The sequence below is a fragment of the Hymenobacter sediminicola genome (assembly GCF_014250515.1).
Taxonomy (GTDB): domain Bacteria; phylum Bacteroidota; class Bacteroidia; order Cytophagales; family Hymenobacteraceae; genus Hymenobacter; species Hymenobacter sediminicola.
Genome location: NZ_CP060202.1, coordinates 4148187 through 4205857 on the forward strand (window position 1 = coordinate 4148187; position 57671 = coordinate 4205857).

Consider the following 57671-nt stretch of genomic DNA (forward strand, 5'->3'; position numbering starts at 1 on the left):
CCCCGACCATCTGCATGGCCGGGGCTTTTCAATGCTTTAACTACAAGCCGAACTCTAGAAGCTCCAGAGGTTGTATTCGTACTCGATAAGGTCGGAAGCCGCCTGCTGCGAGGCCAGAATGCCTTGCTGCTGGCCGCCGTAAATTTCATCCAGACGTGCATCGTTTGGGTTAGAAACCTTTACGATATACGAGTTGAACAGCCACAGCTCAAAGGCATCAGCGAGGTTCTTGTGCTGCGCATCGTTCTGGGAGTTGAACCAGATGGCTTTGTCCGGATTGTTGCGGAACACCTTCACCAAGTCGCTGTACTTGAACGTGCCGATAGGTTTTTCAATACCGGAAGCATTAGAGCTCAGCGTCGAAGGAACCAGCAGCGTGATGGTTTTGATATCGTGATACATCCGCGACCGTTTCTTGTCGAAGATCATATCCTCCTTCAGTTCCATCTGATACAGGTCCTTGTAGCGGTACTCGTAGCTCGGTGGCGCGGCTGGAGTTTTGGCAACTGGCTTAGCACCTTTTTTCTTAGGAGCACCCCAGTCATCACCAGTATCTTCTGAGAAACCAGCAGCTTTTTCTTCGTCGCTCAAGCCGGCGGAAGACTCCGCGTACGACATGTTAGACGTTACCTCGGCGCCAGTGAAAGTTGTCGTCAGCGAATCATTGCGGTAAGCAACCAGCTCACCCCGCTTCACAGCATCAATGATAACGCGGCTGATTTCTTTGCCTTCCGAAAACATCGGCTTGTTCTGCTTTTCGCGCAGATCCACGGCCCGCCATATCGTTTTGCGGAACATGATATCCGAGTTCGGAATCGGACGGTACGAGCCGTTGCTGCTCGCAGTAGTCGCTTGTTCCTGAGCCGAAGCCGACAGTGACAGCGTAAGACCAGCTGCCAGAGCAGCGAGAGAAAGAACCTTATTCATAATGCAGGAAAGCGAATCAGACGCTTTTAGTTCATCAACTGAAACTTACAGCAACGGCACGTTGAACTGCTTCGACACGTTTACCTGCTCCGTGTTGCCCTGGAAGTTCATACGCTGAACTTCTTTTACTTCGATGTAAAGACGGTCGCCTTCGCGGGCCGAGTTTACAACGTCGTTCAGGCTAACATCGGGGCCGTTTACCGTGCGGGTAGGCATGGCAGGGCGCTTACCGCGCACCAGCGTTACTTCGTAGCGGCTTACGCGGTAGCGAGCATCCTCCGGCAGGAAAGTAGCGAAACCAGCATCCGGAATAGCTTTCAGGCTCAGGTTGCGTACAGCCGTAATCGGAGTTCCTTGCTTCTCGTTAGCCTCACGACCACCTACGATGCATTTGATTTCGGGCTTTGGAATAGGACGAACCTGGAAGGTCTGCGAACCGATGGGGTTGCCACCGCTGCTTACGCTCAAGGTTACCTCTTTCGAGTTTGGTACCAGCGTAACTTCACCTTTCGCCGAACCTTTGATGGTAGAAGCACCAGAAGCCGAGAAACTAGGATCATACTGGGCACCTAGAGCAGGCACCTGTACGCTCAGCTTGTTGCCGCACTTGAAGTACAGAGCCTGTACCGAAGCCGACTGAATCTGCATTACCGGCTTGGTTACTGTGTAAGGCACCGTAACGTTGAAAGTAGTGTCACGACCGTTCTGCTTGAAGCGGATGGTGCCTTTCCAAGAAGCTTTGGCGTTGCCAGCAGCATCAAAAGAGCCCGGGCGAGCCGTGAACTCCACTTTGCCTTTGCCAGTAGAAGCATCTACTGCTAAGGGCGAGCCGTTCAGCGTCATGGTAGGGCGCAGGCCCGTAGCTGAAGCAGTCAGGAAAAGTTCTGCTTTGTACTTGGTACCAGCAGCTACCGTATTCGACTCCGCGCTAGCGAATGCACCAACTTTGTCAAACACGATGATGTTGCCACCTACTTTGGCCGACTGGGCAGCCAGAGCATCAGATTCGTACTTCAGTACTTCGGTTTCTTTCTGCGACAGGGTAGCCAAAGCTGCTACCAGTGGCGTGTTCTCAAAGTTGAGTTCTGCGAAGTTTTTAGAACGCTGCTCCGGGTCCGTCACCATTGGGTCATCTTTGGCATCTAGAGCCAAAGCAGAAGCACCAGGAACGAAGGTCTTGATGTAAGAAGAATACTCATTGAGTTTGTTCTTCATTTCATACGCAGCACCGTCTTTTTTACCGCCGAGCATTGTGATGGCCACTTTGTCTTCGGCACTCATGTTCTTGTACTCGTTCTTGCCTTTGGTGTTTTCCGTGGCTGTTACGAGTTTGTCGCGTACACCGCGCAGATAATCAATCATCTGCTTGGTACGCTCACGAATTTCTTCGCTCTGCTTCAAAACGGCTACGTCAGCGGCAGTATTGCGGTTTTTCTCAACCTGAGCTGCAATGCCTTTTACCGTGCCATCGTTCGATTTAGACACCTTTTCGTTGATACCGAAGAGGCTGTCATCAAGGAACTTGAATTTGAGCAGAATTGCTGAGTTTACTTGTAGGGCTAGAAGCGCAGTCAGTACCAAGTACATCATGCCAATCATCTTCTGCCGCGGAGTTTCTTTGCCTCCCGCCATTGTGTCTACCTATCTTATATAAAAGGTGGGACCGAAATTTCGATACGTTACTACTCAGCCTTAGCTGGTAGCACGCATAGCATTCAGCATGTTGCCGTACACCCGGTTCAGCGAGTTCAGGTTGCCCGTCAGAGCAGCTACCTCTTCTTTGAACTTCTCGGTGTCTTTGCTAGCGTCGGTCATGTTCTGCATGGCTTGGCTCAACGTACCGTAGAATTGGTTCATGGATTTCAGGTGCGTGTTGGCATCCTGCAGCTCCATTTCATACACAGCGTTCAGAGCGCCCAGGTTTTTGGTAACGTTCTGTACCTGTACGTGGTACTCTTTAGCGTCCTGCGTGGCATCCGACATAGCGCTCATAGCCTGAGCTGTGTTGGCATAAGCCTCATTGATGCGTTCCAGGGAAGTAGCAGCCGTGCGAACTTTGGCAGTGTACTCCTCAGTAGCATTGGTAGCGTCGCCCAGCGAAGAAAGCTGCTGCGTGGTGGTGCTCAAACGGTTCAGGCCTTGGCCCAGCGAAGAAATAGCTTCAGGCGTTACATTAGCATCTTTCAGCATATCGTCCAGCTTGCGCGTCAAACCTTTGCTGTTGTTCTCTTCCACAAACTTGTTGCTGTTTACTGAAGGGTCATATCCTTCGGACAGTTCGGGATATACCAGCGACCAATCGGGGTCTTTATGTTGAGGTTGGAAAGCACTAAACAGGAAGATGAGAGCCTCGGTACCTAGACCAACAATCAGCATAACGTCAGCACCTTTCCAGTGCTGAATTTTGAATAGTGCCCCGACAATTACGACTGCAGCGCCAATGCCGTAAATCATCGGCATCACCTTATCGAAGAAAAAATTACCGCCTTTAGCTGCCATGTGAGTTGATTGTGAAAGAAGAGTTTGGTGATTGGGTGAAAAGCGAAAAAAGAAACGCGGGTGAAGAGGGAATTATTTTGCGGTAATCGGTTAAGCTATTAGTTCAGGCTGCTGTTGGTACCCATGCCAATCTGAATCATGGCAGTGCGGAAACCGATGAAGGAGCGCGAAGAATCTTGGTATTCGAAGTTGCGCGTTCCGGTTTCGAGGAAGTACGCAATGTCCTTCCAAGATCCGCCACGAACCACCTTGCGGGGCTCGTTGTCATCGGGGTTGGTTGGGTTCATATCCCAAACTACCGGCACAGAAGCTTCCATGTAAGCATCGTCACACCATTCGGCTACGTTGCCCGACATATCATACAGACCAAAGTCGTTAGGGAAGAAGGCTCCTACCGGTGACGTGTAGGCGTAACCATCCGAAGCGTAGTCACCGCGGCCTGGCTTGAAGTTAGCCAGCATGCAGCCCTTCGAGTTACGCAGATAAGGACCGCCCCAAGGATAGGTAGCGAGGTCACGGCCACCACGTGCAGCGTATTCCCACTCAGCCTCGGAGGGCAAGCGGAAATTCGGGGTCGGAGCCAGACCAGCTTCCTCGTTGGCGGCATTTTTGTTTTTGGTGCGCCAGTTGCAGAAATACTTTGCGGCAAACCAGTCTACCCCTACTACCGGATAGTCATCAAAAGCCGGGTGAGTGTAGTAGTACTCCATCAGCGGATCACCCATGTGATACGTGAAGTCACGAACCCACACTGTTGTGTCGGGATACAGTTCCGTCATCACATATTCTTCCCCCAATACATCAATTGAGTCCTGCCGGATGGCATTCATAAATTGACGGTACTCGTTGTTGGTAATTTCTGTCTCGTCCATGTAGAAGCCGGCGATAGTCACCTGCTTGTTCATGTTTACCATAGACGCCGATATATCCTGGTCAGTCTGGCCCATGTGGAACGTTCCACCAGGGCAAGGAACCATACCGTAAGGAACTTCCTGAGGATTGAACTCGGGACGGTCCTCTGCTCCGACTAGGTCGCCTTGCGGTCCTTTGCCAAAACCACAGCCTCCCAAAATCAGAGCCGAAATGGCAACGAGAGGCAATACGAGAAACTTGTTCATGTGAGGAAGAAAAAGACTGTTAAGGCGGCGATATCCGAAGATTACAATTTTGTGAGCTGGCAAATCTAGCGAATCTTACGTTCGTGCGCAAGCCTATCGCTCAATGCCTTTCGTTTGTCTACGAACTAGCGGTATCGCCAGTTAAACGATGAAAGGCAAAGAGTTAGTGTGCGTCAGCTAGAAATCCTTCCTCCACGTAATCAGGGCACCGGGGTGATCCACCTCAGCCAAATAGTCTAGAAGCTATATCGTGGCGTGCGAATAGCAGGTTTTGTAGCCATACCCGGCTTGGGCAGGCGGTAGGATAGCATAATCTCGTGCGAGCTTAGTGCACGCGCATCTTGGTTAAATGCAACAAAGTCGAAGGCATAACCTAAGCGCAAAGCATTATCCTTGGCTAGAGCTAGGCCCGCCATGCCGGTGAACGATTCCTGATAGCGGTAGCCAAGGCCGCCCCAGAATTTGTCGTTGAAAGTAGCTCGCACGTTAGCTTCATACGAGTTGTTTTTGAACGTAAACTTGCCGTCGTCGCCAAACTTACCGGGCATCACCATCTTCACGAGTACCGAAGGTGTAACAACAACGGAAGAAGAAGCCTCAATATTGTAGCCGGCGGTAAAGTAAGAGTGGTTCTCACCGATGTACTTAGCGGTGTTGCTGCTGCTCGTGCTTTCGCTCGTGAAGTTGTATTCAGAGCGAAGCAGGTTGTTTACGCTCAAGCCAGCGTAGAAAGTAGGCGACTCGTACCATACACCCACACCAGCATCAATTTTGCTGTCGGAGCCATCACGGGGTACGCTGGCATCGTCTGGATCGATGGCCCGGTACACTCCCTTTGACAGGTAGTTGTATATACCTTGGACACCTACACCCAGTTTGCCTTCTCCTACTTCAAAGTGCTTGGAATACGAAATTTGGGCGTTCGTCATTTCGAACTGCGCAATTTCGTCGCGGTAGACGTGAAAGCCGATACCGCCACCCAGCACGCGCACCGGCAACGAGCCGGTAATCATGTAGGTTTTGGGTTCACCTCCGTCGTCGAAGCTAGCCTTGTAGTTGAAGTACTGGTAACGACCTATGGCCGTTATCTCGCCCTGGCCTTTAATGCCAGCATAAGCGGGATTGAGATACATGCCGTTGAAGCCGTAGTGGGTGAACTGCGGCTGTTGCTGTGCGAGAGCAGTGCCCGCAACGGTGGTCAGCAAGAGGGTGGAAAGTAAAGTTCCCTTCATAGAAACAACTGATTTTGGGTGCGTTACGAGTGGGGTGGGACAACGTAAGTGGTTTCCAAATGTATGCAAAAAACCCTGTGCAACAAATCCTGCCCAAAAAACAAACGGGGAAGCAGTACTACTGCTTCCCCGTTTGAGACTTTAGGCGCTTTGTTTGCCGCTCTTATTCTTCTCTTTTCCTACGTCAGGGCCATGATGAAGGCGTATATACGCTTCTATGGCGCCGGTCATGGAAGGCGCATTAGGATGCGGAGCCTCAATGTCTAGTTCCAAGCCAGCATCCAACACTGCTTTGGCTGTAGTGGGGCCAAAAGCAGCTATGCGGGTTTCGTTTTGCTCGAAATCAGGGAAGTTGATGAAGAGCGAACTGATACCGGATGGGCTGAAGAACGCAATACAGTCGTACTTCACATCGGACAGGTCCGATAGGTCGCTGGCAACAGTGCGGTATATAACGGCTTCTGTGAACTTAAAGCCGTTGTCCCGCATGAACTCTGGAATATCATCCTTGCGGATATCGGAACAGGGGTACAGAAACTTCTCGCTCTTGTGTTTCTTGATGACCTCAAACAGATCGACGGCCGTGCGCTGACCTACGAAAAGCTTGCGTTTGCGCAACACGATGTACTTCTGCAGGTAGTTAGCAGTCTGCTCCGAAATGCAGAAATACTTCATCTCGGCAGGCATTTCCAGCTTGGCTTCTTGGCAAATGCGGAAGAAGTGGTCTACCGCATTGCGGCTGGTAAAAATGACCGCCGTGTGCTCAAGAATATTGACTTTCTCTTTGCGAAAATCCTTGTAGGCGACCGGCTGTACGTCGATAAACTCACGAAAGTCTACTTTGATGCCGTATCGCTCGGCAATAGTAAAGTAAGGCGAAACGTCGTTGGTCGGCTTAGGCTGGGTGACAAGAATGCTGGAGATTCGCTTAGCATGACGGCCCGTCCCCGGTTTGTCTTTGCTCTCGGCCATATGGTAAAGAAAAGGGTAAGTCTAGGGCAATAAGGAAACGATGTCGGTAGCCTGTGCGAAGCTGAAAAGCAGCGGCTTAGTAGGTAAAAACAATCAGCTTTAGCAGAATGACCAGAGGAATCACTTCTGTGGCGCAAAGGTACGAAAACAAATGCAGATTTAGTAGCGAGGCACGACGGTGGATGGTTCTGGCAACTCGCACAACAGTACCCACCAACAGTAAGGAAACCACTCCGTTGGAAACCCAAAGTACCGCTTCTGGCAGCGTCTGATTCAGGCCCAGATATAGCAGCATCACTAGTGGCAGGCACAGCCCCAGGAACAGGATGGTCCGGACAAACTCTCGGTACTGTACCATCACTAATTCTCCTACATCGAAAATGTAGCCCATTAGCTCCAGAAACAGGTATTTTCCTAACAAAAAGCCTGATATGATACCGGTGTAAAGCAGGATACGAGAAACTAATGCGGACTCCGGCACATCGAAAAGGCGGCGCAGAATAACGATGTGCTGCACGTTGGTATGGATAGCAACCAGCAGTAGCGCAAAGGATAGAGAGAAAACCAGTACCAGTAGGATGTTAAGCCAAGTGACAGTTGGCTTAACAAGGAAGTCCTGCTCGCTCGAAGACTTGCTCCACAGGCCCTCGAACTGATAGATACGAGAGAAACCCGACTGATACGCTGCTCGGATAGTGCCATATAACAATCCGATGAGCAGTAGAAACAGCAGAAACACGTTTTCGCCGGGGTGGCTGCGTGCCAACGGCTGGGCCAAAGCAGGGCTACTTCCAACAGATGCTTTACTAGATGGCAACTGCCGGGCGCGCTGCACATCGGTAAATGAGCTCAGGTTGGGTGAAGCCTGAGGGTGCCATACACAGAGCAAATGTGGGCCCGGAACTGAACCCGTAGGCAGCAGCTTTGCTAGGTCAACAGTGTAAGAGGATGTAGCCGCTGCTGTGAATACTAGCCTATTGTCCAGGAACAGACATTGTCCGGCTCTGGCCGCAAATGATACTTCGAACGGATGGGCGGGCCGCAACGTCAGCCATTGATAGTAGGCGTGCGCGGGCGCGTGGTAATCAGGCAGATATAATATGAGCCGATTCCGGACTTCATCATGAATCAGCCAGTCGCTGGAGAGGCCGCTGCGGGGTGCCGGGGGCAACGGACGGTACTCAGCCGCCAGAGGCGCCGCCAGCGGCAGCAGAGCCAGCAGCAGGACATGAAGCCACAGGCGCCACCCTACATGTCCGACTTTACTCAGCACCAGTTCCCCCATCACAGCTTTTCTCAGGACGCTACGCGCTGTTCGGCACTGCGGCTTCGGTATACCCCAAGAAACACGCTCAGAAGCAGAGAGAAACCAACCAGCGCACCGATAAGCACTGTGTTGCCTAAGTCAGCGAAGTTGATAACGAATAAAATCACTACCAGATTGAGCAATCCAAGCAGCATAACAGTGCTAATCTGCTGAAATCCCATGGCCAGAATGCGGTGATGCACGTGGTTTTTATCGGGGGCGAAGGGTGAGCGGCCAGCCATCATGCGCACAATGAACACCCTCAGTGTATCGAACAGGGGCACAAACAGAATTCCGGCTGCTACTGACGGCGCCGAGGATCCGAAGGGCTGTCCTACCTTCAGGCCCATTTCAATGAACTGGATGGTAAGCACCGAAACAATAAACCCGCATACTAGAGAACCTGTGTCGCCCATGAAAATGGTGGCACGGTGGAAGTTGTAACGCAGAAAGCCTAGCATACCGCCAATCAGACAGACCGATACGAACACATAGTTGCCGTAGCTGGCCCCGCCGTAACGCATGAAATAGTAGCCGAACGTGCTGACAATGATGAGTACAATGCTGCCAGCCAGCCCATCTAGGCCGTCAATAAGATTGATGGCATTGGTGATGCCCACAATCACGAGGAAGGTGAAGGCGTAGCTGATGCCCACCGGCAGTTCATGAATACCCAGAATACCCTGGAAGCTGGTGAGGCGCACATCAGCCATTATCATGACGATGCCAGTAGCCAGAAGCTGACCGACGAACTTCTTTGATACTGAAATAGATACCAAATCGTCTTTCAGGCCTACAAAGAATAACACAATACAGCCCGCCAGCAATTGTTGAATTCCGTTGCTGAGGTCGGCGAAAATGGTGAGAGCGGACATGAAGCCCGCAAAGACTGCCACCCCACCCAGCCGGGGCGTGAGGGATTCGTGCACGGTACGCACATTAGGCGTATCGAGCATATTCTTCAGGTGAGCAATGTAGATGATGGACGGCACTGCAAACAGCGCCACTAAAAACGCCCAGAGAAAGGACAAACTCAACTGAATTCCGAGAGGGGTCATTAGGCGGCAGCTTGAGAGTAGATAATCTGTTGGACCTTTATCCAGAAGATTATTGAAAGGTATTAGCTATGCAGGACGCCTTCACGGCCAAGCAGAGAAATATGCGTCAGGTTGGCAGAAACGATGGAATCGGGCACGAAGATGAACTTCTTGTCAAAAATCTGTGCGTCGAGGTAGTAGCTCACCCAATACTGATTATTGAGATGAAACAGAGCCGGATCTATTGGTTCGACCGGCACCGCCGAGCGGGGCTCTACTTCCGCAAACACGTGCCGTAGAGTAGACGTTTTTACGTTTTCGCCATCGGGCTGAGTGCCGTAGCCGTGCGAATTTACGATGACGTTCTGTAGGGCGTGGTCGTTGTGGTTAATCAGGTACACTAACCAGCCTTCCTTGCCTTCTTCCGTAGCAGCTGCTTCTTCAGGGACTACGGCTATTGTTACGCCTTCTACCGGGTCAAATTTGATATGCTCTTTCATAAGGAAAAACTGCGGGTGTTAAGACGCAGGCAGTGCGGTTGTAGCGGTAGAAACGACTAGCTCAGCCTCGAATAGCCGGGCCAGATGCGGCAGCAGACGCACCTGCACTTCGGCCAGCGGTACAGCACGCCCCAGTTCCTGCTGCAGCGAGGTCACGGCTTTATCGGTGATGCCGCAAGGGATGATGTGGCCAAAGTAGGACAGGTCGGTATTTACGTTGAGCGCAAAGCCGTGCATGGTTACCCAGCGGCTGCATTTCACGCCCATAGCGCAGATCTTGCGCGGGTTGGGGGCACCTTCCTCGTAGTCGAACCAGACGCCGGTAAGGCCAGCAATGCGGCCGGCACGCAGTCCGTAGTCAGCCAAGGTCAGGATAACAGCCTCCTCCAGCAGCCGCAGGTAGCGGTGAATATCGGTGAAGAAGTTGTCGAGGTCAAAAATCGGGTAGCCTACCAACTGGCCGGGGCCGTGGTACGTAATGTCGCCGCCCCGGTTGATGCGGTGGAAGGTGGCTCCGTGGGTAGCCAAGCCAGCTTCATCGAGCAGCAAGTGCTCCGGTTTACCGCTTTTGCCAAGTGTATAAACCGGTGGATGCTCGCACAGCAGCAGATGGTTGGGCGTGTTCTGAGGGGTAGTTCCTGCTTCGGCAGCCTGACGGTTCTGGGTCTTGATTGCCAGCGTATCGGCCAGTAGCTTTTCCTGATAGGCCCAGGTTGTTTCATACTCGGCGAGGCCAAGTAGCTGCACCTGAACCACCCGATTTTGCGCAGGGGATGCTAGGCCGGCGGCAGCCAGGTCAGGCAAATCAGAAGGCGCAGTGCAGGAGGAATACAAAGACATAGCAGTAGCTGAGCACTTAGCAACACGCACCCCTGCCAATCTGCTTATTGTGCCCTTGCAAAGGGCGAATAGAGACGGTAGGCCTACGCGGAAAACGCGCAAAGTTACTAGATTCAGCACCAAACTCAATTTGCCCTTCTTCAGCGGGCAGCTACTGGCTCCTTATATTTTCTGCATGCACAACGCCGCACACGAACTGGGCCGGGCCGGCGAAGCTGCTGCCGCAGCCTTCCTGATACAACAGGGGTTTGAGGTGCTGTTTCGCAGCTACCGCCACGGCCGTGCCGAAGTAGATCTGGTGGTTTGCCAGGGCCGTGCGCTATTGGTATTCGCAGAGGTTAAGGCCCGCTCTTCCAGCCAGTTCGGTTATCCGGAAACCTTCGTTTCGGAACGCAAGAAGCAGCTGTTTCGGCTTGCCGCTGAACAGGTACAACTGGACCTAGACTGGACCGGCGACATTCGCTTCGACATTCTGGCGGTTACGCCCGTAGCGAATGACTTCCGGATCGAGCATTTTGAGGATGCCTTCTATTAGTTGCGGCGTGTGCCTGGGCGGGTAGTGCCGGGGCGGTCCGTCACGGCGTCGCGCTTATCAAACTTATCCTTCTCGAAGACCAGCACCCCGTTGCGGTTGTACTCTTTCACCAAGATGGGCTCGGTCACTTCCGGGTCGTAGCCGGAGGCGCCGTATTCGTACACATAGTGGCGGCGGTTGCGGAAGCCCCAGTACTTGGTCCACTCCCCTACTCGCTTGCCATTCTCAAAGCTGCCGTCCCAGTCACGCTGGCCATTTTCTTGGTAGCGCACATAGTCGCCCTCCAGCTTGCCGTTCACATAAGGCACCACTTCCTTCACCAGCTTCTGAGCCGCATCGTAGTAGGTCACGTTAGCGTCGCGCGGGAAGCCCATTTCATAGTGAAGCTTGCTGAGCAGCACATTGTCTTTGTTGAATTTCTCCCAACGCAGGTGCTTGGTACCCTTGGCGAAATAACCGGTTTCTACCACCTTGCCGCCCTGCATCTTCTTGTAGGGGCCGTGCAGCACCTTGTCGGTGGCAGGGTTCAGTTCGGTATTGGCCCGGAAAATCTTGCGCTTTCGTGGGTTGAAATAATAAACTGTGGTAGAGTAGGCACCGGGTTGCTCAAAGGTTTTCAGGTAATAGAACACTTCTAGCACCTGGTTCTTGCCCTTGGGCCCCGACTTGGTAAAGCCTTTCTTGATTCGCTCCCCCAGGAAGATGTTCTTCTTCTTTTTCTTGGCCTGACGCTGGGCCAGCTTCTCCTTGTCCTTGGCAGCCTTCTCTTCTTCTTTGGTCAGCACTGCCTTCTTCGCCAGCAGTGAAGGAGCCTTGGTAGTGTCCCGGGACGTAGTAAGCGTATCGGTAGTCAGGGTAGCCAGAGCCGGTTCGGAGCGGCTATTGAAGGAAACCGTCTTCTTGGAACAGGCCCCGATGCTGCTGATCAGCAGCACCAGCAATAGAATATGCGGACGTAGAAAGCGCATTGGCAGGAATACAGGCAGTTTTCGCAGGAACGTAAAGATAAAGGGATTTGGTGCCCGGCCGAATACAACAACCTAACTGTTCGACTCTGCAAAACCGTCTGCTCAGCCTATCACCACAAAAAATATAACTCCAGCAGCCGAAGCCACCGGAGTTATATACCATCTTAAACTATGCAAACTTTTTAAGACTATTCAGCTGATAGCAAATCGGCGCTACGCTTCACAAACTGCGTTAGGGCCTCTCCTTTCAGCATGTTCTGGGCCAGCAGAGCCAAGTCGTAGGCTTGGCGGGCCAGCTTCTGACCGGCTTCCGCATCGGCATGGAGCACGCGCTGCGCTACCGGATGGTTGGCGTTAATGCTTACAGTGTAGCTGTCGGGCAGCGAGCCGAACATAGCCATGCCACCACCGCCGCCAGCGCGCTGCATATCCTTCATGCGGCGCATAAACTCGGGCAGCGTGATGATAACTGGAGCGTCCTGCGGTGACAGCGCCTCTACCTGCACGTGCATCTGCTCGTTGCTGATGGCCTGCTTAAAGAGGTCTTGCAGTTTAGTTTTGTCATCGTCGCTGAGGACACTTTCCGCAGCTTCGTCTTTCTCGATGAGCTTGCCAACCGTGTCGGCGTCGACTCGCTTGAACGTGGTTTTCTCCAGCTTCTGCTCTAGCTGCCCAATGAAGTGCGAATCGAGCGGGCCATCCAGCTTCAGCACGTCGTAGCCACGGTCGGTAGCTGCTTGCACGAAGCCGTGCTGCGCTTCAGAATCGGTGGTATAGAGTACCACCGTCTGCTCATTCTTATCCTTCTGGCTGGCCTGCACAAACTCCTGATACTCGCTCAAGGTGAAGTATTTGCCAGCCACGTTCTGCACCAGCGCGAAATCCTTGGCTTTGTCGTAGAATTTCTCATCCGACAGCATACCATACTTCACAAACAGCCCGATGTCCGACCATTTCTCCTCGAAGCCGGCACGGTCCTGCTTGTAGAGGCTACTCAGCTTATCGGCTACCTTTTTGGTGATATAGGTGTTGATTTTGCGCACGCTGGCGTCGGCCTGCAGGAAGCTGCGCGACACGTTCAGCGGGATATCCGGCGAGTCGATAACGCCGTGCAGCAGCATCAGGAACTCGGGCACCACGTCCTTCACCTCATCCGTGATGAACACCTGCCGCGAATAGAGCTGAATCTTGTTGCGCTGGAACTGCAGCTCGTCCTTCACCTTCGGGAAGTACAGAATGCCCGTCAGGTTGAACGGATAATCCACGTTCAGGTGAATCCAGAACAGCGGCGCTTCCGAGAAAGGATACAGCTCCTGGTAGAATTTGGTGTAGTCCTCGTCGGTCAGCTCGGAGGGCTGCTTGGTCCAGATGGGAGCCGTCTGGTTGATAACCTCGCCTTCGAACTCAATTTCGATAGGCAGGAACTTGCAGTATTTGGTCAGAATACCTTTCAGGCGCTGCGGCTCCAGAAACTCATCGGAATCTTCGGCTACGTGCAGTACTACATCAGTGCCACGGTCGGCCTTTTCGATGGTTTCAAGGCTAAATTCTGTGCTACCGTCGCATACCCAGTGGGCGCATTCGGTATCGTCTTTGTAGCTCTTGGAGAAGATTTCAACCTCCTTGGCCACCATGAAAGCGGAGTAGAAGCCGAGACCAAACTGACCGATAATCTGGTCTTTGGCGGCGGCATCCTTCTCCTTGTACTTCTCCACAAACTCGGTGGCGCCGGAGAAGGCAATCTGGTTGATGTACTTCTTGATTTCCTCGCCCGTCATGCCCAGGCCGCGGTCAGAAATAGTGATGGTGCGGGCTTCCTTGTCCACGCTCACCTTCACCTTCAGTTCGCCCAACTCGCCCTTGAATTCGCCAAGCTGCCCCAGGCTTTTCAGCTTTTGGGTGGCGTCCACGGCGTTACTTACCAGCTCGCGCAGGAAGATTTCGTGGTCGGAGTACAGGAATTTCTTGATGATGGGAAAGATATTCTCGGTATGAATCGAGATGCTGCCTTTCTCTTGCATAGCATGTTGGCAATGAGGGTGAACACAAAAAAACCAGACGATCTGCCAGCCTCCATAGAAGCCGACACCGTCTGGTGGGTTGGTTCAAAAGCTGTTCCAGCCTCCCGGCGCTGTCAGTTTGACAGCCAAAGGTCTTCCTGAATTTGTATCAGGCTGCCGAAGCCAGCAACGGGTGTCTTTCCGAATACGGTCTTGGTTCGGGCTGGGGCAAGGCTGGTACGCACTGGTTGCTGCTGGTGGAAGTAGGCGAGCGAAATATGGTAGCTGGCCGGCGGTAGCCAAACCGCACTTGGCGGTAGTAGAATGCGCCCGTTTTCACACGAAAAGGGCTTCAGAGGCAGTAGGCGCAGGTCGTTTTGGAGCCGGACGCAGGGCCGCCGCCAGACGGCGCAACAGAGAAGAAGACAACGTTTTCATAGCACAGACAATTAGTGTAAGAAGCGTCACAAAGGTCTGAGGCCACTATTTCCTGCTCATTATCTGCCCATTATAAAAGCGTTATCAATGCTCTGTTGCCGAACAAAATTTTGAGCAGGGAAAAGCCGTTTCATTTTTCCCTGTACATTTGCCCTGTTCGACACAATGTTGCAAATGCATACTCTTCGTTCCCGGCTGGCTCTGTTGCTGCTGCTCTGCTTTACGCGGGTGCTGCTGCCGGAGGCATGGATTCTGAGTTTGCACTCGCACGAACACACCACGGAAGAGCCGGCCCAGATTCCGGGTGCCTTCAAAGGCAAAGCCGTACTGAGCGTTAAGCACCAGCACTGCGACGTCGACCATTTCTACGATGTGCCTTTCCAACCAGCTCCGCCGGTGGAGCTGCCGGTGCTCGTAGCTACTTATCAGGCGGCATTGGCCACGCCTGCTACTTCCGTGTGGTTCTCCGCCACGCGGTCCACGGCCGACCTGCGCGGCCCTCCCTGCCAGAGCTAAACCCACGTGTGGCTGCCTATAGTGGCTTCGGCGTTGCCTGTCGAAGTCGGATTTCTGCCTGTTGCAGGATGATTCTCTGGGAACTCCCTGCACCGCAGGAGTCCTGGCGGCCGGTTTAGTGTCTACGGCTTCTTCCTTTTTTCTATGCTTTTCCGTGTTCCGGGTGCTCCGGAGGCGGCGTGGCGTTGGCTCATGGCTATGCTCCTGCTGGGAGTTGCCCTGCCGGCGTGGGCGCAGCCTGCATGCACCCTGACCATCAGCGGGCGCGTGGCCGACCACGAGTCGCGGGCGACTCTGCCCGGCGCGACCATTGTGGTGCTCGAAACGCAGCAAGCCACCCAGTCCGATGTTGATGGGTATTATCACCTGCAGCTGTGTGCGGGCATCTATCATGTGCAGGTCAGCTTTGTGGGCTATGCCCTTGAAACCGCTGAACTGCGCCTGACCAACTCTACTGAGCGGGACTTTCGCCTCCATCCGGATGCCGTGCTGTTGCGCGGAGCGGTGGTAAGAGGTGAACGGATGGCCGCGCCATCCCCCCAAACCACCGCTACCCTAACCGGCCAGGAGCTGCAGCAAACCCGCGGCCAAGCGATAGGCGAAGCCTTGCAGCGGGTGAGTGGCGTTACGGCTATTCAAACCGGCCCTGGCATCTTCAAGCCCATGATTCATGGGCTACATTCTAACCGCGTAACCATTCTCAACAATGGAGTGCGGCAGGAAGGCCAGCAATGGGGCGTGGAGCACGGTCCGGAAATAGACCCGTTTATTGCTTCACGGCTCACAGTGGTGAAGGGCGCAGCTAGTGTGCGCTACGGCTCCGATGCCATTGGGGGCGTGGTGCTGGTAGAGCCCAAGCCACTCCGCGACTCGGCGGGGAGTGGCGGCGAGCTAAACCTGGTAAGCATGAGTAACAACGGCCTTGGCGCCGTTTCGGGTACGCTAGACGGTAACCTGCGGAAGCTACCAGCCCTGAGCTGGCGGGCCCAGGGTACTTTCCGGAAGGCCGGCACCATGCGCGCGCCAGGCTATTACCTGAAAAATTCCGGGTTTGAGGAACGCAACGTGGCGGGAGCCGTGGGCTGGCGCAAGGATACCTACGGCGTGGAGCTGTTCTACAGCCAGTTCAACACTCGCATCGGGATTCTGCCAGCTGCACACGCCGGTAACCAAGCCGATTTACTGCTGGCTGTGGGCCAGGAGAGGCCGCTGGAAACTACCGGTTTCAGCTACGACATTGACCGGGCCTACCAGCAGGTGCGCCACGATATAGGCAAGCTCACGGGCTTCGTGCGCACCGGCAATGCCGGGCGCCTGCAGCTCACGCTTAGCCAGCAGCTCGACTTCCGCGACGAATACGACAAGTCCCGGCCCCGCAACGACAACCGGGCCGCTGCCGGTAAGCCGGAGCTGAGCTACACCAACCGCACCACAACCGGCGAACTACTGTGGGAGCACAAACCTTGGCACCAGTTCACGGGCAGCATCGGGCTGACGGGCTCCTATCAGGCCAACCGCTACGCCGACGGCAGCCGGCAGTTCATTCCCTTCTACACCAACCAGATAGCCGGCGCTTTTTTGGTGGAGAAATGGCAACAGGGCCGCTGGCTGCTGGAAGGCGGCTTGCGCCTCGATTACCGCGACTTGGCCGTGCGGCGAGGCGACCGTGACTCGACGGGAGTGTTTTTCGTGGATCGGAGCCGGTTCCGGTACGCTACGCCGGCTGCCTCCCTGGGAGCCACTTTTGATCCTTCGCCACACCTCACTCTCAGTCTGAACACTGGCCTTACCCGCCGCGCTCCGGCTGCCAATGAGCGGTTCAGCGACGGAGTGCACAACGGCATGTATGAGCTGGGTAACGACCTGGTACCCAACAATGCGCCTCTGACGCCCGAAACCGCGCTGAACGTCGGCATTACGGCCACCTGGCACAACAACCCGCGTTTCAATGGTGAGTTGACGCTGTACCAGAACCGTATTACCGGCTTCATGTATCAGGTACCACTGCTGCCTTTGGTACAAACCATTCGGGGGGCACATATCAGCTGGCAATATCTGCAGACGGACGCCACATTCCAGGGCCTGGACCTGAGCAGCTCCTACCAACTGGCACCACAGTGGTTGCTGGGCCTGAAAGGCTCAATGGTGCGCACCCGCGACACACGCGCCGATGAGTGGCAAATTCTGATGCCCGCCGACCGGGCTGAGGCGACTGTGCGCTTCAACTGGCCTAACGCCAGCGCCACCAGCCGCTTCCGGGAAAGGTATGCGCAGCTTGGCGGAGTGGCCGTAGCGCGCCAGACCCGTGTACCCGATAACTACGAAGCCCGTGACTTGCTGCTTCCTCCTGCCGGCTACGGCCTTCTGAATATGGAGCTGGGTAGCACCGTGCACTGGGGCAATCAGCCTCTAGAAATAAGCGTGGCAGGTGCCAACCTGCTCAATCAGCGGTACCGCGACTACATGAACCGGTACCGCTACTTCACCGACGAAATGGGCCGCAACGTGACGCTGCGCCTACGATTCAGCTTTTAATCTTCCTCTTCCTTACACATGAACACTTCTAGCATCCGATCCTTTCTGCCGCTGTTCGGCCTGACCATGGCCACTGTATTCACGGCCTGCGACAAGAACGACGAACAGGAGCACAGCAAACCTGAGAGCGAAAGCACCTACGCCCGCCTGCTCATCACCGACAAAACCAGCAACGTAGTGACCCTGCTGGACCCGGCGCGGAAAGAACAGACCTCGTTTCAGTCTACCCACGGCGCCAGCGCCGTGTACACGTCGGCCACGGGCCGCTGGGCTACGGTGGTCAGCGCGTCCAATAATCTGGTGGAGTTTTTCGATACGGGCATTGACCGCCACGACGACCATGTACACGTGAAAGGCAGCCCGAAATGGGGCCTCACTAAATCAACCGGGCCTACTCCGTCGCACGTGTATGGTTCGCACAATAAGATCAGCATTTTCAATGATGGCAACGCCTCCATCAGCCACGTGGAAGAAGGGCAACTGCACACTGTATCAGCGCCGGGCACATTCGTGACCGGTGCGGCCCACCACGGCGCCATGATTCTGTTCGACAACGGCAATTACGCCGTGACGCACAAGAACAACACGGTGTCGGGCTCGTTGCCGGAGCAAGTGAAACTGGTAAACACGCAAGGCACAGTAGTAAGCGCGCCGACCGTGGCCACGCAAGGCATTCATGGCGACGCCGGCGACGGGCAGCAGGCCTTGTTTGGCTCATCGAGCGGCGTACTGGTAGTGAAGCAAACCGGCGAACAGCGCCTAATTCCGTACCCGGCCAGCGCAGGCTCCAACTGGTTGTCGACCATTTATTACGCGAAAAAAGCCCGCACTTTCTTGGGTTCGCGCAACAACTATGGCGTCTTCCGCATCGACCCTGCCGCCAATACCATTACACAAGTAGGCTCGGCCACGAAGCTGGCGCGCGTGGCCCTGGATGAAGAGGGCGAAAATGTGCTGGTGCTGGACGAGGACGGCTTGCTGAGCATTTTTGACGCCGCTACGGGCGCGCTCAAAACCAGCCGCTCGCTCACGGGCCTGCTCGATGCCAAAACCGCCACGCCCTATCTGGTAGCCAGCCGCCGCTACGTGTATGTCACGAATGCACCTCAGAGCAAAGTACACATGCTGCGCAAAGACAACTTAGCCGACCACGAAGCCTTCACGGTAGCCGGCTCACCACTACGTCTGGCCTTTGTGGGGGCCGACGTCGATAGCGAAGACGGCCACTAAGCCTGCTGCTGCCACCTTCTCTTTCTGTTTAACCCCTTTTCCTGTTTACCATGACAATCACCCTGCTTACCAAGTCTATGCTGGCCCTGCTGGTGGCCGCGCCTTTGTTTTCGGCCTGCAAAGACGATAATGAAGACCCCAAGCCTGATGCTGACAACGAGCAGATTACAACGGTAATCTACACTCTAACGCCTCAGAGCGGCGGTGCGCCACTATTCATTCAGTACCGCGACCCAGACGGAGACGGGGGCACGCCCGCCACCATCACGCCGGCCACGCTTACGCTGGTTCCCAATACCACCTATACTGGCTCCCTCACGCTGCTGGACGAAACAAAAACTCCGGCCGAGAATATTACGGCCGAGATTCTGGAGGAAAGCGACGAGCATTTGTTCGTCTTCACACCCACAGGTGTCAACCTGACCATTGCAGCTACTGATAAGGACAAAAACAATCTTCCGGTTGGCCTTTCCTCGCAGGCCGTAACGGGCACCGCTAATTCTACTGGCACTACCGGCAGTCTGAAAATAACGCTACGCCACCAGCCCGGCACCAAAAACGGCACCGCTACACCCGGTGACACTGATGTGGAAGTGACCTTCCCTACCGCCGTACGCTAATTGGATTTGAGTGAGTAAAGAAGGGCTGGCTGCAACCGGCTCTTCTTAGGGTTCTCCCTGTTGGTTGTGGAGAATTTTCGGGAAGGCACTGGCCATTGGCTAGTGTTTTCTTGCGTTTCGGCCCTTCGTGCAGCCTTTTTGTTTCATCAGCCGTTTAGTGGCTTCCGCGTACTTCGCCTCTATGTCCCGATTTCTTTTCTCTGCTGGCGTACTGCTGATAGCTGGCAACACCCTAGCCCAAACTACGCCCGCCACGCCCAGCCGCCCGGCACGCGCTGCACCCGTCGCGCTGCCTGTTACGGGCCATATCACGGATGCCGCTACCGGCGAGGATTTGGCGGGCGCTACCATTGTTTTCCCTGATCTGCGGCAAGCTAGTACCACCGATGCCGAGGGCAGATTTCGCTTTGTTAATCTGCCGAATGGGCGCTTTCTGATGCAGGTACGCTTTCTGGGCTACACCACGGTGGTGCGCACCGTGGATACCAGCACGGGCCAGCCGCTGGAACTAGCTCTTGCACCTGCCGCTACCGAAATCGGGCAGGTGATAGTCACGGGCGTGTCGGCCAGCACCGAAATGCGCCGCTCGCCTATCCCAACCAGTGTGGTAGACCAGACGCGGCTACGTCAGGCAGCGGCCACTAATGCTGTAGATGCCATTGCTCACACGCCTGGTCTCAACCAGATTACCACTGGCGCGGCCATCAGCAAGCCAATTATTCGCGGGTTGGGCGCAAACAGGGTTATCACCCTGAACAATGGGGCCAAGCAGGAAGGCCAGCAATGGGGCGACGAGCATGGCATCGAAATCGATGAGTACAGCATCGACCGGGCCGAAATCATTAAGGGTCCTGGCTCTTTGCTCTATGGCTCCGACGGGCTAGCCGGCGTCATCAATTTCCTGCCTGCCGAGCCGGTGGAAGATGGCCGCATTATCGGCTCGGTGGCCGCCAACTACCAGACCAACAATTATCAGCAGGGCTACTCCGTGATGAACGCCGGCAACCTCAACGGCTTCAACTGGCAGGTGCGCGGCTCGGGCAAAGTAGCAGCCGACTACCGCAACCGCTATGACGGACGCGTATACAACTCGGGTTTCCGGGAGCTGAACGGCAGCGGCTATGTCGGAGTCAACAAGAGCTGGGGCTATACGCACCTCACGTTCAACAGCTTCAACCAGAATCTGGGGCTTATTGAAGGCGAGCGGGATTCTGTATCAGGAAGCTTCGTGAGAACAAACAGCTTTGGAGACGAAGAACTGGTGCGCGGCCGTGGCTTTTCCGGCTACGGCCTCGATGTGCCGCGGCAGCAAATCAACCACCTGCGTCTCGGCCTCGACAACAACTTTGTGCTGGGCCAGCACCGCCTTACGCTGAACGTAGGCTGGCAGCAGAATTTGCGCCGTGAATTCGGCAATCCGCTGGATTCCGACGAAAATTCGTTGTTTTTCCAACTGCGCACCGTCGACTATGCGCTGCGCTGGTTTCTGCCCGAAATAAATGGCTGGCATACCACCGCCGGGGTGAGCGGTATGCAGCAGCAAAACCAGAACAAGGGTGTCGAATTTCTGATTCCGGCCTACCGACTGCTGGATGGGGGCGTGTTTGCCGTCACAAAAAAGAGCTTCGGCAAGCTGGATCTGAGCGGAGGCCTGCGCTACGATATCCGCCACATCAAGGCAGATGCCCTGTCCCTGGATGCCGACGAGCAGCCTGTGCCGGCTGGCTTTGGGGAAGAGAAGTTTGCGGGGTTCCGAAGCACATTTCGCAGCGCAAGCGGCAGCATAGGCGGCACCTATAACATCAGCGAGAAGTGGCTGGTGAAAGCCAATATGGCCCGCGGCTTCCGGGCGCCCAACATTGCTGAGCTCGGCTCGAATGGCGTACACGAAGGCACCACCCGCTACGAACTCGGCGAGCCGGATCTGAAACCGGAAACTAGCTTCCAGCTGGACGGTGGGGTGGCTTTCACGTCGGAGCACGTGGGCCTTACAGTGGATGTGTTCCGCAACCGTATCAGCAACTACATCTTTCCCCGCCGTATTGCCGCCGCCGATGGCTCCGACTCGCTCAGTGCCGACGGGGACCGGGTATTCCGCTACGGCCAGGGCGATGCGCGTCTGGCCGGCGGCGAAATCAGCCTTGACCTCCACCCCCACCCTCTCGATTGGCTGCACTTCGAAAACTCGTTTTCAATGGTGCGCGCCATTGAGTTCGACCAGCCCGAAGGCCAGCAATACCTACCCTTCATTCCCGCCGATCGGCTGCAGTCGGAGCTGCGGGTGAACTTCCGGAAAGTGGGCCGTTCGCGCCTACACAACCTCTACGCTCGGGCTACGCTGGAACACAACTTCGCGCAAAACCGCATCTTCTCCGCTTTCGATACCGAAACCAGCACGCCGGCCTACACGCTGGTAAACGCCGGAGTCGGCACCGACATCGTGAGCCGCTCAGAGAAAACCTTGTTTTCACTGTATCTGGCGGCCAATAATCTGTTTGATGTGGGCTACCAAAACCATTTGAGCCGGCTGAAATACACAGCCGTCAATTATGCTACCGGCCGTGTGGGAGTATTCAACATGGGACGCAGCCTGAGCGTGAAACTGGTGGTGCCGCTCAGCTTCAAGTAGCCGCTAAGCGCAACAGCTTCTGGTAGTATCTCTGGGTATGCTGGCCCATAGTTAACCAGAGCAGCCGGTGCGAGGCCTGTTGAAAATTTGCGTAATCTGCGCCTATCAATCCATGTCCCGCTCTTTATGCCCGCCACGCCCACTATTTCTACTCCCAAAACCACTGGTCTGCTGAGCGCCATTGTTGTGGTAGCAGCCCTCGGGTATTTCGTCGATATCTACGACCTGATTCTGTTCAGTATTGTGCGCGTTGACAGCCTTAACGAGTTGGGCATCATGGCCAAGGAAGCTGTGACCAGCCAGGGCCTCTACCTCATCAATATGCAGATGGGTGGCATGCTGCTGGGTGGCATACTGTGGGGCATTCTGGGCGATAAGAAGGGCCGTCTTTCGGTGCTGTTCGGTTCCATTCTGATTTATTCCCTCGCAAACCTCGCCAACGGCTTTGTGCAGAACATTGAGCAATACGCGTGGCTGCGGCTCATAGCCGGTATCGGGCTGGCCGGTGAACTAGGCGCGGGCATCACCTTAGTCTCAGAAACACTGCCCAAAGAAAAGCGCGGCTACGGCACCATGATAGTAGCTACAGTGGGTGTGAGCGGGGCTATGCTGGCCTATTGGGTGGGCGCCGAATTTGGCTGGCGCAATGCCTATTTTGTGGGTGGCGGCCTCGGCTTGGCTTTGCTAGCGCTGCGCGTGGGAGTGTATGAGTCGGGGATGTTTGAGCAGACCAAGAAAACGGATGTGGAGCGCGGCAACTTTCTGGCCCTGTTTACGAACCGTACCCGCCTCGTCCGCTATGCCAAATGCCTGCTGATTGGAGTGCCGCTGTGGTTTGTGGTAGGCATCCTTATTACACTGGCCCCGGAGTTCGGGGCCGCCCTGGGCATTACCGGCCCCGTTACGGCTGGCCTAGGGGTATTCTGGTGCTACTTCGGGCTGGTGTTCGGCGACTTTGCCAGCGGCACGCTCAGCCAGCTGTTGCGCAGCCGCAACCGGGCGTTGCAGCTGTTTTTGGTGTTCTGCGGCGTGATGGTGGCCGTGTACCTGTTTGCCATACCGGGAGCATCACCCACGGTTTTTTATGTGGCGTGCTTTGTACTGGGCATTTCGGTGGGATTCTGGGCGTTGTTCGTGACGGTAGCGGCCGAGCAGTTTGGCACAAACCTTCGGGCTACGGTGGCTACTACTGCTCCTAACTTTGCCCGGGGCTCTGTGGTGCTGCTCGTGCCGCTATTTCAGGCAATGCGCGGTCCGTTGGGGCTTATTGGGAGTGCTGCCGTACTGGGCGCCGTGTCGCTGCTGATTGCCTTCTGGGCCGTGAGCACACTGCCGGAAAGCTTCGGCAAAGACCTCGACTACGTTGAAGAATAGCCTTAAGCTCAACTTCGCGCATAGGGGCGCGTATTAAGCGCGGATGGCCTTTTAGCCGCCACCTTGTTCTATGAAAAAGTTGCTCGCCCTATTGGCCGTCGCCGCCCTCGCCCTGAGTGGCCGCCACGCGCAAGCCCAAACTCCCGTCGACTCGACGCAGATGCGGCTGCAGATGCAGCAGCAACGTGCCACCGACGCCAAAGCTACCCTGGAGGCTCAGAAGCAACAGAGCGCTGCATCCCGCAGCAGCGTTAATGCCAGCAAAGAGCAGCTCAAAGACCAACAGAACGCTATGCGTGAGCAGCAGCGCCAGATGAAAGAGCAGAAAATGGAACTGAAGCGTCAGCAGGCCTCAGCCAAGGAAGCCAGCCGCCAGGAAAGTGCCGCCAAAAAAGCTATGCGTGATGAAAAGCGTAAAGCCCGCGACGCTAAGAAGGCCAGCAAAGTGTAAAGCCGCAGTGTAAGCCACTACAACTGTCAAAAACTCCAGCCGATGGCTGGAGTTTTTTCATATAGCTCTTCGTATTACTTCATTTCACTCCGCTACCCGATGGCCAACCAACCGACCAAGAACAAACCCATGTTTTATCCCTGGCATCACTTTGTGCTGGTGCCCGCTGCCCTTGTGCTAGCACTCTACAGTATCCGGCGCTACGTGTCGGTATCCGGCGACGACACGGAGGACTCGCGTCTGTGGTTTACGGTGATGCTACTGGCCGTAGTAGGTTTAGGAGTGCTGGTGATGTTGCGCCAGCACTATGCCTTGCAGTTGCAGGACCGGCTTATCCGGCTGGAAGTGCGCCAGCGCTACTTCGAACTGACGGGCCAAAGCCTGCGCCCCCTGGAAGCACAGCTTGAGCTCAGTCAGATTCTGGCGCTCCGCTTCGCGGGTGATGCCGAGCTAGCCGACCTCACGCAGGCTGCTATCCGGGAAAAGCTGTCTTCCAAGGATATTCAAGCTCGTATCCAAGATTTCCAGTTTGACCATCTGCGAGTGTAAGTAGCCGCGTGCGGGCGTCAGCCAGCCCAACGGATTCGGCTTGGATTTCCGAACTTTGTGTAGCTAATATGGCTTTTCAAGCTTCTGTGCCTTCTATTCCGATGAGCACCAACCGCCCCTGTGCGGGCTCGTCTTTTTTCTTCGCTTTATGATTCTGTATAACGTCACGACCAGCCTCGACCCAGAAATTGCCGACCAGTGGGTAGCGTATATGCGCGACACGCACATGCCGGAAGTAATGGCGACCGGCTTCTTCCTGAAAAGCCAGCTCTGTCGCCTACTCAATGAGGAAGATGATGGCATTACCTATGCCGCACAGTACTACTGCGTGAGCTTGGAGCAGTTGGAAGAATATCAGCAGGTGGCGGCACCTGCCCTACGCCACGAAATCGAAAAGCATTTTGGTGGCCGCTACGCCTCTTTCCGTACTATGCTGGAAGTGGTAGGCTAGCTCGCCTTGCCTGTATTTACACGACAACGGCTGCCCTAATAGGGCAGCCGTTGTCGTGTAAATACAGGCAGAGAGTTACGAATGGCTATCGGCGTTTACTACTGCCTCCACGGCAGGGTCGCAAGGGTAAGCCTGCAACTGCTCACTGTTGAGGTTGCCATTGTGCCATTCAGGGTCGAGGTTGGCACCCAGCTTCTTGTAGAAGCCGATGGCAGGCTCATTCCACTCCAACACCTGCCATTTCAGGCGGTGTGCGCCCGTGCGGCGGGCTTCAGCCACCACGGCATCAAAAAGCTTACGCCCCAGGCCTGTGCCGCGTTGGGCTTCAGTCACTACGAGGTCTTCCAGAAACAGCATGCGGCCCTTCCACGTGGAGTAAGCCGTGTAGTAGAGTGCAATACCGATGATGCTCCCAGCTACGTCTTCCGCTACAAAGAAGCCGAAAATAGGATCCGGGCCGAAACCGTCGCGCTGCATATCGGCTAGCGTATTCGTGACTTCGTGCGGTGCCTTCTCGTACTCGGCCAGTTCCTGAATCAGGGCCAGCACCTGGGGCAAATCGGCCTCGCGGCCACGTCGAATAGTCATAAGCAACCAGTTAGAAGGAACAAGTAGTGAGTGCGAAGGTACAACAGTGCCCTATCTGCAATACGCAGCTCCCAAAATGAAAAATGAGCAATGCCTTGCAGGCATTGCTCATTTTCTGATAGCGAATTGCGTTGCAATTACATTACCGGCTGCATCTTTTTGATGTCCTCGGTAGCATTTACTGCGTTGATTTCGCGGTTAGCAGAGTTTTCTGCGGCTGCTTTGCCACCAGTGGTATCAACCGGGGCTGGGTATTCGAGCGGCTTCACAGCCACATCTTCATCCGTTTTGAAATCGGGGTTGCTGCAAGACGTAGCAGACAGCAGCAGCGAGACGGCCAGCAGACCGAACAGGAACGTTTTTTTCATATCTGAAAGCAAAAAGCCAGAGGCAATTACGGGAGTTGCGGCCGCGAAGATACGAAGCCCATCTTACTACTTGTATGGATTCACGCCCATGTTGTAGAAGGCAAACGACCAGATGTCGGCCCACTCGTCAATCTGCAGCTTAGTGCTCTTCCCTGCGCCGTGCCCGGCATTGACGTCTATCCGGATGAGCTGGGGACGCGGGCCGCTATTGGCAGCCTGCAGGGCGGCAGCATACTTGAAGGAATGCGCCGGCACCACCCGGTCATCGTGGTCGGCAGTGGTAATCATGGTGGCGGGGTAAGCAGTGCCGGCCTTCAGGTTGTGTAGCGGCGAGAACCGGTAGAGGTTCTGGAACTGCGCGTAGTTGTCAGAAGTGCCGTATTCGGGCGCCCAGTTCCAGCCAATAGTGAACTTCTGGTAGCGCAGCATATCCATTACACCCACCGCCGGGAAAGCCACACCGCACAAGTCGGGGCGCTGGGTCATGACGGCGCCCACGAGCAGGCCCCCATTAGAACCGCCAGCCATAGCCAGCTTTTCGGTGCTGGTGTAGCCTTGCACTTTCAGATACTCGGCGGCCGCAATGAAGTCGTCGAATACGTTCTGCTTGTTTGGTGTCATGCCGGCTTTGTGCCAAGCCTCGCCATACTCGCCACCACCACGCAGGTTCGGAATAGCCAGTATGCCGCCGTTTTCCAGCCACAGCATGCGTGCCACCGAGAAGCCTGGCGTGAGGGAGATATTGAAGCCACCGTAAGCATAGAGGTACGTCGGGTTCTGGCCGTTGAGCTTCACACCTTTTTTATGGGTGATGAACATCGGAATCTTCGTGCCATCCTTGCTGGCGTAGAACACTTGCGAGGTCAAGTAATCTTCGGGGTTTACATCTACTTTCGGGGCCCGGAATACCGTGCTGGTATTCGAGGCCAAATCGTACTTGTAGATGGTGGTCGGGTACGTGAACGAAGTGAAGGCGTAATACACCGTTTTGGAGTCACGCTTGCCACCGAAACCGGAGGCCGTACCAATGGCCGGCAGCGCCACATCGTGTTTGAACTCGCCCTTCTCCGTATATACTTTGATGAGGCTGCTGGCGTCCTTTAGGTAAGAGGCCACTAAATAGCCCCCCACATGGTCGGCGCCTTCCAGCTTCTCCTGAGTCTGCGGCAGCACCTCTTTCCAGTTGGCTTCCTGCGGCTTCTTCGGGTCGATGAGCACAATGCGGTAGCGGGGAGCCTTGTAGTTGGTCTGGACCAATAACTGCCCACCCACATTGCCGACTACCGAGTTATTGTGCTCGTAGCTGCTTATGATAGTAGTGAAGCTGTTGGCCTGCTTGGGGTCAGTCAGGTCGCGCACCAGCAGCCGGTTGCCGTCGGCTTTGCCATCGGTGAGGTACAGCACCAGAAAACGTTCATCTTCGGTGGTGCCGACCGTGCGGAAACCCAGTGCCATTTTAGGGTCTTCATACACCAGTTTATCGGCGTTCTGGGGCTTGCCAAGTTGATGGTAGTACACTTTGTGGTACTCGTTTTTGCCGGAAAGCTGGTTTTCGCCGGTCTTGGGTGCATCGTAGCGGCTATAGAAGAAGCCATCCTTATACCAGGCCGCGCCTGATACTTTCACCCACTGTAGCTCATCGGACAGCGGTTGGCGGGTTTTCAGGTCCAGCACCTTCATTTTCTGCCAGTCGGAGCCGCCGCCGCTGGTCGCGTACGCCATGTAGCGCCGGTCGTTGGAGAAATACGTTCCTGCTAGCGCGGTAGTGCCATCAGCGGAGAACTTGTTGGGATCGAGCAGAATATCGGGCTGGCCTTCTTGGCCGTCCTGCTGGGTGTAGAGCACTGCCTGGTTTTGCAGGCCGTCGTTTTTGGAGAAGTAGAGCTGATTGCCTTCCTGTTGCGGAATCCCGAATTTCTCGTAGTTCCAGAGCTTGGTAAGGCGTTCCTGAATCTGGCCGTGAAACGGAATCTTTCCTAAGTAATCGAAGGTGACTTTGTTTTCTGCCGCTACCCACGCCTTGGTTTCGGGAGAGTCAAGGTCTTCGAGCCAGCGGTAGGGGTCGGCCACGGAAGTGCCGAAGTAGTCGTCCTTTTGGTCGACCTTCTTGGTATCGGGGTATTTCAAAGGATCCGAATAAGGAACAACAACTGATTTATTGGCCGTGGCCGATGTCGGTGACTGAGTGGAGCGACACGAGGCCAATGCAGCCACCGCTACTATGGGTAATAGGAATTTCTGCATACGTGGAAATAGCGAGAGAAGAGCCGAAGATAGAGCACCAATCCGGCAATCAGTCTTCGGAGCTACTAAACGTGACTTTACTCGCTGAAGCGAAGAAATATCAAATTTTATTATTAAGAATTTGTCTAAATAGATTTCCAGGTGTTCCTTTGTTGCTCTTTAGATAAGTTCTAAACAACAGATAAATGCAACATCTCCGACTACTGGGACTGGCTACTACTCTGCTAGGGTACACCCTAACTGCTCAGGCACAACAAACTACTGCCATCCGGGGCCGGGTTACTACCTCTGATGGCAACCCGGCAGAAGCCGTTACAGTTGGCTTGAAAGGCCGCAGCCAAGGTACCATCACCAACAGCCGGGGAGAATACGTGTTGGAGCGTGTGCCAGAGGGCACCTATACGTTGGTCATTTCGGCCATCGGACTGAAGTCGGCGGAGAAAACCGTGAGCGTGAGCAGCGGCCAGAGCATTACGCAGGATTTCACGCTGGCTGAAAATGCCGAGCAACTCAGAGAGGTAGTTGTTAGCGGCAACCGCACCAATAAGTTTGCCCGCAAGCAGTCGGAATACGTGAGCAAGATGCCGCTCAGCAACCTCGAAAACCCGCAGGTATATGCCACGGTAGGCAAAGAGCTGCTGACCGAGCAGTTGGTCTTCACCGTCGACGACGCGACGCGCAACGCTCCGGGCCTGCAGAAAATGTGGGACGCCACCGGCCGCAGCGGCGACGGCGGCGCCTACTATGCTTCGCGGGGCTTCGTGCTGTCGAGCCAGTTGCGCAACGGCGTGGCCGGCGCCGTAACCAGCGACATCGACGCGGTGAACCTGGAGAAGCTGGAGCTGATTAAGGGGCCGTCGGCCACGCTGTTCGGCTCGGCCCTGACCTCTTACGGCGGCCTGATCAACCGCGTGACCAAGAAGCCCACGGATACTTTCGGCGGCGAAATCAACGTGGCGGGCGGCAGCTACGGCTTCCACCGCGTGAGTGCCGACGTGAACCTGGTGGACCAGAATGCCCCCGCCGACCAGCCCAAGACCCTGGGCTTCCGCCTGAACACGGCCTACACCTACGAGGACAACTTCCAGAACAAGGGCTACGCGGGTTTCAACAAGAACATTGCCGTGGCCCCGAGCCTGCAGTGGCGCCCGAATGACCGGCTGACCGTCAACCTCGACGCCGAAATCTACAAGGCTTCGGGGGTGGGTAAGCAGGTCATCTTCTTCTACTTTCCCTCGGCCCAGCTGGGCGCCGACCGCGCCGACAAGCTGCCGCTCGACTACCGGCAGTCGTACCAGGGCTCGGGGCTGACGCAGGACTCGCGCAGCACCAATCTGTTCGGGCAGGTGCAGTATCGGATTTCGCCGAGCTTCACCTCGACCACGTTCCTGACCAGCAGCCACAGCTTCAGCAACGGCTTTGGGCCGTACTTCTACCTAGTTCCGGGCGCCGACAATACTACCGGCTCCCTCACGCTGGCCCGCGCCGACCAATCGACCCAAAACAGCCGCCGGCAGGTCTTTGAAGCCCAGCAGCTGATCAACGGCGACTTCCAAATCGGCAACCTGCGCAACCGCGTGGTGCTGGGCCTGGACTTCCTGCGCATCGATAACGACCAGGACTTTCTGGGCGGCTACATCGACGCGGTGCCGCTGACGCTGGGCGCCAACGACTACCGCAGCCTCAGCGGCGACGCCGTACGGGCCAACTACGCCACGACGCCCCCGGCGCACTACCTGGTCGTGACTAAGTCGAACACCTACAGCGCCTTTGCCTCGGACGTGCTGAACCTGACCGACCAGCTGAGCGTGCTGGCGGCCCTGCGCCTCGACCACTACGACAACAAGGGCGGCATCTACTACACCGAAAACAAGCCCTACTCACAAACGACTCTGTCACCGAAATTTGGGGTGGTGTTTCAGCCAGTGAAGGACCGCGTGGCGCTGTTTGCCAACTACCAGAACAGCTTCAAGAACCCCACCAACGGGGCGTTCATCAACACCAGCGGCCAGCAGCAGACGGCCAAAGTGGAGCAGGCCAACCAGTGGGAAGGCGGCGTGAAGCTGGACGCAGCCGGTGGCCGCGTTAGCGCCACGCTGAGCTACTACGACGTGCAGGTGAAAGACCTGCTGCGCGCCACGCCGGTAGCACCCAGCAGCCCGACGGCCAACGACGGTATTCCGAACGCCCAGACCCAGAACGGCACGCAAATGAGCCGGGGCGCCGAGCTGAACCTGACGGCCAATCCCCTGGATGGCCTGAACGTGGTGGCCGGCTTTGCCTACAACTTCTCGGAGTGGAAAAACGCCAGCGAGGGGGAAAACGGCCGCCGGCCCAACACAGCTTCCTCGCCGAACCTAGCCAACCTCTGGGTGAGCTACCGGCAGCCTACCGGCACGCTACGCGGCCTGGGTGCGGGCTTCGGCGGCAACTACGCCAGTGACAACCGCATCGTGAACACGACCACCGACGTGTTTACCCTGCCTAGCTACACAGTGCTCAACGCTTCCGTGTTCTTCGACCAGCCCAAGTACCGCCTGTCGGCTAAAGTGGACAACCTGACCGACAAGCAGTACTGGACCGGCTACACCACCATGAACCCCCAGAAGCTGCGCAGCATCATCGGCAGCGTCGCCTATAAGTTCTAGTCTTTACCCTGTCATCCTGAGCAGCGCGAAGGGTCTTATCCTACCTGAACGGTTCTTGTACCAACGACTCGTTCAGACGGAACAAGGTCCTTTGCAAGCTCAGGATGACAGATTGCTTTTTCTCCACCCCATGAGCACATTCAAAAAAACCGTCGGGAAGCTGCACCTGTGGCTGGGGCTGGCCTCGGGGCTAGTGGTGTTTATTGTAAGCCTGACGGGGGCTATTTTCGTGTTTCAGGACGACATCCGGGACCTGACGGAACCGTGGCGCAAGGTGGAAGTGCAACAGTCGGCTTACGTGCTGCCCTCCCGACTGCAGGCCGCCGCCCTGGCCCAGCACCCGGGCGTGGATGCCGCCACAACCTGGGTCACGTATTTCGGGCCGGAGCGCTCAGCCACGGTGTTTTTCATCGATAAGGACGACCTGCCCATTCAGGTGTATCTGAACCCCTACACGGGCCAGGTGCTACACGAGCAAAATCTACGCACGCACTTCTTCACTATCATCCAGGAAATCCACATGCACCTTCTGCTACCCGAAGCGGTGGCGAAATGGGTGGTAGGCATCTCCATTAGCATTTTCGTGGTGATGATGCTGACGGGCTTGGTGCTATGGTGGCCTAAGCGCAAACAGGAACGCAAGCAGCGCTTCACCATCAAGTGGGGAGCACGCTGGCGGCGTATCAATTACGATTTGCACAACGTGCTGGGCTTCTACGCAGCCAGTATCGGGCTGGTGCTGGCGCTGTCGGGCTTGTTTATGCTGTATCCGTGGCTGCTGGAGCCACTTGTGCTGGCGGTGGATGGCGGCAAGCCAGCGCCGCAGGAAATCATGAAAACCAAGCTCGATACGCTGCAACCCGCCACGGCCGCCACCCAGCCCCTGCCCGATATCGTGTACCGCCAGGTGCGCCGTCTGTCGCCCACCCACGAGATGGTTCTGCTGGGTCCCACCGGCACGGGCAAGGCCCCCGCGTTCTGCTGGACCTACCAGAAAGCCCTGCACTACTACCACCGCGACGAGTACGCCTTCCACCCCGTTTCGGGCCAGCTGCTGGAGACGCGCTTCCACGCTACCAAAAGCGCCGGCACCAAGCTCTCCGACATGAACTATGACCTGCACGTAGGCCAGATTCTAGGCTTCGGCGGCAAAACTGTGGCCTTTCTAGTAAGCCTGATATGTGCCAGCCTGCCCGTCACTGGTACTATTGTGTGGTGGGGCCGGCGCAACAAATCCAAAAAGAAAAAGCTGCGGCTGCAAGCGGTGTAATTGAACTTGTTCAGGCAAAAAAGCCCGTCATGCTGAGCTTGCCGAAGCATGACGGGCTTTCAGCTTCTGACTTCTCTCCTACTGCATCCGCCCTACCTTCGGAATCACCTGAATCAGGAAGCGTTTGTTGTCACCTTCGCGGCGGCCCTGGTAGCGGCCGGTGCCGTAGAAGCCGCTGCCCCCAATGATGAGCTCGATGCCCCGGTCCTGGCCGAAATTGAGACCATTCTGCTTCCAGAGGTTGAGCAGGTTGAGGGCTCGGCGGTAGCTGAGCTGGTAGGTGGTCTGCTCCTCACGGGCGTTGCGCGGGTCGCCTTGAGGATAACGCGCAGCCATACCCTCCACGATGACGAGGTAACGCACGGGCTGGTCAGTTTTGATGCTCTTGAGCACCATGCGCAGCGTGCGGCCGGCTTGCAGCAGGGCGGGCTTGTAGCTATCCTGGATTTCGTCGCGGCCGGCTTTGAACTGCACGGGTACCAGCAGCTCGTGTCGCTCGTTGGTGGGGTCGTAGCGGAAGTAGCGGCCCTCCAGCTGCTGCAATGAGCGGCGGATTTTAGTAATCTGCTCCAGCTCGGCGGCCTTGGCTTTCAGCTCGCCGTTGGCCTGCTTCAGCTCCCCTTCCCGGTCCTTGAACAGCTTGAAGCTGTACACGAACAGCACCAGCATCACCACAAACAAGGACGTCATCAGGTCCACGTAGCTGGGCCAGAAGAAGTCGTTGTTTTGGCGGTTGTTGGACGTGGCGTTGTTCATGGATGTCTTGAATCAGGAACTGTCATCCTGAGCGGCACGAGGGACCTTATCACGTTCGGAGTCTTGTTGAACGGTTGCCGTTCTGACGTGATAAGGTCCTTCGCTCCGCTCAGGATGACAAACGAATTTCAGTTACTGCGGCTTCACCCCGCCAAACAGCTTGTCCATAAACCGCTGGAAACGGTTCTTGGACGTGGCTTTTACCAGCACAGTATTCAGGTTGGACAGCTCCAGCAGCAGCTTGGCCTGAATCTGGGAATCCACTTCCACTTTGCGCAGCAGTTCGCGCTGGGTGGCCGTTACGTCGCGGCTGAGGTCGGCTTGCTGCACGTTGAGGTTCTGGAAAGGCTCCAGCTGTTTCAGCAGCTTCTCGAAGACGTTGTCGGCGTTGAGCTTGTCGAAATACTGCTGCCACTTCTCGTAGGCCAGCTGGGCCTGGCGCTCGTTCTGAGCCTGGCGCTGGGTCATGATGTCGGCAAGGCCGACGCCGGCCTGGTCGATGTGCTGCTCGGCGCGGTCCTTGAGGTTGCGCAGCTCCACCTGGTGCTTCTGGAAGAAATCCAGCATCAGCTGCACCGAGTTGTTGTTGCCTCCTATATACTGGCCCAAGTCGTTGATGCCCTTCTCGAAGCCCCGCAGGCGGTCAAGAATGCTGTTCACAGCCTCGGCCGAATGGAAGCCGTTCTGCAGCATCTCGTTGAGGCGCTGCTGGTAGCCGGTGAAGGCACTGAACATTTCGGCCGACTCACGCACCTTCTCAAACACCATGATATTGGCCGCCGCCATTTTGTCGTAGCCAATGGTATCGAGGCGCTCCAGGAAGTCGCTCTGCACCCGGATGTTCTGCGTCACCTTCTCCATGAGCGGGTTGAACAACTCCACCTGGCCCACAAACTGCTGGTTGAAGGCATCGAGTACCGACTTGAGGTTGGTGAGCGAGCTGGCCATATCGGCGTGCAGCACCGGCAGCAAACGGGCCTGCAGGAAGGTATAATACTGATTCTGGAGCCGGTCTAGCTGCTCGCGGGCCTGGCGCAGCACGCCGTTGCCGAGCAGCGTGAGCAGCAAGCCCACGAAGGAACCCGTCATGGCAATAAGCACACCGGTAAGGAAGGGCGTCAGGGCGTTTTCGTCGGATACGCCGTTGCGGGCAATGCCCACGAGGCCCAAAATCACGCCCAGAAACGTGCCCAGCAGCCCCAGATACAAAGGCGTGGCCACGCTGGCCTGCACCGAGTTGTCGAGCACCTGGCTCTGGCGTTCCGATATGTCTTTTAGGATGCCAAAATCGGCCGCCGCGCCCTTGTTGTGGCGCAGGTAGTCGTTGGTATCGAGCAGGATTTCCTGAAACTCGGGCGAGGCGTTTTCGGCCTTGATGAGGTTGGAGGCGAAGGATTCGGGCGGGGCGTCTGCGGCATAGTCTGGCAGGTCGCGGCCATCGGGCAGCACAATCCGGTGCTCCACGCGCAGACTTTCCTTGGGCGGATAGAGCGTTGCCAGCCGCTGGGCATTTGCACGAGTCAGCAGAAACGTGCGAATCTGCAAGCCCACTACCACGGCTACAACAGCGAATTCAAGAATGATTTCAAGCATAGAACTGTAAATAACGCCATTCTCCGTCGGTCATCCTGACGAAGGAAGGACCTTAGCATGCCAAAACGAGTCGTTAGTACGAACCGCTTCAACGCGCTAAGGTCCTTCCTTCGTCAGGATGACCAATTTTGTTCTATTCAAACCGAATAGCTGCCTTTTGCTCAATCTGCCAGTTGCCGGCCACTTTGCGCAGCACTCCGTCTTTCTCGTTCACGATGCGCGAAACCGGTCCGGTTGGCTGCTGATATACGCAGGCTTCCCGCAGCGAGTATTGGGCACTCTGAATAGCATAAGCATGCACTGCAGAGTTTGACGTCACGCGGAACGTAGCGGTTTCCGGCTGCTGCGGGTTCAACCGAATTTCGTAGATGCTGTCGTGTTGGGGCTCATCCGTCAGGTCGTACTCGTTGAAGGCTCCGTTGACAGGGACTTTCACATAGCGCGCATGGTTCATGGGCGTTGGCGTAACGTATGGCTCGGGAGCCGGAAGCTGCACCGGCGGCACCAGATTGTCGAAGTCCTCGTGTAGTGACGCGGCGGGCGGGCCAGCAGGCACTGGCGGCACTACGGGTAGTTCCGTCGGTTGAACAGGGGTCGAATAGACCGTAGCAGCGGCTGGTGCAACAGGCTCGGCTGGAGCAGGTGGCTGCTGAACGGGTGCAGCAACTGGCGCTGGCCGATTGACAGGCGGTGCTGGCGGCGCAGGCTTGCTGCTGGTGGCAGTGGCCGGGCGTGCGGTTGGGCCCGCAGTTGAAGCACTGTTCACTTGGTTTGCACGTAGCTTCTTCATTTCCTCCTCTACACGCTGCTGCACAAGACTTTCTACTTCACGCAACTGTGCGGGAGTCAGACGGTCTGCGGGTTTACTGCCGCCGCCGGTAGTCGGCGCGCTTTGCAACGCCGAAATTTCTTCCCGTCGACGGTCTATTCGGGCACTCATCTCCTTCTGAAAGTCTCCAAGGCTTTTGCGCATCAGCGCGTAGAGCACAAGGCTTAGCAAAGACAGAATAAGTGCCAGCGGCCCAAAAAATTTATTCATCAGGCTCTCCCCTGCCCCAGTGCTGGCCGCAGCCTGAGGAACTGCTACACCCGCTTCCGACAGCCCGGCGTCGCCTGATACTTCCGGCGCTCCTGCATCCAGATTCGTCGTATCTGTTACATCCGGGGTTGCAGACTCTGCGGCAGCTAAGTCGCCGATGGGCGTACCGTTCTGCACGTAGTTACTAAGCGCGGTTTCCAGCGTGGCCAGGCGCTGCATTCGGGCTGGGTTTGCACGGCGAGCCGGGGACGACTTCAACCGGTTAATAATTTCCGTGGTCAGCTTCTGCAGCCTCGATGGGTCGGAACCCAACCCCTGGTACATAGTACCACGGCCTTCCAGCGGCTGATACAAGGCGCTGTACACACGCTGGCTGTCGGGCTTGATGCTGTTCTCAAACGCCTTCAGCGAACTACCACACTGCAGCGAGTTCTTTAGGTTGGGCCGGCCGGTGTCTTCATACACGAATCTGGCTGTAGCACACCAGACCTGCACCTTCTGCTCATCCAGCGTAGGCTTGCCGAGAGGCGTTTGAGCATGGCTGCCCACTGCGAGCAGTAGCAGGCCAGAAAGCAAGGAGGCAGCGCGACGGGAAAGAGTCATAAGGTATTGGGTAGGGAGCAGAAAGAAGCGAAGCTGGTGTTAGCATCCAGTTTCGATCAAGAATGGCTAAACGTACTTAACTATTTTATACCCACAACTCGTTGTCATGCTGAGCTTGTCGAAGCATTTCTACCAGAGCTAATCAAAAAGCTAGCACTGCGGTAGAGATGCTTCGACAAGCTCAGCATGACAACGATTTTTAATTTGATCTATGCCTGCAGCTCGCGGCTTAGGTTGTACAACGCCTGTTTCAGCGGCAGGAAGAACAGGGTTTCCGGCAGGGTTTCGTCGGAGGAAAGCTGGCGCTGGAACTGGTGCAGACCCAGGCTCAGGCTGTCTTCGATTTCGCGGAGCAGGATGTCCTTCACGCGCTGACGGTCTACGTCTACGCCTACTTCGCGCAGATAGGGCGCTACTTCGTCGCCTTCAAGCACGAGGGTGAGGTAGTTGCGCACGTTTTCCAGCACCGTATTTTTCAGCTCGGCATCTACCTGGTTTAGCTTCAGGCGCTGCTGGTTAAGCTCGGTGCCTTCCACGGCGCCGCTGTACTTCACGGGCTTGATGTTGTCGTAGTCCGACGTATTGGTCTTCTCCTCGAACAGCACACCGCCGTTGGTAGTGGCTTCCTTGGGGTTGTCGGCGAGGATAACACGGAAGTTATGCGGTGGCTCGGTACCGGTTACGGCCTGGAAGATGGCTTTCGTAATCTTCTCAATGGCCACCAGAGAGCTGCCCCCGGCCAGCAGGCGCAGGTACAAGCTGCCTTTGCCCGAGAAGCAGAGGTAGCGCGGCGTTTTCAGGCCGAGGTGCTTGGTCAGCTGCGCCGTGTGGTAGATGATGCTGGTGTAGTGCAGGTAGAATAGCACCCGCAGCTGCCGGCCTTTTCCTAGGCCTAGCGCCTGGGTAAAGCGCAGGGCATCATCGTACTTAAACAGCAAGCTCGTTACGTCAGCAGAACCAAAATCGGTGTTGCTGAGGGCGGCACGCAGGTAGCCTTTGTACTCCTGGTTTTGCTCGGAGTCGGGCAGACTTTCCACGTGGCCTACGCCGAGGCGGAGGAGACCATTCTGCTTGGGTGCGCCTTGCACGCGGGCGTAGCCGTCGCCCCACAGGTCGTCGCCGGCGAAGCGGAACGAGGTGCTGTAAGCCGGTTTCTGGTCGGCGAAGAGTAGCAAGTCAGTGGTGCCGCCACCGATGTCGATGTTCACCACGTTTTCGTCGCGGTTGGGCACTACTTGGTTGGTGGCGGTAAGGTAGTAGTAGGGCGCCACCGATTCGGTAAGGCAGATGGTGGGGCGCTTGGCCTTGAACACCTGCTGGAACGACTCATCCCAGACTTGCTGGAACTGGTTGCGCAAGAAGCCATCGAAGCTCAGCGGCGCAAACCATACCACGCGGGTATCTTCCAAAATGCCGCCGTGCAACGCCGCCTTATGACGGAGCAGCAGCAGAATTTCTTTGAAGAAGGCCTCGATGCGCGACACGCCCTGCGGGTCCAGCTCCGCCGACCACTTCAGGTTGGTGATGAAGCGGTTCTGGGGCAGCTCGGCCGTATTTTCGGTGTTGATGCTGAAACCAATGTTGATGTTGCTAAGCACCTTGGCCGGCTCGTTGGCAAACGATGTGGTTTCGCAAACAGCAGTACGAATCGGAAACTCATACACCGAACCGCCTTCGCCTACGAAGCTGGGTACAAACTCCCGGTTTTGCAGCGTCGCAATATTGTCCCAGATCTGACCAGCGCCTGTGCGGTAACGCTGCGCGGCCGATAGGCCGGCATCCCCTACCGGAGCGTGCAGCCATTCTACCTGCACATCGGCCTCGCCGATGGTCAGCGGACGTGGGTGCGCGGTAGGCGAATCGGCGTAGGCAATGTGGGTGTTGGTAGTACCGAAGTCCACCGCGAAGGTAAAGCGGCGCGTGCCACGGTCCAGTTCACGCCAGCGTGGCACGAACAGGCCGCGGGCCGGCTCTGCCCCAATGGTAGCGGGCGGACAAGTCAGCTCGGCGAGGTCAAAATGGGTGCCGGTGACTTCGTAGTACGTGCTGCCGGCGGTGGCCATGCTCTTCTGGGTGCGCTCGTAGCGGGTGGCACGGCGGGCAGCGCCCTGGTCCGTAATCCGCTCCCCGTTCACGAAGAACTGCAGATCGTAACGGCGGCTGAGCATGGTGGGCGCGTTGTCGGCATCTACCAGCATCACCTTGTAGAGGTCGTTGAACTCCGGCTGATAGCGCACCTTGTAGAACGGGAACACGCCCACGCCCACGGCTGCCTTCACAATGCGGCCCTTCTCCAGAATCTCGCGACCCTGAGCATCCTTCGGGTTCTGCGGATTGGTGTAGTAGCTGCGCTCAAACGTGATGAAGCGGCCCGCCTGCACCGGCACCCGCAGCTGCACGCGCACGTGGCTGAGGTCAATAGTGAAGGTGAGCAGCTCGGCCAACTCGTTCTCCGTGAAGTACTCGAAGAAGGCTTGTTTCAGCGGCAGCAGATACGGGAAACGGGCCCGGCCCTGACCATCGGCGCCGTACTGGAACGTGACTTTGCCAGTATGGAAACGTTGGGTGTTCAGTTCGTAGGGAAGTTCCACGAGGGAGTCTTCCAGCAAGTCGCCTACCGTGAGGTAGGGATATTTGAAGCCCTTGCCCGGCAACACCCGGCTTTCCAGCGCCACCTCATCGTAGTAAGGAACCGGCGTGCGGTCGTCCCAGGGCTGACCGTTGAGATAGTTGGCACCGGGCATCGTGAGGTTCGGGCGCAGCACCAATGGGCGCGGCCGGCCCGTCGTCGATTCGCGTGTGGGCTGGATGAACAGGTCAGAGCTGGTCACGGCCGACTGGTCGGCGCGGCCGGGCAGCGGCACGCCTTTCACGCTCACCAGGTTGCCTTGCACATCGGTCAGGGCCGGGTAGCGGGTGGCAAACTGCTGGGCACTCCGGTCGCCCTGCATCTGGAGCTGGTTGATTTTCGAGCGGTCAAGGCCAGCGTACACGCTGCCGGCAAACTCCCGGCGCTGCAGCTGCGGATAGGCCAGGAACAGCTCGTACACAAACTCGCGGAACTGCGGGTCGCGGTCTTCGAGCAGCACGGTTTGCTTGTCGAAGTAGTGGCCGCGGGCCTGCGGGCGCTCCAAGTCCAGTGGCGTAACTGCCGGACCGGTGAACAGAATGGTCAGCGGCGAGGTGCCACCTAGCAGGCGCGTGCCGCCCGCCAGCTCCGGCGACTCATAGTACACCAAGTACATGTCGGAGAAGTCGCGGAACCGCTCGTCCTGCATGTACAGCTGCAGTGTTTCGCCCAGCAGGCGCGTGCCCTCGTCCTGCCGCATCCGGCGGATTTCGGCCTCCGAGTTCCAGCGGCGCAGCGTGATTTTGCGGCCGGCCTGGGTGTAGAGGTGATAGTTGTAGAGCAGCTCCAGCAAATCCCAGAAGTGCGTCGTCAGCTCGTGGTACACCGAGCCGGGGTTACGCTGCCCTTCGCGGGCCAGGAAGTCGAAAGCCGTTTCAAACAGGTGCATCCGCGCAAACGGCGTCGGGATGCTCACGGCCAAGTTGCGGGATTTGCCGCCGGCCGGATCTGTTACGGTATTGATTTCGGTGCTCGTTACCGGCGCCGTTTTCTGCCAGCCTTGAACCTGCTGGGAGCCATTGTTATGTAAGCGAAGGACTTTGGCCATGTGCTGCTGAAATCTATTCTGAAAGCTGGTTTCCCTCCTCAGATGAGCAGGGGTTAGGGGTGGTTGACTGGCCTAGGCCGTCATGCTGAGCTTGCCGAAGCATCTCTCCCGCTTCGTTGGGTAATCAAGTTATTCCATCTGTCCACCATGGAAGCGTAGAACGAGGCGGCAGCTGTTGTCTCATAATTCTCATCAAGCGCGTCAGCTTCTTTATCCAAAAGGAGAGAAATGACTAAGTCAATTTCTCCATCCGTCAGAGTGACTTGATAAAAGCCGGTCCAGCGGTCCAGGTTGTTGTGTAAACTAGGCTTGCTGACACTTCCATTCTCAATGATTTTGGTGATGTGTTGCGCTAATTCCTGCTGTCCAGCTTTCTCCAAAAGATTACGAGTCGTGTTAAGCGTTTCAAAATCAAGCACATTGTCTTGCTCTTTCAGACGCTTATACTCGTTTGCACTCATAATAGAAGGCGAAAATAAACGGGCTGTATTGAGCGGTAGAGATGCTTCGGCTTCGCTCAGCAGGACGGTCTTTCGATTGTCATACTGGCCTAGCGGAGCAACTAAACAACATCAGCAACGGGTTCAACCACCCCAGTTGCGCTTTTGAACAACGTCCCCTCCTCAGCTGAGGAGGGGAGTTTTCGTTCCGGTCTTATGACTATACCACCTTCACCTTCTCCTCAAACGCCTTATCCGTCACATCATAGAACAGCTCCAGCATCTTGCGGAAGTTGTCGGGCTCTTGGATGGACTTCTCGGTTTTGTTGAGGTTGTCGAGGAGGTAGTTGTGGCTGAGGCCTTTGTTGAAGAAGTCGTTCCACTTCTTTTCGACTGGCTTGCCGAGAATCATGGCGTTGAAGTCGTCGGTCTGCAGATCGAAGGGACGGAAGGAACGACGGTTCTGGGCCAGCTCCTGCAGCCACTGATCTACGCCGGAGTCGGGGCTGTGGAGGAAGGTGTTCAGCTCCCGGAAGATGGGCTCGTTGCGCATGGCGTAGTCCAGCTTCAGGTTGTCGGCGTAGGGCGCTTTGTCGGTGGGCAGGTGCTGCTTGTGGTAGCGCGTGAAGTACAGGAACTGCGTGAGCTGCTTGGCAATAATCTCGCGCGACTCATCGGGCAGGTGGCTGAACTGGATTTCTGGGGCATCTGCCTGTAGGCCATACTCGTGGAAGTGTGGGCCGCCGGTGCGTAGCTCGGCCGGCGAGTAGCGCATGAAGTCCACGATGCTTAGGGCCGCCAGCAGCTCAATTACGTGGGCCTTATTCTTCTGCTGGGTGCCGCCGGGCTGGTTTTCGTAGGGCGTGTCGGGCGTGTCGGCGAGGTAGTACAGCGCATCGAGGCCCTGGAGGTTGTGCTCGTAGTAGCTGAGCGCCGCCTTGGTTTTAGTGAGGAAGTTGTTGGAGTCGATAACGGCGTTGTCTTCGCTCTGGAGGGCGAAGTAGGGCATTACCGTCACGGCGCCGGTGGGCGCGTCGCGCAGGTAGCGGGCGTTGCTGAGGCGCGTATTGGTGTCCTTCAAGTTCTTGAGCATGAGCGGGAAACCCGCCGCACCTGTGCCACCGAAGATACTCGACACGAAGAATACCCGGTCGCCATCCTGGAAGTTATCCGCGAAAAACCGCATTTCAGGGCTTTCCACCAGCTTGTTCAGCACAATGCTGCCCACGTTCGGAGAGCCGCGGAAACCAATGGTCAGGGGGCTTTCCAAGTTGTCCTGGGTGAACAGCAAATCCACCAAGCCTTTCGAGTCAACAGAGAGGCCATCGTAGCTCAGGTATTGCCGGAAGCTCTGGTTGATGCCGCCGAAGTCGAAGATGAAGGTATCCTTCACCGAGCCATTCACGTCCTGCGAAATACCGCTCAGGGTGCTGATATCAGTCTTAAAGAAACCTTCTTCGCGGGGGCCGAGGCGCTTATAAATCTGCTGGTAGCTCTGCAGCAACTGCACCGTACGGTTCATGTCGCCGTTATGGGCGTCGGGGTCGATGATGATTGGTACTACCCGGTCGCAGTTGGGCAGCTCTACGCCCGCGGCCAGCAGCATGGTGAGCGAGCGAATGACGCGGGAGCCCGTGCCGCCAATGCCGAATAAAAACAGTTTAGCCATGAGTTGGAAGGAAGACTGAGAGCTTGGAACGGAGAGCTAGCTGAGGTGACTTCCTCGCAGTAGAACGATTCTCTGTTCTACGCTCTCTGTTCTCGAAATCTAAAACGGTGTGGTACTCGCGTTGGTCGAGCCTTTGCGCAGAATCAGGGAGAAGAGGAAGAACCACAGCAGCCCCAAAATGGCGTTCCAGGTAGCAAGCCAGTAGATGTAGCTATGGTCTGTTACCTGCTGGGCGCTGGTCTGCCATACGGTTACCAAGAAAGCAACCAGGCCATTCAGGACTAGGAAAATAGCCCAGTGCCGACCTTTGTTGAACGTGGCTACACCCATAGCCCGGTTGATCAGGTAGTAAAACACGACTACCATTGCCAGTGAAATACCCAGATTGAGCAAGCCAATGTTGGGGAATATCACGTCGCGGTAAACGGGCGTATCAGCGGGCGGTTGTGGAGCACCGATGAGTTCGTAGATGGAGCGGAAGAGTGCTTTCATGGAGAAGGATGGCGCCAGTTTGTAACCGGCGAAGCATGGAACGAAGAGAGTAGAACGAAATTGTTGGGCGCAGCATAAGGTTATGTCTGCTGCTTTGCCACGCTAATGAACGACTATCGTGCCAATGAAGCCAGAGTAGCCGTCCGGGTATACGAAGAGCCGAAGCATTGCGCTACACTATTCGCCCGGCTGCAATGTAAGCGGCAGCTCAAATATGGGGCGCTTGTCGCCGTCCACTTGTGGCTCCAATCCGTCAAGCAAACTGCTTAGAGCGAAGGTTTTGGAGGCGGGCGTGGCGTCGTTTTTCGTGGTCCACTGGGCTACCCAGGCCGGGCGCTGGTCCTGGAGCTTCAGCACCAGCGGACGAGCTGCTTTGGGCTGCTTCGTCAGGCGGATTTTAGCAAAATGGGTGAATTTACTTTCCGGGCCGCTGCTGGCTTTGGTCTGGTCGGTGGCAGCCGTTACGTCGAGTAGCTTGGCATCCGTGTCTACGCCCTGCAGCATCAGGTTCTGCTTGAGATACGCTACTTCTCGGTACTGGCTGGGAAGCTGGCCGAGGTTCATGCCGACCACAAATTCTATGGGCTGCTGAGCCGAGGCATCCGAAACAGCTACTACTCGGTAAGCATCAGCGTTGCGCTTGCTGGCCCCGGCGTCGCCGTAGTACCAGCTGCCTTTGTTTTGGAACTTGCTGAGTAATGAGTAGCCGGGGCGCGGATACGTGACGCCGAAATGCGCCTGCTTAGAAGGTTGCTGCTCCAGCAACGCGGCATCGAAGCGGCGTACGGCATCAGCGGGGCCAATTACCCAGATATAATACGGTATTTCGGTGTCGCAGCAGTTGGTTTTTTTGCCGGCTGCTACCAGCGCCGGGTAATAGGTTCCTCGGAAGTCGGAGGTGTACCCGTACACCGATACGGCTCTGTCCGGGCGGCTGCCGCTACGGGTCAGAGCGTCGGTAATATCGGTTTTGATGTAGGGAATTGCGCCGGCGTTTTTTGGCGAATAGATGAAGTCAGAAATCAGCACGCTTACGGTGCCCGGCTGGTAATACTGGCTCATCAGCGTGTCCAGCACCGACGGGATATCTGTGCTTTTAGCCGGCTGCTGAATACCACTTCGCACTGTTGCGGAAATACCCTGGTACGTGTCTTTGTAGGGCTTCTCCTTGATGCGGTAAAACGTTTTTTGCCGGGCCGACGAGGTGCGGTTTATTTCTGACAGCAACTGTGCTACGTGCTGCTGAAACTTGGTGTTTTCGCCGCTAGCGCCTGTTTTGGGCATGAAGCCCTCCATAGAGCCCGACACTTCCAGAAACACGTTTACGGCCTGCAACGGCTGTGCCGCTGTGCCGCTTACTACGTCAGAAGCTTCTTCAGCTGGTCCTGCTACCGGCACTTCTTCAGGTGGCGCAGTTGCAGACGATTCGGTTGTTGATTTGCTGGTAGCCGTGGCTCCTTCCTCCGATTTCATATCGGAACGGGAGTAGCAGCCAGGCAGAAGCAACAGGGTCAGGCCCAAAGCGGGCAGTAGGCGGGGAAAGGCGGAGAGGTAGCGCATCGGGCTAAAGTAACGACAATATGCCCCGGCCGGATACATGTTGTGGCGGAGAAGTTGTAGCCAACTGATTCCCTGAGGTGTACCCAATAACGAAACGAGCCTTCTGAGGCGGCACGAATCGTTGTTACGAAACTCATGCTAGCTTCAGAAGGCCCGATGCACGTTTATTCCTTCGTCGGACTACTTGGGGTTAGCTGTAGTCTATTTCGGTGTTGTCGCCGATATTCAGGCTGTGGCGGGTGCCGCGGAACAGCGCGTCGGAACCCACGATGCAGTCGTGCATGACGGCGGAGCGCAACTCACTGTAGGAACCGATGATAGAATCAGTCAGGATGGTATTCTTAACGATAGTTCGGTCTCCGATAGCCACATTTGGGCCGATGATGGAGCCTGAAATCTGGCAGTCCTTGCCGATGCTGACCGGCGGGATGATGATAGTATCCGGAAACTCGGGAAACTCGCGGCGCTTCAGGAACTCGGGGCGGTTGAGCAGGCGGGCATTGGCTTCGAGCAAACTCTCTTTGCGGCCGCAGTCAAACCAGTTGTCTACCGAGGCCGTGGTCATTTCGGCCCCGTCCTGAATCATGAGCATGAGGGCATCGGTCAGCTGGAACTCGCCGTGGGTGCGCTGGTCCTGGTCGATGATGCGCTCCAGGGCGGAAGCCAGCCAGTCGGGGTTGGCAATCTTGTACAGGCCCACCATGGCGTAGTTCGACTTCGGGATGCGCGGCTTCTCCACGACTTTCGTCACCCGACCACCGGTACCGGTTTCCACTAGCCCAAAGAGGGAAGGCGTTTTTACTTCCTTTATAGCCAGCACGTTGCCCGGCATGGCCATCATAGCCGGCAGGTCAATATCGACGATAGTATCGCCGAGCAGAATCAGGATACCCTCCTTATCGTAGCGGAACTGCTCACGGGCCAGCCACAGCGCATGCGCAATACCTTCGCGCGGCTCCTGCACTACAAAAGTGGCGCGCAGCTCCGGGTACTGACGCCGGATGTAGTTTTCAATTTTTTCGCCGAGGTAGCCAATGATGAAGACAAACTCATTGACACCAGCTGCACTGAGCCGGTCGATGATGTGGCCTAGAATGGTGTTGCCGGCCACGGGCACCAACGATTTAGGCTGCGTATGTGTATGAGGGCGCAGGCGCGACCCAATCCCAGCGACGGGAATTACTGCTTTCATGAACAACAGGCGTTGCGTAAGTCCGCAAAATAGCGAATCGCGGCGGGAGCCGCTGCCGATACAACCGCTGTGGGCCGAATTCGTACTTTGCCACAGTAAAATAGCATATGGCTGAGTTGGCCAGTCTGCCGTATTACGTGCGGCGGCCATGCTGCTACTCACTTACCTCACCTTTCCCAAGCTCATTTTTCACCTCTCCCTACCAATCATGAAACGTTTTCTGCTCTACTTCGCCGGCCTGGTTATTCTGCTTTCGCAGTCGTCTTGCGGCTACAACGGCATGGTCAGCCGCGACCAGTCAGTAAAAGCCCAGTGGGCCAATGTACAGAGCGCCTACCAGCGTCGCTCCGACCTGATTCCTAACCTGGTAAACACCGTTAAAGGGGCTGCTAACTTCGAGAAGTCGACGCTGACCGATGTTATTAATGCCCGTGCCAAGGCCACCAGCGTGCAACTGAATGCTGACCAGCTGACGCCCGAAAACCTGAAGCAGTTTCAGGAAGCCCAAAGCCAAGTAGGTGCTGGGCTGGGCCGGTTGCTGGCCGTATCGGAAAACTATCCGGAGCTGAAGGCCAACGCTAACTTCCAGGAGCTACAGGCCCAGATTGAAGGTACTGAAAACCGCATCAATGTGGAGCGTAACAAGTTTAACACCGTCACGAACGACTATAACGGCTTCGTGAAGTCGTTCCCGAACAACATTTTCGCGGGTATGTTCGGCTTCAAGGAGAAACCGTATTTCGAGGCTGATGCAGCTTCGCAAAAGGCTCCTACCGTTCAGTTCTAATTTTTTGGTTGTCGGTTGCCGGCTGTCAGTTGCCAGTACCTGAAACAGGTTCTTTCTCCTGACAACCGGCAACTGCAAACAGACAACTAAGCATGACCAACCCTCTTACTTCCGAACAGGAAGCAGCGCTGGTGGAGGCCATCCGGCAGGCTGAAATCAAAACTTCCGGTGAAATCCGGGTGCACTTGGAAGACCACTGCCCCACTCCCGAGCCGCTGGACCGCGCTGCCCAAGTCTTTGCTGATCTGAACATGCACCGCACGGCGCAGCGCAACGGGGTGCTCTTTTACCTGGCCTGGCAAAGCCGGCAGTTTGCCGTAATAGGCGACGCCGGTATCAATGCGGCCGTACCCGACGATTTTTGGGAAACCACCAAGGAAACCGTGCTAAACCAGTTTCGGTCAGAGAAGTACGCAACTGGTCTGGAACATGGCATCCGAATGGTGGGCGAGCAGCTTAAGCGCTATTTCCCCTACAATGCCGCCACCGATAAAAACGAGCTGGACGACTCCATTTCGTTTGGCGGCGACACTTCCTCGCGCTTATGATCCAGCTACTTTCTAAGAGGCAGGTTGTGTGGCTTCGTCCGCTCCTGCTGGTGCTGCTGTTGCTGGCGGGGCAGTTTGCCGCGTGGGCGCAGCAGATTCCGCCCCGCCCTTCGCCCCCACGTATCGTCAACGATTTGGCGGGCATGATGCAGCCCAATGAAGTGGCAGCGCTGGAGCAGAAGTTAGTCGCTTATAACGACTCCACTTCGTCGCAGATTGCCGTAGTAACCGTGCCCAGCCTCGGCGACTACGACATTGCGGATTTTGCGCAGCAGCTGTATGAGAGCTGGGGAATCGGGCAAAAGGGCAGCAACAACGGAGTGCTCATCCTGATTGCCGAGCAGGAGCGTAAAGCGCGCATTCAGACTGGCTACGGCCTAGAAGGCGCTATTCCAGACGCGCTGGCCAAGCGTATCATTTCCAATACCATTGTGCCCGCGTTCCGCGAACAGCGTTACTACCAAGGCATCGATAGAGCTACGGACCAGTTAATTGCGCTGGCCAAAGGCGAATACAAAGCTGACCAGACGACTACCACTCGCCAGCGTAGTAACGACAGCAGTGGCTCAGGCTGGCAGTTCTGGCTCATTATTGGGGCCCTGGTTCTGTTTATGCTCTTGCGCAACCGGGGTGGCGGCAGTGGCGGAGCAGGTGGCCGCCGCAACCGAGGCTTCGGTGGCAGCATGATTCCGCCCATCATCTTCGGCGACTTCAGTGGCGGCCGCGGCACTTTCGGTGGTGGCTTCGGGGGCGGTGGTTTTGGCGGCGGCGGAGGCGGCTTCGGCGGCTTCGGCGGCGGCAGTTCCGGTGGCGGCGGTGCCTCCGGCGACTGGTAAATACTACCTATTTGACAGAAAAAGGCCCGGAATACATCCGGGCCTTTTTTATTCCGGGCTGCCTGCAACCTGCTTGTATGAGGGCAGCGAATAAAATGGGCGCAACAGCTGCACTACATCCAGCGCATCAGCCAAGGCTTCGTGGGCAACGGTATCATCTTCGAAGCCAGCGCGGGCCTTGCAGGTTTGCATGGTTGGCAGGCGGGTGTCTTTGCGCCAGTTGAGGTAAAAGGCTGCTGGATCCAGCATGGCAGGTTCGGCGCGCACCACTGTGCCATAGCCGGGCAGCTCCCGCAGAAAACCCAAGTCAAAAGAGGCAATGTTTTTCCCAGCCATTGTCACCGTAACACAGTTGTGCTTGTCGGGACGGAAGCCGTGCGCCAGCAGGAATTCACGCAACTGCGGCAATAGCTCTTCGGGTGTGCACAGTTCTGGATTCGGTTCCTTGCGGGCCAGTTCTTGTAGCAGCCGGGCATTGAGCGCCAAAGCCCCAGCCGTACCCACGTATTCGGGGTGGCGCACTACGCGCCGGAATGCGGGCAGTTCCGGCAGCGGCAACAGCTTCTTGGTATCTTCTACCACAGCGGCCAATTCCAGAATCTGGTGTCGCGCAGGCCGTCCGCCAGTGGTTTCAAGGTCGAGGGATATGTAGCGCATGCCTGCACTGTACGGCCGGTGCTGGCCACGGTTTGAAGTCTGCTGAGGGCTGGCATGCTAACCTAACCAGCCCGAATAGACCCTAGATTCCGGTTGCTACTACGGCTGGCCCTTTTCCTGTGGGCTGTGTCTTACGTCCGGTTGAGACAGTCTCTTGCACCTTTTTGCCCTGCTCTGTCAGGTTGCAACCAACCTTTTTCCGCTTCAATTACTCTGCGCTATATAGACGGCGCACCGGACGCTTATTGTCAGTTTGCCGCCTATAGGCCCGTCAATATGGGGGAGGTGCTTATATTTAGCCGAATAACTGGCCGCAGGAAAAACCAAGTTCCTGCTCCTTTCCTGCTCTCTACTATCTGCTGCTGCCCATGCAGTAGCCCGTCTGCCGTTATTACGTGTTTTCTTGCTTTATCTAGCACTATGCATCTGCCCGGTTTCCTTCCTGTTGCTGCCTTTTCCCTAGCTCTCCTCGCCCTCAGCCCCAAGGCACAGGCCCAGTCGGCCCCTGAGGCAGAGGTAGCCGCTTCCGTAGCCGCCGCCCGGCAGCACTACGATGCCTCTTTCTCGGCGCACCCGCAGCTGTATAACGGAGTCGAGTATGCCGACTACTCCCGGCTTTACCACGCGCGTATTGGTCATCAGTTTTTTCAGTCGGCGGACCGGCTAAAAGGCAGCGCGTACTACAATGACCACAATTTTGAGGGTTTGCTCCTGTCCTACGACTCTGTGCTCGACCAACTGATTCTGCAGCAGGTAACCAATCCGTTTATGCTGCGGATGGTCAGCGAGAAAGTCCGCAGCTTCGTCATCGACAACCATCAGTTTGTGCGACTGGTAGCCGACAGCACAAACGCTGGCGTGCTGCGCACCGGATTCTACGAAGTGCTGCAGGAAGGCCGGGTGCAGCTCTTTGCCCGGCGCTCGAAGCGCATGCAGGAAGTATTGCGGGAACGGAACACGGATGTAGAATTTGTGCACACTGACCGGCTGTTTGCCAAGAAAGGAGACACCTATTATCCCATCAAATCGACGGGGGCAGTGAAGCGGCTGTTTGCTGATAAAAGCAAGGAAGTGCAGGCCTACATGAAGTCCCAGAACCTCCGGCTAAACAAAGCCCAGTTTGAGGGTACACTGGTGGCGCTGACGCGCTACTACAACAGCCTGCCGCAGTAGCCGGCCTGCTTTTCAGAATCCCGACTATCCACTGCATCCTATCTACATGAAACGTCTTTACACGGTAGCATTCCTTCTATTCCTATCCCTTTGTGCGCTTACCGGCCACGGGCAACAGCCCGACAAACTGGTAACCGGCAACTTCGTGCAGGTACCCTTCGAGCAGTTTGCCAGCCAGCTGGAAACGCAGACGGCCAGCCGCATCTACTTCGACCCGACAGTAGTAGACAGCTTGTTTGTGACGCTGCAGGTGCAGCAGCAGCCGCTACGCAGCGTGCTGCAGCAGGCACTGCAGAACACCGCGCTACGCTTTGCCATAGATGCGGATAACCGCGTTTTTATCACGAAAGGCACCGCCATTGATACTGGCCTGATGCCCGGTTTTTTTCAGCAGGCCTCCTCGGATAACGCAATGGCTACCCGGCCCGATGAAGAGCAGACCACAACCCAGACGGCAGGCCGCTCGCGCTACGTAAGCGCCGCCGAGTACAAGGTGTATGAGTTGGGCACGGGCGGCGCCGAGGGTGGCAAAGTCACGCTGGCTGGCCACATCCGCGACCAGAAATCTGGTGAGCCGGTAATTGGCGCCACCATCTATTCGGAGTCGCCGAGCATTGGCACCAGCACCGACCAGTTTGGCTACTACTCGCTTACGCTGCCTACCGGGCGCTACGACCTGAAAGTCCGTGGCTTGGGCATTAAGAACACGAAGCGCCAGGTAATTCTGCGCGGCAACGCGAAGCTGGAAATTGAGGTGGAGGAGGATATTACGCCGCTCAAGGAAGTAGTAATTGAGGCAGAGAAAGACAAAAACGTGTCGGGCATGCAGATGGGCCTCGACAAGCTCGACATCAAGACGATGCGGCAGGTACCAACCGCTTTCGGCGAAACCGATATTCTGCGGGTTGTACTGACTCTGCCGGGCGTGAAGTCAGTGGGTGAAAGCAGCACCGGGCTCAACGTACGGGGCGGCGCCACCGACCAAAACCTCATTCTGTTCAACGACGCGACCATCTACAATCCGTCGCACTTGTTCGGCTTCTTCTCTGCCTTCAACCCCGACATTCTCCAGACCGTGGAGCTGTATAAAAGCGCCATTCCGGCCAAGTACGGCGGGCGGCTGTCGTCGGTGCTGGAAATCACGACGCGCGAAGGCAACAAGAAGAAGTTCTCGGGTTCGGGAGGTATCGGGCCGCTTACCAGCCGCCTCACGCTGGAAGGCCCGATTGTGAAGGACCGTAGTGCCTTTATTATCAGCGGCCGGAGCAGCTACTCCGACTGGCTGCTCCGCCGCCTGAACAATAGCAGCTTCCGCAACAGCTCCGCTGCTTTCTATGATGTAACGGCCCACATCAGCCACAAAATCAACGACAAGAACTCGGTGTATGCCACCGGCTACCTCAGCACCGACCGGTTCCGGCTGGCCAGCGACACTACCTACCGCTACCTCAACCAGACCGCCAGCCTGAAGTGGCGCCACAACTTCAATAACCAGTTCTATGGTGTGCTGACCGGCGCCTATAGCCACTACGACTACGACATCACAAGTGAGCAGAACGAGGTGAATGCCTCCCGCCTGAAGTATGCCATCAACCAAACCAGCGTGCGCGCCGACTTCAGCTACTTTCCCAACTCGCGGCATACCATCGATTTTGGGGTCAGCTCGCAGCTCTACCACATTGCGCCGGGCAGCCTGACGCCGCTGGGCGCCGAATCCCTGATAACGCCGGATGTGCTGCAGAAAGAGCAGGCCGTGGAAAGCGCCCTGTATTTCTCTGACCGGATTGATATCAACCAGCGGCTGTCGGTGTCGTTGGGGCTGCGCTATTCGCTCTTCAATGCCTTGGGGCCGAGCGACGTGTACCGCTATGCATCCAACGATTCGCGCACCGAAAGCAGCATCATCGACACGGTGCGCTACGCCTCCGGCAAAGTGCTGGCTACCTACCACGGCCCCGAATACCGGGTTTCGGCGCGCTACTCGCTCAGCGACAACTCCTCGGTGAAGGCCAGCTACAACCGTACGCGCCAGTACATTCATCAGCTCTCCAACACGGCTTCCGTTTCCCCCACGGACATCTGGAAACTCAGCGACTACAATATCCGGCCGCAGGTAGGCGACCAGTACTCTATTGGCTACTACCGCAACCTGAAGTCGAACACCATTGAGGCTTCCGTGGAAACCTACTACAAGACGCTCTACGACTTTGTGGACTACAAAAGCGGCGCTACGCTGATCCTGAATCACCACATCGAAACCGACATTGTAAACGCACGGGGCAAAGCCTATGGCGTGGAGGTGCTGGTGAAGAAGCTGACGGGCAAAATAAATGGCTGGGTGAGCTACACCTACTCCCGCTCGCTGGTGCAGGTGAATGCCGGCACTCCTTCCGACCAGGTGAATGGCGGCAACTACTACCCCAGCAACTTCGACAAGCCCCACGATTTCACGCTCATCGGCAATTACCGTTTCAGCCGCCGCTTCAGCTCGTCGCTCAACTTCACCTACAGCACCGGCCGCCCTATCACGCTGCCGCTGGCCAAGTACTACGTGGGCAACTCTATGCGCGTGTACTACTCCGACCGCAACGCCTACCGCGTGCCGGACTATCTGCGCGCCGACTTGGCCCTGAACATTGAAGGCAGCCACAAGGTTAAAAAGCTGGCGCACAGCTCTTGGACCATAGGCGTGTACAACCTGACTGGTCGCCGGAACCCGTATTCCATCTACTTCAAGTCGGAAAACGGCCAGATCAAGGGATATAAGCTGTCCATCTTTGGCCAGCCGATACCAACCGTCACCTACAATTTCAAATTCTAGCTGATGCGTGCCTCCGCCTTTTTCTCCCGGCTGGTCGTGCTCTGTTGCGGAGCGTTGCTGCTGCTGCTGCCCGGCTGCATTGACCCGTACATGCCCGACGGGCTAAGTGGGCCGCCCAACTATTTGGTCGTGGATGGCTTTCTCAACAGCCAGGGCGTGACGACCATCAAACTCTCGCGCACCTACGGCATCGACACGCGCACGGCCCCGCCCGTGGAAGCGCGTGCCTCCGTCGCCATCGAGCAGGAAGCCGGCCCACGCATTCCGCTCCTAGAAGCGCCCGCCGGCACATATAAGTCGCCGCAGCTTCTACTCAACAGTGCCTCCCGGTACCGGCTGCATATTTTTACGGCTGATGGGAAGGAGTATGCCTCCGATTACACGTCGGTCAAAGTCACTCCCGCTATTGACAGCGTGACGTGGAAAACCAGCGTCGACGGCCTCAAGATTTACGTCAACAGCCACGACGATGCGAACAACACTCAGTACTACCGCTGGGACTATGACGAGACCTGGGAAATCGTTCCGGTTATCTTCCCTCAGTATGAGTACCACGTCGACGACATTCGACTTATTGCGGTGCCATATCCTACGCTGTGCTGGGGCAGCACTTCGTCCTCGGCTATTCGGCTCACCAAAACAGTGGGCCTGAGCCAGGACCGGGTAGCCAACTTTCAGCTACAGTCATATCCGCCAACGTCTGAGCGGTTGCGTCACAAGTACAGCATTCTGGTCAAGCAATATGCCCAAACCAAGGAGGAATACGAGTACTGGGAGCTTCTGCGGAAGAATACCGAAAGCATCGGCAGCCTGTTTGACCCGCTGCCTTCACAGCTCACCGGCAATATCCAGTGCCTGAATGACAGCCAGGAAAAAGCGCTGGGCTATATCGGGGCATATTCGGTGCAGGAAAAGCGGATTTTCATCAGCCGGATAGAATTGCCCAGGCAATGGCCCTACATCACCGGCTATGAGAATTGTCTTCCGCCCGACACGGTGGAGCTGAAGAATATACACGTTACGTTCAGGACCAAAACGACCGTCCCGATTGAACCGGTGTTTTCGGCAATGGGGCCGCTGCGTGGCTATTCTTCCACCAGCGTTGAGTGCGCTGACTGCCGCAAGCGTGGCACAGCAGTTCGTCCCAGCTTTTGGCAATAACGAGTTCTTCCCAAGCGTCCGAAGTACTACCACTCCATTACCCCATCTACTTACCTAGTCTTATATCTTCTGTTCTCCACTTACACATGATACGTTTTCTCTCTCTTCCGCTCCGGCTGGTCGTGCTCTGTTGCGGCGCGTTGCTGTTGCTGCTGCCCGGCTGCATTGACCCGTACATGCCCGACGGGCTGAGCGGGCCGCCCAACTATTTGGTCGTGGATGGCTTTCTCAACAGCCAGGGCGTGACGACCATCAAACTCTCGCGCACCTACGGCATCGACACGCGCACGGCCCCACCCGTGGAAGCGCGTGCCTCCGTCGCCATCGAGCAGGAAGCCGGCCCGCGCATTCCGCTCCAAGAAGCGCCCGCCGGCACCTACACTTCCTCCAGCACAGTGCTGAACACTGCCCGCAAGTACCGGCTGCATATCGTCACGCAGGATGGTAAGCAATATGCCTCCGAGTACGTGCCCGTCAAGAATACGCCGCCCATCGACAGTGTAACATGGACTGCTAGCAGTAGCGGACTGGACATTCAGGTAAATACCCACGACGAGACGAATAACACGCAGTACTACCGCTGGGACTATGACGAGACCTGGGAAATTGTTCCGTTGCTTACTCCACTGCTAGAATACGTCAATAACACGTTTCGGCCCCTCACCACTCCTTACCCACGGATCTGCTGGGGCAATCAGAACTCAACGGCCATCGACCTTACCAAAACGACTAATCTCAGCCAGGACATAGTATCGAAATACTCTCTGCGCTCCTACCCCGCTACTTCCGAACGCCTGCGGCATACTTACAGCATTTTGGTCCGGCAATACGCCCAGACGCAGGAAGAGTACCGGTATTGGGAAATGCTCAAGAAAAACACCGAGAATATCGGTACTCTGTTCGACCCGCTCCCTAGCCAGATAACCGGTAATGTTCGTTGCCTGACGGATGAGTCGGAGCTGGCCATGGGGTATGTGGGGGCTTACTCTGTGCAGCAAAAGCGCATTTTCATCCGCCGTGCCCAGCTGCCCAACTACTGGCGCGTGTCCACTGGCTACGACATCTGTATTCCTCCCGACACGGTTGAGTACAAAGACGTACGTGGCACCTTCAACTACAAGCTCAACATTCCCCTCTACGAAATTCCGGGCAAGGGCTATCTGGCCACAGGACTTGACTGTGTGGACTGCCGCCTGCGCGGCACCTCAGTAAAGCCCAGCTTCTGGCCATAATTTCTATGTTTCTCGCGCGTATACCCTATCAGATGACTCGCTCTACTGCAGTATCTTTTTTCGCCCCTGGCCCCCGGCTGATCCTGCTGCTTGCGTTGTGGCTGCTGGCCACTGGCTCGGCCTTGGCCCAGCAGGACTCATTGGGCGGCATTGCCAGCAAGCTGAGCCGCTATCAGCAGAAAGGTCCGTATGAAAAGCTGTTTCTGCACCTCGACCGGCCTTTGTACCTGAGCGGTGAAACCATGTGGTTTAAGGTGTATGCTGTAGATGGCACCTATTCCAAACCGCTCGAACTGAGCAGCGTGGCGTATGTAGAAGTGCTGGATGCCAAAAACCAACCGGTGCTGCAGGGCAAAGTGTCCTTGAAAAACGCGCATGGGGCCGGTTCTTTCGCGCTGCCCGGTGCTCTTGCCTCCGGCAGCTACACGGTGCGTGCCTACACCAGCTGGATGAAGAATTTCAGCCCGGAAACCTACTTCAGCAGCGCCGTTACGATAATCAACACCTTCACCGTTTCAGGGGCCGCTCCCGCCAAGGATTCGGCTTCGGTTGATGCTCGTTTTTTCCCGGAAGGTGGCAATCTGGTTAAAGGCCTCAGCAGCAAAGTAGGCTTCAAGGTGACGGACAGAGCAGGCAAAGGCATAGCGGCGGAAGGCAAAGTGCTGAATGCGCAGGGCGCCGTGGTTGCGACATTTAAAACACTCCGGTTCGGTATGGGCAGCTTCACATTTACGCCCGCTGCAGCAGGCACCGGAGCGTACACGGCCGTCCTCACCCTGAATAAAAATCAGACAGTTACTCGCAAGCTGCCACAAGTGTATGAACAGGGCTACGTGATGCGCCTGCAGCCTTCCGGCCCCGACCAACTGATGCTAAGTGTAGATGCGACCAGCACACAGCCAGAAACCGTGTATCTGCTGGCACACTCACGGCAGAAAACGGCCGTAGCCAGCCGGTTGCAGCTGCTGAATGGGCACGCGGCACTAGCCATCGACCGAAAGCAACTGCTGGAAGGCATTTCGCACTTCACTCTATTCACTGCTGACCAGAAACCGGTCTGCGAGCGGCTGTATTTCCAACCTACTGCCCGCCGCCTAGCCATTGCCGCCCGCCCCGAGAAGACGCAGTACACGGTTCGTGATAAAGTGAGCCTGCAACTGTCAACCACCGACCAGCAGACGCAGGCATTGAGCGCCAATCTATCCATGGCGGTCTACCGGATGGACTCGCTCAATTCGGGCTCAGCCGCTTCCATCGGCCACTATCTGGGCCTGACGTCTGATCTGCGCGGTACAATTGAGAATCCGGAGTACTACCTTATGGCAACCGGACCGGAAGCGGCGGAAGCCTCCGACAATCTGATGCTGACCCAGGGCTGGAGCCGATTCCGCTGGGAGCAGGTCTTGGCCCCGGCGCCTTTTGCTCACCTGCCGGAGCCAGTCGGGCCGTTGGTGCAGGCGCGGCTCACGCACCCCGGCAGCGACCAGCCCCGCACGGGCGTTATTGCCTTTTTGTCGTCGCCGAGCCGCATTATTCGTCTGAGCAACTCGCGCAGCGACGACAACGGCATCGTGCAGTTTGAGATGAACCACTTCTACGGCACCCAGGATTTGGTGCTGCAAACCGACCCGCAGCAGGACAGCACCTGCCGTATCACGCTCCTGAGTCCTTTCTCCACGCGTTTTGCATCAGCAACGGTTCCTGCTTTCGCCCTCAACACCAGCTTCCAGCCTGACTACACGAGGCGGCACGTGCAGACGCAGGTGCAGAACGTGTACTACAGCAAATACCGCAACCGGTATGTGGTTCCTCGCGCCGACAGCCTAGCTTTCTATGGCAAACCTGATGAGTCGTATCTGCTGGACAAATACACCCGGTTCAAGGTGATGGAAGAAGTGTTGCGCGAGTATGTGCCGGGCGTAGTCGTGCGCATCCGCAAAGACGGCTTCCACTTTCTGGTGGCCGACAAGCTGAACAAAACGATATTCTCGGACAATCCCATGGTGCTGCTAGATGGTGTACCCGTGTTCAACATCAATAAGATAATGGCCATGAATCCGCTCAAGATTCAGAAGCTGGAAGTCATTGATGCCCGCTATTTCCACGGCGCAGCTATGTATAAGGGGGTTGTAAGCTTCACTACCTACAAAGGCGACCTGGAAGGATTTCAACTGGCTCCGCAGGTGCTGGTGCAGCAATACGAAGGCCTGCAACTGCAGCGTGAGTTTTATGCACCGCGCTACGAAACAGCCCAGGAAAAGCAAAGCCGTCTGCCCGATATGCGCAATCTGCTCTACTGGAACCCTGAAATCAACACCACGGCTGGTGCACCCAGCACGCTCGAGTTCTATACCGGCGACCAGGCAGGCCGCTACCTAGTAGTGGTGCAAGGCCTTTCGGATACAGGCTTGGCCGGTAGCACCAGCTTCACTTTTGAAGTAAAGCAGGCCCTGTAAAACCGACCGGTAAGCCGGACTTATAAGCAAAAGCCGCTACCTGAATCATATCAGGTAGCGGCTTTTGCGCTTATACTGCTTATCACAGGCGAAAGACCTAATGGTCGCTCATCACGCCGGCAGCAATAGGTACGGGCAACCGATTTTCGGTTGGGGGTACCGGACAGGAATAGCGCGGGCTGTAAGCGCAATATGGGTTGTAAGTGCGGTTGAAATCCAGTATCAGTTGGCCGGCCACTATCTGCCCCCGGCGCAAATCAATGTAGCGGCCGCCGCCGTAGCTACCGTGGCCGTTGGTGCGGTCGGTGAAGGGCACAAACAGGTAGTCGCGGTACTTTGGGTCGCGCTGCAGGTCCATGCTTTGGTACACCGTGAGCTGCTGTGGCTTGTCTTCGAGCGTGAAATGCACCACGCCATACTTACGGTAGAGCGGGCGGCGGGCGGTGCTGGTCTGCATTGGAAACGGTGCCCCCAGTGAGTCGGCCTCAAACCGCGCCACCACGCAGACCGTGTAGTTAGTTGGGAAGAACGGCAGGCCGCTGAATGTAGCCCGCTGCTTCTCCGACAACGGCGACTCGGCCGGGTTGCGGTAATCGGCGTTCAACTCCTGCTGGAAAGCAGTGACGGACTGCGCATGTTCGGCTTCGGTGGGGCGCGGCAGGGTGGTCTGGGCCAGCGCCGCTGGAGCAGCCAGCAGCAATAGACCGGCTAGTAGGCGTGAAAAGAGAACCATAAACGCAAAGAAACTACAAAGCAGGAGTGTCTGCAGCATAGATTTTCGTTTCTGCATCAGCAGCCACCACGGAACTTCCGTAACACCTGCAATGGGCTGCTAGTTGTGCTGGTATGGCCCCGTTGCCTTCCGTACCTTCGCTCTATGACTCCTGACGCCTCCGCTGCCCAGCCTCACAAGCTTTTCCTGCTCGACGCTTTTGCCCTGATTTACCGTGCCCACTTTGCGTTCAGCAAGAACCCGCGCGTGAACTCCAAGGGACTCAATACTGGAGCCATCTTGGGCTTCACCAACACGCTGGTAGAGGTGTTGCAGAAGGAAAAGCCCACGCATATTGGTGTAGCGTTTGATGCCGCTAAAAAGACGTTCCGCCACGAGCAGTACGCCGAATACAAAGCTCA

At 56.4% G+C, this 57671-nt stretch carries 47 protein-coding genes (1 of these 47 only partly in view); 21 read left to right on the top strand and 26 right to left on the bottom strand.

Going from position 1 to position 57671, the window contains the following annotated elements; all coding sequences use genetic code 11:
* Positions 1-54 precede the first annotated feature (54 nt).
* The 10 genes from porN to lipB form a co-directional block, all read right to left on the bottom strand.
* A complete protein-coding gene (gene porN, locus H4317_RS17745; protein WP_073280797.1) occupies positions 55-927 on the bottom strand; it encodes a type IX secretion system ring subunit PorN/GldN in 873 nt (290 codons plus the stop codon).
* A gap of 45 nt (positions 928-972) precedes the next feature.
* On the bottom strand, positions 973-2526 hold the full coding sequence (gene porM / locus H4317_RS17750; protein WP_260625729.1) for a type IX secretion system motor protein PorM/GldM: 1554 nt from the start codon (positions 2524-2526) through the stop codon (positions 973-975).
* 93 nt (positions 2527-2619) lie between these two features.
* On the bottom strand, positions 2620-3426 hold the full coding sequence (gene porL, locus H4317_RS17755; RefSeq protein WP_185887884.1) for a type IX secretion system motor protein PorL/GldL: 807 nt from the start codon (positions 3424-3426) through the stop codon (positions 2620-2622).
* A gap of 98 nt (positions 3427-3524) precedes the next feature.
* Entirely contained in the window at positions 3525-4544 is a 1020-nt protein-coding gene (gene porK / locus H4317_RS17760) for a T9SS ring complex lipoprotein PorK/GldK (RefSeq protein WP_073280800.1), read from the bottom strand.
* A 236-nt stretch (positions 4545-4780) separates the two neighbouring features.
* Positions 4781-5749, bottom strand: a complete 969-nt coding sequence (locus tag H4317_RS17765; RefSeq protein WP_260625730.1) for a PorP/SprF family type IX secretion system membrane protein — start codon at positions 5747-5749, stop codon at positions 4781-4783.
* A gap of 168 nt (positions 5750-5917) precedes the next feature.
* Entirely contained in the window at positions 5918-6748 is an 831-nt protein-coding gene (locus H4317_RS17770) for a uroporphyrinogen-III synthase (RefSeq protein ID WP_185887886.1), read from the bottom strand.
* Positions 6749-6824: 76 nt separating this feature from the next.
* On the bottom strand, positions 6825-8033 hold the full coding sequence (locus H4317_RS17775) for a DUF4271 domain-containing protein (protein WP_260625896.1): 1209 nt from the start codon (positions 8031-8033) through the stop codon (positions 6825-6827).
* 11 nt (positions 8034-8044) lie between these two features.
* The gene (locus H4317_RS17780; RefSeq protein ID WP_260625731.1) at positions 8045-9112 is read right to left on the bottom strand and encodes an MraY family glycosyltransferase; all 1068 of its coding nucleotides are present in this window, start codon (positions 9110-9112) and stop codon (positions 8045-8047) included.
* Between the two features lie 62 nt (positions 9113-9174).
* Positions 9175-9591, bottom strand: coding sequence for a hypothetical protein (locus H4317_RS17785; protein WP_185887888.1), 417 nt, complete (start codon positions 9589-9591; stop codon positions 9175-9177).
* Between the two features lie 18 nt (positions 9592-9609).
* Positions 9610-10431, bottom strand: coding sequence for a lipoyl(octanoyl) transferase LipB (gene lipB / locus H4317_RS17790; protein ID WP_185887889.1), 822 nt, complete (start codon positions 10429-10431; stop codon positions 9610-9612).
* Between the two features lie 175 nt (positions 10432-10606).
* Here lipB and H4317_RS17795 point away from each other — a divergent pair, with 175 nt between their 5' ends.
* Entirely contained in the window at positions 10607-10966 is a 360-nt protein-coding gene (locus tag H4317_RS17795; RefSeq protein WP_185887890.1) for a YraN family protein, read from the top strand.
* Here the strand turns inward: H4317_RS17795 and H4317_RS17800 are convergent.
* Together H4317_RS17800 and htpG are read right to left on the bottom strand one after the other, a co-directional pair.
* A complete protein-coding gene (locus H4317_RS17800; protein ID WP_185887891.1) occupies positions 10963-11934 on the bottom strand; it encodes a toxin-antitoxin system YwqK family antitoxin in 972 nt (323 codons plus the stop codon). The two genes, H4317_RS17795 and H4317_RS17800, sit on opposite strands and share 4 nt — an antisense overlap.
* A gap of 188 nt (positions 11935-12122) precedes the next feature.
* A complete protein-coding gene (gene htpG, locus H4317_RS17805) occupies positions 12123-13955 on the bottom strand; it encodes a molecular chaperone HtpG (protein ID WP_185887892.1) in 1833 nt (610 codons plus the stop codon).
* A gap of 591 nt (positions 13956-14546) precedes the next feature.
* On the opposite strand from htpG, the gene H4317_RS17810 reads away from it, so the two are divergent.
* The 9 genes from H4317_RS17810 (at position 14547) to H4317_RS17850 (ending at position 24727) form a co-directional block, all read left to right on the top strand.
* Positions 14547-14888, top strand: a complete 342-nt coding sequence (locus tag H4317_RS17810) for a hypothetical protein (RefSeq protein ID WP_185887893.1) — start codon at positions 14547-14549, stop codon at positions 14886-14888.
* Positions 14889-15032: 144 nt separating this feature from the next.
* Positions 15033-17423: a TonB-dependent receptor gene (locus H4317_RS17815; protein WP_185887894.1), complete on the top strand. Its 2391-nt coding sequence runs from the start codon at positions 15033-15035 to the stop codon at positions 17421-17423.
* 18 nt (positions 17424-17441) lie between these two features.
* A complete protein-coding gene (locus H4317_RS17820) occupies positions 17442-18653 on the top strand; it encodes a hypothetical protein (RefSeq protein WP_185887895.1) in 1212 nt (403 codons plus the stop codon).
* 50 nt (positions 18654-18703) lie between these two features.
* Positions 18704-19273 carry a hypothetical protein gene (locus H4317_RS17825; protein WP_260625732.1) on the top strand — a complete coding sequence of 190 codons (570 nt, stop codon included), beginning with the start codon at positions 18704-18706 and terminating at the stop codon, positions 19271-19273.
* Positions 19274-19454: 181 nt separating this feature from the next.
* Entirely contained in the window at positions 19455-21902 is a 2448-nt protein-coding gene (locus H4317_RS17830) for a TonB-dependent receptor (protein ID WP_185887896.1), read from the top strand.
* A 126-nt stretch (positions 21903-22028) separates the two neighbouring features.
* Positions 22029-23276: an MFS transporter gene (locus tag H4317_RS17835; RefSeq protein WP_185887897.1), complete on the top strand. Its 1248-nt coding sequence runs from the start codon at positions 22029-22031 to the stop codon at positions 23274-23276.
* A 70-nt stretch (positions 23277-23346) separates the two neighbouring features.
* Positions 23347-23727, top strand: a complete 381-nt coding sequence (locus tag H4317_RS17840; protein WP_185887898.1) for a hypothetical protein — start codon at positions 23347-23349, stop codon at positions 23725-23727.
* Between the two features lie 42 nt (positions 23728-23769).
* A complete protein-coding gene (locus tag H4317_RS17845) occupies positions 23770-24276 on the top strand; it encodes a DUF6526 family protein (RefSeq protein ID WP_185887899.1) in 507 nt (168 codons plus the stop codon).
* 148 nt (positions 24277-24424) lie between these two features.
* Complete coding sequence (locus tag H4317_RS17850; protein ID WP_185887900.1) at positions 24425-24727, top strand: DUF4286 family protein; 303 nt, start codon at positions 24425-24427, stop codon at positions 24725-24727.
* 75 nt (positions 24728-24802) lie between these two features.
* Here H4317_RS17850 and H4317_RS17855 read toward each other — a convergent pair whose 3' ends face one another.
* The 3 genes from H4317_RS17855 to H4317_RS17865 form a co-directional block, all read right to left on the bottom strand.
* Positions 24803-25315 (bottom strand): GNAT family N-acetyltransferase, encoded by a 513-nt coding sequence (locus H4317_RS17855; protein ID WP_185887901.1) that lies wholly within the window; start codon positions 25313-25315, stop codon positions 24803-24805.
* A 137-nt stretch (positions 25316-25452) separates the two neighbouring features.
* Positions 25453-25683 carry a hypothetical protein gene (locus H4317_RS17860; protein ID WP_185887902.1) on the bottom strand — a complete coding sequence of 77 codons (231 nt, stop codon included), beginning with the start codon at positions 25681-25683 and terminating at the stop codon, positions 25453-25455.
* A 66-nt stretch (positions 25684-25749) separates the two neighbouring features.
* Positions 25750-27927, bottom strand: coding sequence for a prolyl oligopeptidase family serine peptidase (locus H4317_RS17865; protein WP_185887903.1), 2178 nt, complete (start codon positions 27925-27927; stop codon positions 25750-25752).
* A gap of 185 nt (positions 27928-28112) precedes the next feature.
* Between H4317_RS17865 and H4317_RS17870 the strand changes: the two genes are divergently transcribed.
* Both H4317_RS17870 and H4317_RS17875 read left to right on the top strand, forming a co-directional pair.
* Positions 28113-30575 (top strand): TonB-dependent receptor, encoded by a 2463-nt coding sequence (locus tag H4317_RS17870; protein WP_185887904.1) that lies wholly within the window; start codon positions 28113-28115, stop codon positions 30573-30575.
* A gap of 130 nt (positions 30576-30705) precedes the next feature.
* Positions 30706-31845 (top strand): PepSY-associated TM helix domain-containing protein, encoded by a 1140-nt coding sequence (locus tag H4317_RS17875; RefSeq protein WP_185887905.1) that lies wholly within the window; start codon positions 30706-30708, stop codon positions 31843-31845.
* Between the two features lie 78 nt (positions 31846-31923).
* Here the strand turns inward: H4317_RS17875 and H4317_RS17880 are convergent, their stop codons facing one another.
* From H4317_RS17880 to H4317_RS17920, 9 genes are all read right to left on the bottom strand, one after another.
* On the bottom strand, positions 31924-32601 hold the full coding sequence (locus H4317_RS17880) for a hypothetical protein (RefSeq protein WP_185887906.1): 678 nt from the start codon (positions 32599-32601) through the stop codon (positions 31924-31926).
* A 132-nt stretch (positions 32602-32733) separates the two neighbouring features.
* Positions 32734-34194, bottom strand: a complete 1461-nt coding sequence (locus tag H4317_RS17885; RefSeq protein ID WP_185887907.1) for a hypothetical protein — start codon at positions 34192-34194, stop codon at positions 32734-32736.
* 133 nt (positions 34195-34327) lie between these two features.
* Positions 34328-35836, bottom strand: coding sequence for a hypothetical protein (locus tag H4317_RS17890; protein WP_185887908.1), 1509 nt, complete (start codon positions 35834-35836; stop codon positions 34328-34330).
* A 209-nt stretch (positions 35837-36045) separates the two neighbouring features.
* A complete protein-coding gene (locus H4317_RS17895) occupies positions 36046-39513 on the bottom strand; it encodes an acetate and sugar kinases/Hsc70/actin family protein (protein ID WP_185887909.1) in 3468 nt (1155 codons plus the stop codon).
* A gap of 80 nt (positions 39514-39593) precedes the next feature.
* Positions 39594-39974 carry a hypothetical protein gene (locus tag H4317_RS17900; protein ID WP_185887910.1) on the bottom strand — a complete coding sequence of 127 codons (381 nt, stop codon included), beginning with the start codon at positions 39972-39974 and terminating at the stop codon, positions 39594-39596.
* A 199-nt stretch (positions 39975-40173) separates the two neighbouring features.
* Positions 40174-41622 (bottom strand): hypothetical protein, encoded by a 1449-nt coding sequence (locus tag H4317_RS17905; protein ID WP_185887911.1) that lies wholly within the window; start codon positions 41620-41622, stop codon positions 40174-40176.
* Between the two features lie 99 nt (positions 41623-41721).
* A complete protein-coding gene (locus H4317_RS17910; protein WP_185887912.1) occupies positions 41722-42114 on the bottom strand; it encodes a hypothetical protein in 393 nt (130 codons plus the stop codon).
* A 177-nt stretch (positions 42115-42291) separates the two neighbouring features.
* Positions 42292-43674 (bottom strand): hypothetical protein, encoded by a 1383-nt coding sequence (locus H4317_RS17915; protein ID WP_185887913.1) that lies wholly within the window; start codon positions 43672-43674, stop codon positions 42292-42294.
* 190 nt (positions 43675-43864) lie between these two features.
* The gene (locus tag H4317_RS17920; RefSeq protein WP_185887914.1) at positions 43865-44866 is read right to left on the bottom strand and encodes a sugar phosphate nucleotidyltransferase; all 1002 of its coding nucleotides are present in this window, start codon (positions 44864-44866) and stop codon (positions 43865-43867) included.
* 208 nt (positions 44867-45074) lie between these two features.
* Here H4317_RS17920 and H4317_RS17925 point away from each other — a divergent pair, with 208 nt between their 5' ends.
* The 3 genes from H4317_RS17925 to H4317_RS17935 all read left to right on the top strand — a co-directional run bounded on the left by H4317_RS17925 (position 45075) and on the right by H4317_RS17935 (position 47037).
* Positions 45075-45653, top strand: coding sequence for a LemA family protein (locus H4317_RS17925; protein WP_185887915.1), 579 nt, complete (start codon positions 45075-45077; stop codon positions 45651-45653).
* Between the two features lie 92 nt (positions 45654-45745).
* On the top strand, positions 45746-46201 hold the full coding sequence (locus tag H4317_RS17930) for a TPM domain-containing protein (protein WP_185887916.1): 456 nt from the start codon (positions 45746-45748) through the stop codon (positions 46199-46201).
* A complete protein-coding gene (locus tag H4317_RS17935; protein WP_185887917.1) occupies positions 46198-47037 on the top strand; it encodes a TPM domain-containing protein in 840 nt (279 codons plus the stop codon). The genes H4317_RS17930 and H4317_RS17935 overlap by 4 nt, the downstream gene beginning before the upstream one ends.
* A gap of 48 nt (positions 47038-47085) precedes the next feature.
* Here H4317_RS17935 and H4317_RS17940 read toward each other — a convergent pair whose 3' ends face one another.
* Positions 47086-47694 carry a 3'-5' exonuclease gene (locus H4317_RS17940; protein ID WP_185887918.1) on the bottom strand — a complete coding sequence of 203 codons (609 nt, stop codon included), beginning with the start codon at positions 47692-47694 and terminating at the stop codon, positions 47086-47088.
* Between the two features lie 420 nt (positions 47695-48114).
* Here H4317_RS17940 and H4317_RS17945 point away from each other — a divergent pair, with 420 nt between their 5' ends.
* The 5 genes from H4317_RS17945 to H4317_RS17965 all read left to right on the top strand — a co-directional run bounded on the left by H4317_RS17945 (position 48115) and on the right by H4317_RS17965 (position 56537).
* Positions 48115-48867, top strand: a complete 753-nt coding sequence (locus H4317_RS17945) for a hypothetical protein (protein ID WP_185887919.1) — start codon at positions 48115-48117, stop codon at positions 48865-48867.
* Between the two features lie 46 nt (positions 48868-48913).
* Positions 48914-51688: a TonB-dependent receptor gene (locus tag H4317_RS17950; RefSeq protein ID WP_185887920.1), complete on the top strand. Its 2775-nt coding sequence runs from the start codon at positions 48914-48916 to the stop codon at positions 51686-51688.
* Between the two features lie 3 nt (positions 51689-51691).
* On the top strand, positions 51692-52849 hold the full coding sequence (locus H4317_RS17955; RefSeq protein ID WP_185887921.1) for a DUF4249 domain-containing protein: 1158 nt from the start codon (positions 51692-51694) through the stop codon (positions 52847-52849).
* Between the two features lie 86 nt (positions 52850-52935).
* Complete coding sequence (locus H4317_RS17960) at positions 52936-54081, top strand: DUF4249 domain-containing protein (RefSeq protein ID WP_185887922.1); 1146 nt, start codon at positions 52936-52938, stop codon at positions 54079-54081.
* A gap of 32 nt (positions 54082-54113) precedes the next feature.
* Entirely contained in the window at positions 54114-56537 is a 2424-nt protein-coding gene (locus H4317_RS17965; protein WP_185887923.1) for an MG2 domain-containing protein, read from the top strand.
* Positions 56538-56634: 97 nt separating this feature from the next.
* Here H4317_RS17965 and H4317_RS17970 read toward each other — a convergent pair whose 3' ends face one another.
* A complete protein-coding gene (locus H4317_RS17970) occupies positions 56635-57270 on the bottom strand; it encodes a DUF1684 domain-containing protein (protein ID WP_185887924.1) in 636 nt (211 codons plus the stop codon).
* Between the two features lie 144 nt (positions 57271-57414).
* Between H4317_RS17970 and polA the strand changes: the two genes are divergently transcribed.
* Positions 57415-57671: the 5' end (the start) of a DNA polymerase I gene (polA, locus tag H4317_RS17975; protein ID WP_185887925.1), read on the top strand. 2629 nt of this gene lie beyond the right edge of the window; the window shows 257 of its 2886 coding nt (coding positions 1-257); it begins with the start codon at positions 57415-57417; its stop codon lies beyond the right edge, outside the window.

Excerpts from the sequence above, each read along its gene's own strand:
- H4317_RS17925 (WP_185887915.1), top strand. The coding sequence starts at position 45,075 with ATGAAACGTTTTCTGCTCTACTTCGCCGGCCTGGTTATTCTGCTTTCG.
- H4317_RS17830 (WP_185887896.1), top strand. The coding sequence starts at position 19,455 with ATGTCCCGATTTCTTTTCTCTGCTGGCGTACTGCTGATAGCTGGCAAC.
- H4317_RS17885 (WP_185887907.1), bottom strand. The coding sequence starts at position 34,194 with ATGCTTGAAATCATTCTTGAATTCGCTGTTGTAGCCGTGGTAGTGGGC.
- H4317_RS17940 (WP_185887918.1), bottom strand. The coding sequence starts at position 47,694 with ATGCGCTACATATCCCTCGACCTTGAAACCACTGGCGGACGGCCTGCG.
- H4317_RS17870 (WP_185887904.1), top strand. The coding sequence starts at position 28,113 with ATGCAACATCTCCGACTACTGGGACTGGCTACTACTCTGCTAGGGTAC.
- H4317_RS17785 (WP_185887888.1), bottom strand. The coding sequence starts at position 9,591 with ATGAAAGAGCATATCAAATTTGACCCGGTAGAAGGCGTAACAATAGCC.
- H4317_RS17780 (WP_260625731.1), bottom strand. The coding sequence starts at position 9,112 with ATGACCCCTCTCGGAATTCAGTTGAGTTTGTCCTTTCTCTGGGCGTTT.
- H4317_RS17890 (WP_185887908.1), bottom strand. The coding sequence starts at position 35,836 with ATGACTCTTTCCCGTCGCGCTGCCTCCTTGCTTTCTGGCCTGCTACTG.
- H4317_RS17775 (WP_260625896.1), bottom strand. The coding sequence starts at position 8,033 with ATGGGGGAACTGGTGCTGAGTAAAGTCGGACATGTAGGGTGGCGCCTG.
- porM (WP_260625729.1), bottom strand. The coding sequence starts at position 2,526 with ATGATTGGCATGATGTACTTGGTACTGACTGCGCTTCTAGCCCTACAA.
- lipB (WP_185887889.1), bottom strand. The coding sequence starts at position 10,431 with ATGTCTTTGTATTCCTCCTGCACTGCGCCTTCTGATTTGCCTGACCTG.
- H4317_RS17835 (WP_185887897.1), top strand. The coding sequence starts at position 22,029 with ATGCCCGCCACGCCCACTATTTCTACTCCCAAAACCACTGGTCTGCTG.
- porK (WP_073280800.1), bottom strand. The coding sequence starts at position 4,544 with ATGAACAAGTTTCTCGTATTGCCTCTCGTTGCCATTTCGGCTCTGATT.
- porN (WP_073280797.1), bottom strand. The coding sequence starts at position 927 with ATGAATAAGGTTCTTTCTCTCGCTGCTCTGGCAGCTGGTCTTACGCTG.
- H4317_RS17970 (WP_185887924.1), bottom strand. The coding sequence starts at position 57,270 with ATGGTTCTCTTTTCACGCCTACTAGCCGGTCTATTGCTGCTGGCTGCT.
- H4317_RS17810 (WP_185887893.1), top strand. The coding sequence starts at position 14,547 with ATGCATACTCTTCGTTCCCGGCTGGCTCTGTTGCTGCTGCTCTGCTTT.
- H4317_RS17820 (WP_185887895.1), top strand. The coding sequence starts at position 17,442 with ATGAACACTTCTAGCATCCGATCCTTTCTGCCGCTGTTCGGCCTGACC.
- H4317_RS17825 (WP_260625732.1), top strand. The coding sequence starts at position 18,704 with ATGACAATCACCCTGCTTACCAAGTCTATGCTGGCCCTGCTGGTGGCC.
- H4317_RS17800 (WP_185887891.1), bottom strand. The coding sequence starts at position 11,934 with ATGCGCTTTCTACGTCCGCATATTCTATTGCTGGTGCTGCTGATCAGC.
- H4317_RS17910 (WP_185887912.1), bottom strand. The coding sequence starts at position 42,114 with ATGAAAGCACTCTTCCGCTCCATCTACGAACTCATCGGTGCTCCACAA.
- H4317_RS17930 (WP_185887916.1), top strand. The coding sequence starts at position 45,746 with ATGACCAACCCTCTTACTTCCGAACAGGAAGCAGCGCTGGTGGAGGCC.
- H4317_RS17915 (WP_185887913.1), bottom strand. The coding sequence starts at position 43,674 with ATGCGCTACCTCTCCGCCTTTCCCCGCCTACTGCCCGCTTTGGGCCTG.
- H4317_RS17865 (WP_185887903.1), bottom strand. The coding sequence starts at position 27,927 with ATGCAGAAATTCCTATTACCCATAGTAGCGGTGGCTGCATTGGCCTCG.
- H4317_RS17850 (WP_185887900.1), top strand. The coding sequence starts at position 24,425 with ATGATTCTGTATAACGTCACGACCAGCCTCGACCCAGAAATTGCCGAC.
- H4317_RS17875 (WP_185887905.1), top strand. The coding sequence starts at position 30,706 with ATGAGCACATTCAAAAAAACCGTCGGGAAGCTGCACCTGTGGCTGGGG.
- H4317_RS17815 (WP_185887894.1), top strand. The coding sequence starts at position 15,033 with ATGCTTTTCCGTGTTCCGGGTGCTCCGGAGGCGGCGTGGCGTTGGCTC.
- H4317_RS17960 (WP_185887922.1), top strand. The coding sequence starts at position 52,936 with ATGATACGTTTTCTCTCTCTTCCGCTCCGGCTGGTCGTGCTCTGTTGC.
- H4317_RS17950 (WP_185887920.1), top strand. The coding sequence starts at position 48,914 with ATGAAACGTCTTTACACGGTAGCATTCCTTCTATTCCTATCCCTTTGT.
- H4317_RS17935 (WP_185887917.1), top strand. The coding sequence starts at position 46,198 with ATGATCCAGCTACTTTCTAAGAGGCAGGTTGTGTGGCTTCGTCCGCTC.
- H4317_RS17855 (WP_185887901.1), bottom strand. The coding sequence starts at position 25,315 with ATGACTATTCGACGTGGCCGCGAGGCCGATTTGCCCCAGGTGCTGGCC.
- H4317_RS17880 (WP_185887906.1), bottom strand. The coding sequence starts at position 32,601 with ATGAACAACGCCACGTCCAACAACCGCCAAAACAACGACTTCTTCTGG.
- htpG (WP_185887892.1), bottom strand. The coding sequence starts at position 13,955 with ATGCAAGAGAAAGGCAGCATCTCGATTCATACCGAGAATATCTTTCCC.
- H4317_RS17895 (WP_185887909.1), bottom strand. The coding sequence starts at position 39,513 with ATGGCCAAAGTCCTTCGCTTACATAACAATGGCTCCCAGCAGGTTCAA.
- H4317_RS17860 (WP_185887902.1), bottom strand. The coding sequence starts at position 25,683 with ATGAAAAAAACGTTCCTGTTCGGTCTGCTGGCCGTCTCGCTGCTGCTG.
- H4317_RS17965 (WP_185887923.1), top strand. The coding sequence starts at position 54,114 with ATGACTCGCTCTACTGCAGTATCTTTTTTCGCCCCTGGCCCCCGGCTG.
- H4317_RS17920 (WP_185887914.1), bottom strand. The coding sequence starts at position 44,866 with ATGAAAGCAGTAATTCCCGTCGCTGGGATTGGGTCGCGCCTGCGCCCT.
- H4317_RS17905 (WP_185887911.1), bottom strand. The coding sequence starts at position 41,622 with ATGGCTAAACTGTTTTTATTCGGCATTGGCGGCACGGGCTCCCGCGTC.
- H4317_RS17770 (WP_185887886.1), bottom strand. The coding sequence starts at position 6,748 with ATGGCCGAGAGCAAAGACAAACCGGGGACGGGCCGTCATGCTAAGCGA.
- H4317_RS17840 (WP_185887898.1), top strand. The coding sequence starts at position 23,347 with ATGAAAAAGTTGCTCGCCCTATTGGCCGTCGCCGCCCTCGCCCTGAGT.
- H4317_RS17845 (WP_185887899.1), top strand. The coding sequence starts at position 23,770 with ATGGCTGGAGTTTTTTCATATAGCTCTTCGTATTACTTCATTTCACTC.
- porL (WP_185887884.1), bottom strand. The coding sequence starts at position 3,426 with ATGGCAGCTAAAGGCGGTAATTTTTTCTTCGATAAGGTGATGCCGATG.
- H4317_RS17795 (WP_185887890.1), top strand. The coding sequence starts at position 10,607 with ATGCACAACGCCGCACACGAACTGGGCCGGGCCGGCGAAGCTGCTGCC.
- H4317_RS17945 (WP_185887919.1), top strand. The coding sequence starts at position 48,115 with ATGCATCTGCCCGGTTTCCTTCCTGTTGCTGCCTTTTCCCTAGCTCTC.
- H4317_RS17900 (WP_185887910.1), bottom strand. The coding sequence starts at position 39,974 with ATGAGTGCAAACGAGTATAAGCGTCTGAAAGAGCAAGACAATGTGCTT.
- H4317_RS17955 (WP_185887921.1), top strand. The coding sequence starts at position 51,692 with ATGCGTGCCTCCGCCTTTTTCTCCCGGCTGGTCGTGCTCTGTTGCGGA.